Annotated in this window: 52 protein-coding genes (1 of these 52 only partly in view); 34 read left to right on the top strand and 18 right to left on the bottom strand. The window is 67.1% G+C overall.

Annotation, left to right across the window (positions count from 1 at the left end; all coding sequences use genetic code 11):
• Both tilS and L0C60_RS01480 read right to left on the bottom strand, forming a co-directional pair.
• Nucleotides 1-843, bottom strand: partial view of a tRNA lysidine(34) synthetase TilS gene (tilS, locus tag L0C60_RS01485; RefSeq protein WP_234504290.1) — the 5' portion only. The gene continues 693 nt to the left of window position 1, outside the view; only the first 843 of its 1,536 coding nucleotides appear in the window; it begins with the start codon at nt 841-843; the stop codon falls past the left edge of the window.
• Nucleotides 809-1,228, bottom strand: a complete 420-nt coding sequence (locus tag L0C60_RS01480; RefSeq protein ID WP_234504278.1) for a putative iron-sulfur cluster-binding metallochaperone — start codon at nt 1,226-1,228, stop codon at nt 809-811. Before L0C60_RS01480 ends, tilS begins: the two co-directional genes overlap by 35 nt.
• A gap of 29 nt (nt 1,229-1,257) precedes the next feature.
• Here L0C60_RS01480 and L0C60_RS01475 point away from each other — a divergent pair, with 29 nt between their 5' ends.
• Nucleotides 1,258-1,464, top strand: coding sequence for a CDGSH iron-sulfur domain-containing protein (locus tag L0C60_RS01475; RefSeq protein WP_234504276.1), 207 nt, complete (start codon nt 1,258-1,260; stop codon nt 1,462-1,464).
• Here L0C60_RS01475 and L0C60_RS01470 read toward each other — a convergent pair.
• Entirely contained in the window at nt 1,458-2,531 is a 1,074-nt protein-coding gene (locus tag L0C60_RS01470; RefSeq protein ID WP_234504274.1) for a radical SAM protein, read from the bottom strand. The genes L0C60_RS01475 and L0C60_RS01470 overlap by 7 nt on opposite strands.
• An 18-nt stretch (nt 2,532-2,549) precedes the next feature.
• Here L0C60_RS01470 and L0C60_RS01465 point away from each other — a divergent pair, with 18 nt between their 5' ends.
• The 4 genes from L0C60_RS01465 to wecB are packed head-to-tail and all read left to right on the top strand — an operon-like array spanning nt 2,550 to nt 6,223.
• Nucleotides 2,550-3,389, top strand: a complete 840-nt coding sequence (locus tag L0C60_RS01465; protein ID WP_234504272.1) for an aminoglycoside phosphotransferase family protein — start codon at nt 2,550-2,552, stop codon at nt 3,387-3,389.
• Nucleotides 3,390-3,399: 10 nt separating this feature from the next.
• Nucleotides 3,400-4,026 (top strand): uracil phosphoribosyltransferase, encoded by a 627-nt coding sequence (upp, locus tag L0C60_RS01460; RefSeq protein ID WP_234504270.1) that lies wholly within the window; start codon nt 3,400-3,402, stop codon nt 4,024-4,026.
• Nucleotides 4,023-5,108: an MraY family glycosyltransferase gene (locus tag L0C60_RS01455; protein WP_234504266.1), complete on the top strand. Its 1,086-nt coding sequence runs from the start codon at nt 4,023-4,025 to the stop codon at nt 5,106-5,108. The genes upp and L0C60_RS01455 overlap by 4 nt, the downstream gene beginning before the upstream one ends.
• Nucleotides 5,105-6,223: a non-hydrolyzing UDP-N-acetylglucosamine 2-epimerase gene (gene wecB, locus L0C60_RS01450; protein ID WP_234504264.1), complete on the top strand. Its 1,119-nt coding sequence runs from the start codon at nt 5,105-5,107 to the stop codon at nt 6,221-6,223. Before L0C60_RS01455 ends, wecB begins: the two co-directional genes overlap by 4 nt.
• On the opposite strand, the gene L0C60_RS01445 is transcribed toward wecB, so the two are convergent.
• Nucleotides 6,198-7,394: an MFS transporter gene (locus tag L0C60_RS01445; protein WP_234504261.1), complete on the bottom strand. Its 1,197-nt coding sequence runs from the start codon at nt 7,392-7,394 to the stop codon at nt 6,198-6,200. The two genes, wecB and L0C60_RS01445, sit on opposite strands and share 26 nt — an antisense overlap.
• 72 nt (nt 7,395-7,466) lie before the next feature.
• On the opposite strand from L0C60_RS01445, the gene L0C60_RS01440 reads away from it, so the two are divergent.
• The 5 genes from L0C60_RS01440 to L0C60_RS01420 all read left to right on the top strand — a co-directional run bounded on the left by L0C60_RS01440 (nt 7,467) and on the right by L0C60_RS01420 (nt 13,186).
• A complete protein-coding gene (locus L0C60_RS01440) occupies nt 7,467-8,570 on the top strand; it encodes a site-2 protease family protein (RefSeq protein ID WP_234504256.1) in 1,104 nt (367 codons plus the stop codon).
• Between the two features lie 32 nt (nt 8,571-8,602).
• Nucleotides 8,603-9,586, top strand: coding sequence for a TAXI family TRAP transporter solute-binding subunit (locus tag L0C60_RS01435; protein ID WP_234504253.1), 984 nt, complete (start codon nt 8,603-8,605; stop codon nt 9,584-9,586).
• 61 nt (nt 9,587-9,647) lie between these two features.
• Nucleotides 9,648-11,744 (top strand): TRAP transporter permease, encoded by a 2,097-nt coding sequence (locus L0C60_RS01430; protein WP_234504249.1) that lies wholly within the window; start codon nt 9,648-9,650, stop codon nt 11,742-11,744.
• 50 nt (nt 11,745-11,794) lie between these two features.
• Nucleotides 11,795-12,772, top strand: coding sequence for a TAXI family TRAP transporter solute-binding subunit (locus tag L0C60_RS01425; RefSeq protein ID WP_234504246.1), 978 nt, complete (start codon nt 11,795-11,797; stop codon nt 12,770-12,772).
• A gap of 3 nt (nt 12,773-12,775) precedes the next feature.
• Nucleotides 12,776-13,186 carry a hypothetical protein gene (locus L0C60_RS01420; protein WP_234504243.1) on the top strand — a complete coding sequence of 137 codons (411 nt, stop codon included), beginning with the start codon at nt 12,776-12,778 and terminating at the stop codon, nt 13,184-13,186.
• Here the strand turns inward: L0C60_RS01420 and L0C60_RS01415 are convergent.
• On the bottom strand, nt 13,183-14,400 hold the full coding sequence (locus L0C60_RS01415) for a S1C family serine protease (RefSeq protein ID WP_234504240.1): 1,218 nt from the start codon (nt 14,398-14,400) through the stop codon (nt 13,183-13,185). The two genes, L0C60_RS01420 and L0C60_RS01415, sit on opposite strands and share 4 nt — an antisense overlap.
• 46 nt (nt 14,401-14,446) lie before the next feature.
• On the bottom strand, nt 14,447-15,304 hold the full coding sequence (gene purU, locus L0C60_RS01410) for a formyltetrahydrofolate deformylase (protein ID WP_234504237.1): 858 nt from the start codon (nt 15,302-15,304) through the stop codon (nt 14,447-14,449).
• 18 nt (nt 15,305-15,322) lie between these two features.
• Here purU and rraA point away from each other — a divergent pair, with 18 nt between their 5' ends.
• Complete coding sequence (gene rraA / locus L0C60_RS01405; protein WP_243092427.1) at nt 15,323-15,817, top strand: ribonuclease E activity regulator RraA; 495 nt, start codon at nt 15,323-15,325, stop codon at nt 15,815-15,817.
• On the opposite strand, the gene mutL is transcribed toward rraA, so the two are convergent.
• Nucleotides 15,711-17,339, bottom strand: a complete 1,629-nt coding sequence (mutL, locus tag L0C60_RS01400; protein WP_243092426.1) for a DNA mismatch repair endonuclease MutL — start codon at nt 17,337-17,339, stop codon at nt 15,711-15,713. The two genes, rraA and mutL, sit on opposite strands and share 107 nt — an antisense overlap.
• Complete coding sequence (mutS, locus tag L0C60_RS01395) at nt 17,336-19,762, bottom strand: DNA mismatch repair protein MutS (RefSeq protein WP_234504228.1); 2,427 nt, start codon at nt 19,760-19,762, stop codon at nt 17,336-17,338. The genes mutL and mutS overlap by 4 nt, the downstream gene beginning before the upstream one ends.
• 172 nt (nt 19,763-19,934) lie before the next feature.
• On the opposite strand from mutS, the gene L0C60_RS01390 reads away from it, so the two are divergent.
• The 3 genes from L0C60_RS01390 (at nt 19,935) to L0C60_RS01380 (ending at nt 22,370) form a co-directional block, all read left to right on the top strand.
• Nucleotides 19,935-21,155: a sulfite oxidase gene (locus tag L0C60_RS01390; protein WP_234504225.1), complete on the top strand. Its 1,221-nt coding sequence runs from the start codon at nt 19,935-19,937 to the stop codon at nt 21,153-21,155.
• A gap of 82 nt (nt 21,156-21,237) precedes the next feature.
• A complete protein-coding gene (locus tag L0C60_RS01385) occupies nt 21,238-21,930 on the top strand; it encodes a c-type cytochrome (RefSeq protein ID WP_243092425.1) in 693 nt (230 codons plus the stop codon).
• The gene (locus L0C60_RS01380; protein WP_234504223.1) at nt 21,927-22,370 is read left to right on the top strand and encodes an MOSC domain-containing protein; all 444 of its coding nucleotides are present in this window, start codon (nt 21,927-21,929) and stop codon (nt 22,368-22,370) included. The genes L0C60_RS01385 and L0C60_RS01380 overlap by 4 nt, the downstream gene beginning before the upstream one ends.
• Before the next feature lie 25 nt (nt 22,371-22,395).
• Here the strand turns inward: L0C60_RS01380 and L0C60_RS01375 are convergent, their stop codons facing one another.
• Entirely contained in the window at nt 22,396-24,051 is a 1,656-nt protein-coding gene (locus tag L0C60_RS01375) for a bifunctional metallophosphatase/5'-nucleotidase (protein ID WP_234505137.1), read from the bottom strand.
• Nucleotides 24,052-24,241: 190 nt separating this feature from the next.
• Here L0C60_RS01375 and glnA point away from each other — a divergent pair, with 190 nt between their 5' ends.
• From glnA to L0C60_RS01325, 10 genes are all read left to right on the top strand, one after another.
• A complete protein-coding gene (glnA, locus tag L0C60_RS01370; protein WP_234504220.1) occupies nt 24,242-25,582 on the top strand; it encodes a type I glutamate--ammonia ligase in 1,341 nt (446 codons plus the stop codon).
• A gap of 177 nt (nt 25,583-25,759) precedes the next feature.
• Nucleotides 25,760-26,932 (top strand): branched-chain amino acid ABC transporter substrate-binding protein, encoded by a 1,173-nt coding sequence (locus L0C60_RS01365; protein ID WP_234504218.1) that lies wholly within the window; start codon nt 25,760-25,762, stop codon nt 26,930-26,932.
• 66 nt (nt 26,933-26,998) lie between these two features.
• A complete protein-coding gene (locus L0C60_RS01360) occupies nt 26,999-27,967 on the top strand; it encodes a branched-chain amino acid ABC transporter permease (protein ID WP_234504216.1) in 969 nt (322 codons plus the stop codon).
• Nucleotides 27,964-29,292 (top strand): branched-chain amino acid ABC transporter permease, encoded by a 1,329-nt coding sequence (locus L0C60_RS01355; RefSeq protein ID WP_234504214.1) that lies wholly within the window; start codon nt 27,964-27,966, stop codon nt 29,290-29,292. Before L0C60_RS01360 ends, L0C60_RS01355 begins: the two co-directional genes overlap by 4 nt.
• Complete coding sequence (locus tag L0C60_RS01350; protein WP_234504212.1) at nt 29,289-30,068, top strand: ABC transporter ATP-binding protein; 780 nt, start codon at nt 29,289-29,291, stop codon at nt 30,066-30,068. Before L0C60_RS01355 ends, L0C60_RS01350 begins: the two co-directional genes overlap by 4 nt.
• Nucleotides 30,065-30,778 carry an ABC transporter ATP-binding protein gene (locus L0C60_RS01345; protein ID WP_234504211.1) on the top strand — a complete coding sequence of 238 codons (714 nt, stop codon included), beginning with the start codon at nt 30,065-30,067 and terminating at the stop codon, nt 30,776-30,778. Before L0C60_RS01350 ends, L0C60_RS01345 begins: the two co-directional genes overlap by 4 nt.
• A gap of 84 nt (nt 30,779-30,862) precedes the next feature.
• The gene (locus L0C60_RS01340; RefSeq protein ID WP_234504209.1) at nt 30,863-32,365 is read left to right on the top strand and encodes a glutathione ABC transporter substrate-binding protein; all 1,503 of its coding nucleotides are present in this window, start codon (nt 30,863-30,865) and stop codon (nt 32,363-32,365) included.
• A 59-nt stretch (nt 32,366-32,424) separates the two neighbouring features.
• Nucleotides 32,425-33,345: a nickel ABC transporter permease gene (gene nikB, locus L0C60_RS01335; protein ID WP_234504207.1), complete on the top strand. Its 921-nt coding sequence runs from the start codon at nt 32,425-32,427 to the stop codon at nt 33,343-33,345.
• On the top strand, nt 33,338-34,357 hold the full coding sequence (locus L0C60_RS01330; RefSeq protein WP_234504205.1) for an ABC transporter permease: 1,020 nt from the start codon (nt 33,338-33,340) through the stop codon (nt 34,355-34,357). The genes nikB and L0C60_RS01330 overlap by 8 nt, the downstream gene beginning before the upstream one ends.
• 46 nt (nt 34,358-34,403) lie before the next feature.
• Nucleotides 34,404-35,450, top strand: coding sequence for a protease complex subunit PrcB family protein (locus L0C60_RS01325; RefSeq protein ID WP_243092424.1), 1,047 nt, complete (start codon nt 34,404-34,406; stop codon nt 35,448-35,450).
• Here L0C60_RS01325 and L0C60_RS01320 read toward each other — a convergent pair.
• Genes L0C60_RS01320 through L0C60_RS01295 form a run of 6 tightly spaced genes read right to left on the bottom strand, consistent with a single transcriptional unit; the run spans nt 35,440 to nt 42,662 of the window.
• Complete coding sequence (locus L0C60_RS01320) at nt 35,440-36,591, bottom strand: bifunctional folylpolyglutamate synthase/dihydrofolate synthase (RefSeq protein ID WP_234504200.1); 1,152 nt, start codon at nt 36,589-36,591, stop codon at nt 35,440-35,442. The genes L0C60_RS01325 and L0C60_RS01320 overlap by 11 nt on opposite strands.
• On the bottom strand, nt 36,591-38,396 hold the full coding sequence (locus L0C60_RS01315) for an ABC transporter ATP-binding protein (RefSeq protein WP_234504198.1): 1,806 nt from the start codon (nt 38,394-38,396) through the stop codon (nt 36,591-36,593). The genes L0C60_RS01320 and L0C60_RS01315 overlap by 1 nt, the downstream gene beginning before the upstream one ends.
• Nucleotides 38,393-40,135, bottom strand: a complete 1,743-nt coding sequence (locus L0C60_RS01310; RefSeq protein WP_243092423.1) for an ABC transporter ATP-binding protein — start codon at nt 40,133-40,135, stop codon at nt 38,393-38,395. Before L0C60_RS01310 ends, L0C60_RS01315 begins: the two co-directional genes overlap by 4 nt.
• 48 nt (nt 40,136-40,183) lie before the next feature.
• A complete protein-coding gene (locus tag L0C60_RS01305; RefSeq protein WP_243092422.1) occupies nt 40,184-41,017 on the bottom strand; it encodes a hypothetical protein in 834 nt (277 codons plus the stop codon).
• A 5-nt stretch (nt 41,018-41,022) separates the two neighbouring features.
• A complete protein-coding gene (locus tag L0C60_RS01300; RefSeq protein WP_234504190.1) occupies nt 41,023-42,009 on the bottom strand; it encodes a M20/M25/M40 family metallo-hydrolase in 987 nt (328 codons plus the stop codon).
• Nucleotides 42,009-42,662: a response regulator gene (locus tag L0C60_RS01295; protein WP_234504187.1), complete on the bottom strand. Its 654-nt coding sequence runs from the start codon at nt 42,660-42,662 to the stop codon at nt 42,009-42,011. The genes L0C60_RS01300 and L0C60_RS01295 overlap by 1 nt, the downstream gene beginning before the upstream one ends.
• 41 nt (nt 42,663-42,703) lie before the next feature.
• On the opposite strand from L0C60_RS01295, the gene L0C60_RS01290 reads away from it, so the two are divergent.
• Nucleotides 42,704-43,924 (top strand): class I SAM-dependent RNA methyltransferase, encoded by a 1,221-nt coding sequence (locus tag L0C60_RS01290; protein ID WP_234504186.1) that lies wholly within the window; start codon nt 42,704-42,706, stop codon nt 43,922-43,924.
• Here the strand turns inward: L0C60_RS01290 and L0C60_RS01285 are convergent.
• Nucleotides 43,916-44,884 (bottom strand): LysM peptidoglycan-binding domain-containing M23 family metallopeptidase, encoded by a 969-nt coding sequence (locus L0C60_RS01285; protein WP_234504184.1) that lies wholly within the window; start codon nt 44,882-44,884, stop codon nt 43,916-43,918. The two genes, L0C60_RS01290 and L0C60_RS01285, sit on opposite strands and share 9 nt — an antisense overlap.
• Nucleotides 44,885-44,913: 29 nt before the next feature.
• Between L0C60_RS01285 and aroQ the strand changes: the two genes are divergently transcribed.
• Nucleotides 44,914-45,351 (top strand): type II 3-dehydroquinate dehydratase, encoded by a 438-nt coding sequence (gene aroQ, locus L0C60_RS01280; protein WP_234504182.1) that lies wholly within the window; start codon nt 44,914-44,916, stop codon nt 45,349-45,351.
• Here aroQ and crcB read toward each other — a convergent pair.
• Nucleotides 45,348-45,719 carry a fluoride efflux transporter CrcB gene (crcB, locus tag L0C60_RS01275; RefSeq protein ID WP_234504180.1) on the bottom strand — a complete coding sequence of 124 codons (372 nt, stop codon included), beginning with the start codon at nt 45,717-45,719 and terminating at the stop codon, nt 45,348-45,350. The two genes, aroQ and crcB, sit on opposite strands and share 4 nt — an antisense overlap.
• 20 nt (nt 45,720-45,739) lie before the next feature.
• Here crcB and ribH point away from each other — a divergent pair, with 20 nt between their 5' ends.
• A complete protein-coding gene (gene ribH / locus L0C60_RS01270) occupies nt 45,740-46,213 on the top strand; it encodes a 6,7-dimethyl-8-ribityllumazine synthase (RefSeq protein WP_234504178.1) in 474 nt (157 codons plus the stop codon).
• Here the strand turns inward: ribH and L0C60_RS01265 are convergent.
• The gene (locus L0C60_RS01265; RefSeq protein WP_234504176.1) at nt 46,200-46,604 is read right to left on the bottom strand and encodes a DUF4395 domain-containing protein; all 405 of its coding nucleotides are present in this window, start codon (nt 46,602-46,604) and stop codon (nt 46,200-46,202) included. The two genes, ribH and L0C60_RS01265, sit on opposite strands and share 14 nt — an antisense overlap.
• Before the next feature lie 71 nt (nt 46,605-46,675).
• Here L0C60_RS01265 and pgeF point away from each other — a divergent pair, with 71 nt between their 5' ends.
• Genes pgeF through L0C60_RS01230 form a run of 7 tightly spaced genes read left to right on the top strand, consistent with a single transcriptional unit; the run spans nt 46,676 to nt 54,742 of the window.
• Entirely contained in the window at nt 46,676-47,401 is a 726-nt protein-coding gene (gene pgeF / locus L0C60_RS01260; RefSeq protein WP_234504175.1) for a peptidoglycan editing factor PgeF, read from the top strand.
• Between the two features lie 35 nt (nt 47,402-47,436).
• The gene (locus L0C60_RS01255; protein WP_234504173.1) at nt 47,437-47,919 is read left to right on the top strand and encodes a YqeG family HAD IIIA-type phosphatase; all 483 of its coding nucleotides are present in this window, start codon (nt 47,437-47,439) and stop codon (nt 47,917-47,919) included.
• Nucleotides 47,916-50,585 (top strand): type IV pilus assembly ATPase PilB, encoded by a 2,670-nt coding sequence (gene pilB, locus L0C60_RS01250; RefSeq protein WP_234504171.1) that lies wholly within the window; start codon nt 47,916-47,918, stop codon nt 50,583-50,585. Before L0C60_RS01255 ends, pilB begins: the two co-directional genes overlap by 4 nt.
• Before the next feature lie 11 nt (nt 50,586-50,596).
• Nucleotides 50,597-51,682 (top strand): type IV pilus twitching motility protein PilT, encoded by a 1,086-nt coding sequence (locus tag L0C60_RS01245; protein ID WP_243092421.1) that lies wholly within the window; start codon nt 50,597-50,599, stop codon nt 51,680-51,682.
• Between the two features lie 17 nt (nt 51,683-51,699).
• Nucleotides 51,700-53,109 (top strand): Asp-tRNA(Asn)/Glu-tRNA(Gln) amidotransferase subunit GatB, encoded by a 1,410-nt coding sequence (gatB, locus tag L0C60_RS01240; RefSeq protein ID WP_243092420.1) that lies wholly within the window; start codon nt 51,700-51,702, stop codon nt 53,107-53,109.
• Nucleotides 53,110-53,114: 5 nt separating this feature from the next.
• Nucleotides 53,115-54,116: a phosphoribosylformylglycinamidine cyclo-ligase gene (gene purM / locus L0C60_RS01235; protein ID WP_243092419.1), complete on the top strand. Its 1,002-nt coding sequence runs from the start codon at nt 53,115-53,117 to the stop codon at nt 54,114-54,116.
• Nucleotides 54,113-54,742, top strand: a complete 630-nt coding sequence (locus tag L0C60_RS01230) for a histidine phosphatase family protein (protein ID WP_234504159.1) — start codon at nt 54,113-54,115, stop codon at nt 54,740-54,742. Before purM ends, L0C60_RS01230 begins: the two co-directional genes overlap by 4 nt.
• The last annotated feature ends 80 nt before the right edge of the window (nt 54,743-54,822 follow it).

Here is a 54,822-nt window from a genome sequence, read left to right as displayed (position 1 = left end):
CAGGAGGGCGATGAGCCGGGCTTCCGGGCGGAGGGAAAGCCCCTCCAACACCTGGCGGAGCGCCCGGCGGCGGAGGGCGGGGGGGGCGTGGAGGAGGGGGGCCGCCCGGTAGGCGGGGACGAAGAAGCGGGGATCAGGAAGGAGGCGCGCCCTGGCCTCCCTCTCCAGGTGGGCGTCCTCCGCCTCCTGGGCCCGGGCAAAGCGGTCCAGGGCCTCCCGGGCCCGGGGAAAGCGCTCCAAAAGCAGGGGAAAGACGGCCAGGCGCAGGTAGTTCCGGTCCCAGGTGGGGTCTTGGTTGGTGGGGTCTTCCCGCCAGGCCTCCCCCAAGGACCCCAGGTAGTCCCGGAGGGCCTCCCGGGGGAAGGGAAGGAGGGGCCGCACCACCAGGCCCTCCTTCTCCCGGATGCCAAGCCCCCGGGCCGTGCCCTGGAGGAGCTTGAGGAGAACGGTTTCCGCCTGGTCGTCCAGGGTATGGGCGGTGAGGATGGCCTTGGCCCCCACCGCCTTGGCCACCCGGTGGAGGAAGGCGTAGCGCACCTCCCGGGCCAAGGCCTCCAGGTTCTCGCCCCTTTCCCTGGCGATCCGCCCCACCTCCACCCGCTCGGCGAAGAAGGGAAAGCCAAGCCTCCCGGCTAGGGCGCGCACGAAGGCCAGGTCCTCGGCGCTTTCGGGCCTCAGGCCGTGGTCCAGGTGGGCCACCACCCCCCTTCGCCCCAGGCGGTGGACCAGGTGGGCGAGGGCCACGGAGTCCCCGCCCCCAGAGACCGCCAGGACCAAGGGGTCCTCCGGGGCCAGGGCCTTTAGGCGCTCAAGAACGGCGGCCTCGAGGGGAAGAAGCCCCAAGCCTCGCCACCTCCGCCCTCAGGAGGGACAGGCAGCACCTGCCCCGGGGGTTGCGCAGGTCGCAGGCGCACCGCTTGGCCCGCACCCCCGCCTCCACCTCCGCCACCGGGTCCCGCTCGGATGAAAGGGCCTCCTCGAGGGCCTCCCGGGTCCAGTCAAAGCAGTAGCACACCAGGGAAGCCCCCTTATCGTACACGGGGAAGCGCACCTCCTCCAGGGTGTACACCCCTTCCGCCCCGAAGTAGACCACGGGGCAGGCCGGGTCCTGGCAGAGGTAGTGCGCCGCACCCGGGTCCAGGCGGGCCAGGGCCTTTCCCGTGAGGAAGTTCTTCACCGTCTTTAGGGGTACGGGAAGCCCCTCTTGAGCGTTTTGCGGGCAGCGCATACCCCCACTATACGGGGTATCCTAGGGCCATGCGCCTCCGCTTCCGGGAAAACGGGCCTTACGTCCTGGACCTGCCCGAGGGAACCTCCTTCCGCCTCAATGGCGAAGAAAGAAAGCTAGAAAGGGCCAAGCTCGCCCTCTGCCGCTGCGGCCACTCCGGGAGCAAGCCCTTCTGCGACGGCACCCACAAGGCGGTGGGCTTCCAAGCAGAACCCGGGGAGATAGAGGTTCAGTAGAGGAACTCCCGGATATCGTACCGGCTCGCCCTGAGGCCCAGGCGCCGGACGGCCTCCGCCCAGGCCTTAAGCTCCCCTTCCACGTCCGGGAGGGGCTCTAAACCCAAGGCGGCGTAGGGGGTCTTTGGGGTTTCCTGGAAAGGGGATAGGTAGACGATATCCTCCCGGTCCAAGGGGAGCTCGGCGAGGAGGGCGAGGCTCTCCCGGAAGTGGGCCTCGGCGAAGGGCCTCCCCCCGGCCCCCACCATGAGGATCACCCCCACGCCAAGCCCCGCCCCCTTCAAGGCCCGCACCAGGGGCAAGGCCTCCCGGGGGTGGCCGGGCTTGCGGAGGAGGGCGAGGAGGGGGGCGTGGCCCGTTTCCAGGCCCAGGTAGACCCGCCTCAGGCCCAGGGCCCGAAGCCTTTCCCACCAGGAGGCCTCCTTCTTAATCCCCGTGAAGAGGTCCAGAAAGCCGAGGATGGGCTCCCCCGGAAACGCCCGCCCCGCCGCCTCCAAAAGGGGAAGGAGGGGGTCCTTTAGGGCCAAGGCGTTCCCGTCCGCCAGGAAAACCCCCCTCCTCAGGCGAAGCCCCTCCCCCAAGAGGGCCTTTACCCGGGCGATGTGGTCCTGGAAGGCCTTTGGCTCCCGCACCTGGAAGGGGCGGTCCTGGTAAAAGCTACAGAAGGCGCAGCGGTTCCAGGTGCAGCCCGTGGTGGCCTGGAGGACCACAGCGAGGTAGGCGTCGGGGGGCAGGATGCTGACGGGCCAGGCGTAGGCCTCCCGGTACGGCCTAGGGTCCAGGAGGCCCTCCGGGGTCCAGCGGAGGACCTCCTGGCGCCTTTTAGGGTCTTGGAGGTGGGCCTCCGCCAAGGCCAGGGCTTCCCCGTAGACCCTGAGGGCCTCCTCCGGGGGAAGCGTCTGCCTCCGCCTCTCTCCTTCCCGGTAGCGCAGGTGGAGGCTTCCGTCCAGGGCCCGCTTGTAGGTCACCCCCTGGCGGAAGTAGTGGTAAAGCCGCCCCTCCCGGTCAAAGGAGAGGACCCTATCCCCCAAGGAGAGGACCGTGGCCTCGGGCCTAAGGAGCTCCACGGCCTTAGAATAAGCCCCGTGGCGCTTTCCGCCCTGAAGGGCTTCCTCTCCCCCGAAACCCTCCCCCACCTCACCCCCTTAGGGGGGTTTGAGGCCCGGGTGTACGGGGACGGGGCAAGGGTCTACAAGGTCTACCGCCCCGAAGAGGCGCACCTCGCCGCCCTCGAGGCCCGCCGCATGGCCCGGGCGGGCCTGGGAAGCTTCGTCCTGGGGGTGGCGGAGGTGGAGGGCCACGGGGTCCTCATCACCCGCCGCTTTCCCGGCAGGCCCTTCTCCCCCGAGGCCTTCACCCCCAAGACCCTGGCCGCCCTCGCCCACCTCTTCCTCTCCCTCCACCGCCTCCCCGAGCCCGGGTACGTGGAGGAGGCGGAGCTTTTAGCAAGGCTAGAGCGCTTTGCGGAAAGCCTCCACGGTATTCCCGAGGCCCTGGACCTCATCCAGCGCCTCAAGCGGGAGGTGGGCCTGGCGGCAGGGGTGGAAAGGCGCTTCTGCCACCGGGACGCCTGGGCGGGGAACCTCCTGGTGAAGGCCCCTCAGGAAGAGGGCCCCGAGGTCCTCCTGGTGGACTGGGTGCGCTCCGGGGGCGACGACCCCGCCCGCGACCTGGCCCTCCTCAAGACGGGAAGCCTGGACCTCCTGGGGGAAGAGGCCGCCCGGGAGGCCCTCCTTCGCATCGCCCGCTTTTACCCCGCCGAGGTGCGGGAAAGGCTCGCCTTCTACGTTCCCCTCACCTACCTCCACGACCTCCACTGGTTTAGGACCAAGTACCCCGAAGGCTTCCTCGAGGCCCTACGGGAGAAACTCCCCAAGGCCCTAAGCTTCTTCCGGGACTTTTTCAACCGGGGAAAGGCGTGTTAGGCTTTTCCGGATGAAGGTCACCCTAGTGGACCATCCCCTGGTCCAGCACAAGCTGGCCCACCTTAGGGACAAGCGCACGGGCCCCAAGGACTTCCGGGAACTCGCCGAGGAGCTTTCCCTCCTCATGGCCTACGAGGCCATGCGGGACCTGGAGCTTACGGAAACCACCGTGGAAACCCCCGTGGCCACGGCCCGGGTCAAGGTGCTCTCCGGCAAAAAGCTCGCCCTGGTGGCCATCCTCCGGGCGGGGCTTGTCATGGTGGAGGGCATCCTAAAGCTCGTCCCCCACGCCCGGGTGGGGCACATCGGGCTCTACCGCGACCCCGAGTCCCTAAAGCCCGTGCAGTACTACGCCAAGCTTCCCCCGGACATCGCCGAGCGCCGGGTCTTCCTCTTAGACCCCATGCTGGCCACCGGGGGTAGCGCCAGCCACGCCCTCACCCTCCTCAAGGAGAAGGGGGCCAAGGGCATCAAGCTCATGTGCCTCATCGCCGCCCCCGAGGGGCTTGAGCGCATCGCCCAGGACCACCCCGACACCGAGGTGGTGGTGGCGGCCATTGACGAAAGGCTCAACGAGCACGGCTACATCGTCCCTGGCCTAGGGGACGCCGGGGACCGCATCTACGGGACCAAATGACCGAGCTCCTGAAGCGCATCGGCGTGGCCGACCCCGGGGGCACGGGGTGGCTTTCCGTGGCCTTCGCCTTCCTCCTCGCCCTCTTCTTCACCTGGCGCTTCCTGCCCCACGTGCGCCGCTTCGCCCTCAAGGTGGGCTGGGCGGACCAGCCCAACGAGCGGCGCCTCAACCGGGAGCCTTTGCCCAACGCCGGGGGGCTTGCCGTCTACGCCGGGGTGGTGCTGGCCCTGGTGGCGGCGGCCTTCCTCCGGCCCATCCTGGTGGAAAGCGTCCTGATCCAGGTCCTCGCCATCCTCCTGGGCGGGGCCTGGCTTGTCCTGGTGGGCTTCATTGACGACCAGTTCGGCCTCCCTCCCCTCTTCCGCCTCTTCGTGCAAACCCTGGCCGCCCTCCTCCTCATGGCCGTGGGCGTGCGCTTTGAGGCCGCCTTCGGCACCCCCCTGGACCCGGCCTTGGGGGTTTTCCTCACCTGGCTTTGGGTGGTGGGCATCACCAACGCCCTAAACCTCATGGACGGTCTGGACGGCCTCGCCGGGGGCATCGCCTACATCAGCGCCGTTAGCCTCCTCTTCGTCTCCGCCCAGTATCCCTTCTGGGCCGCGGGCACCCTGGTCCTCGCCGCCCTGGCCGGGGCCGCTTTAGGCTTCCTGCGGCACAACCTCCACCCAAGCCGCATCATCCTGGGGGACGCCGGGGCCTACTTCCTGGGCTACACCCTGGCGGCCACCGCCCTCCTGGGCAACCTGAAGCTCACCACCTTCCTGGGCCTCCTTCCCCCTGCGCTTTTCCTCCTCCTCCCCATCCTGGACACCACCCAGGTGGTGGTGCGAAGGCTCCTGAGGGGGCAGAACCCCCTCTCCACCCCGGGCAAGGACCACCTCCACCACCACCTCCTCGCCCGCGGGCTTTCCCAAAGGCGGGTGGCCTTCGCCCTCTGGGGGGTGGCCCTCCTTTTCAACCTGGCGGCCATGCGCTACCTCAACATGCCCTGGGAAGCCATCGGGGCGAGCCTCCTCGCCACCCTCCTCGGCCTTGCCTGGGTCACCTACCGCCGGCTTCGGGCGCTATGGAGGGAACAATGAAGCGGGTGGTCCTCGCCTTCGGTACCCGGCCCGAGGCCACCAAGATGGCCCCCGTGTACCTGGCCCTCAAGGCCCTCCCCCACCTCACTCCCCTCGTCCTCCTCACGGGCCAGCACCGGGAGCAACTGCGGCAAGCCCTAAGCCTCTTCGGCATCCAAGAGGACCGGAACCTGGACGTGATGCAGGAGCGCCAGGCCCTCCCCGACCTGGCGGCTCGGATCCTCCCCCAGGCGGCCAGGGCCCTAAAGGAAATGCGGGCGGACTACGTCTTGGTGCACGGGGATACCCTCACCACCTTCGCCGTGGCCTGGGCCGCCTTTCTGGAAGGCATCCCCGTGGGCCACGTGGAGGCAGGGCTAAGGAGCGGCAACCTCAAAGAGCCCTTCCCCGAGGAGGCGAACCGCCGCCTCACGGACGTCCTCACCGACCTGGACTTCGCCCCCACGCCCCTGGCCAAGGCCAACCTCCTGAGGGAGGGGAAGCGGGAGGAAGGCATTCTGGTCACGGGCCAAACCGGGGTGGACGCCGTCCTCTTGGCGGCCCGGCTAGGGAGGCTTCCCCAAGGGCTTCCCCCGGGGCCCTACGTCACCGTGACCATGCACCGCCGGGAGAACTGGCCCATCCTTTCCGAGCTGGCCCGGGCCCTGAGGCGGGTGGCGGAGGCCTTCCCCCACCTCACCTTCGTCTACCCCGTGCACCTGAACCCCGTGGTGCGGGAGGCGGTCTTCCCCGTACTCAAGGGCGTGAAGAACTTCGTCCTCCTGGACCCCCTGGAGTATGGGCCCATGGCGGCTTTGATGAAGGAAAGCCTCCTCTTGGTCACGGACTCAGGGGGCCTGCAGGAGGAGGGGGCGGCTTTAGGGGTGCCGGTGGTGGTCTTGAGGAACGTCACGGAAAGGCCTGAAGGCCTCGAGGCGGGCATCCTCAAACTGGCCGGCACGGACCCCGAAAGGGTTTACCGCGCGGTGGCAGGGCTTCTGGAAGACCCCGAGGCCCTTGCAGAGATGCGAAAGGCCAAAAACCCCTACGGGGATGGCCGGGCGGGGGAAAGGGTGGCCCAGGGCGTGGCCTGGCGGCTCGGCCTCGGCCCTAGGCCGGAGGACTGGACCCCGTAGGCCAAGCCCGAAGCTGGTAGAGGCCCACCAGGAGCACGGCGCTTCCCAAAAGAAGGGCCGCCGCCCGCCCCCCCAGAAGCTCAAAGAGGAGGCCCGTGAGGTAGGCCCCCAAGGGCCCCGTGCCCAGCATCACCAGGCTGTACACCGCCATGACCCGGCCCCTTAGGCGGTCGGGCACGGAAAGCTGCACCAGGGTGTTGGCGTTGATGAGGACGGAGATCATGCCAAACCCTCCCAGGGCGAGGAATAGGGGGACCCAGGTGGGGTGGGGAAGGAAAAGCCCCAGGTGGGCCAAGGCCAGGGCGAAGACCCCAAGGAGGAGGCGCATGGGCCTCGGCCGCCCCGTGAAGGCCATGACCAAGGCCGCCCCCAAGGCCCCAAACCCCACGGCGGAGAGGAGAAAGCCATAGCCGGTGGCGGAAAGCCCCAGGACGAGCCGGGCGTAGGCGGGGACCAGGGTCTGGAAGTTCATGCCGAGAAGGCTGGCGAAGAGGACAAGCCCCACCACCCGCCGCACCAGGGGATGCTCCAAGACAAAGCGGATGCCCTCGAGGGCCTCCCTCAAGAACCGCCCATCCCCCTCCTCCCCCCTGGGCCCCGGGGGCACCCGCAGGAGGACGAGGAGGAGGGGCAGGAAGGAGAGGGCGTTGGCCAGGTAGGCCACCCCCACCCCATAGAGGGCGATGAGCACGCCGGATAGCGCAGGCCCCAGGAGGCGGCTTGTGTTGAAGCCGAAGGAGTTTAGGGCGATGGCCCCCGGGTACCGCTCCCGCCCCGCCAGCTCCACGGTGAAGCTCTGGCGCACGGGCAGGTCCATGGCGTTCAAGGCCCCATAGAGGAAGGCGAAGAGGAGCACGTGCCCATAGCGCACCGCCCCCGTGAGGATGAGGAGGGCCATGAGGAGGGCCAAAAGCATCATCCCCCCCTGGGTTAGGAGGAGGAGGTTCCGCTTGGGGTAGCGGTCGGCCAAGACCCCGGCGGGCAGGGAAAAGAGGAGGGAGGGCAAGAACTGCAGGGCCACCACGAGCCCAAGCCGCTCGGCGCTCCCCGTGAGGAGGAGCACAAGCCACCCCTGGGCGGCGGACTGCATCCAGGTGCCCATCTGGGAGGTGAAGAGGGCGAGCCAGTAGGCGCGGTAACGGGGGTCTTGCAGGAGGGCCAGGGCCAGCACCCTTCCATCCTACCCAATCCTGACTGACCGGTCATTGCCAAGGGGGAAAAGGACGCCGGCCTATACTGAGGCATGGCCGGGCGCGGGCTTTTCCTCTTCCGCCTCTTCGGCATCCCCGTTCACCTGGACCTTTCCTTTCTCCTCGTCCTCCCCCTCTTGGCCTTCCTCATCGGGAGCAACCTCCCCCTCTACCTGGAGCTCTTCGGCCTACCCCAGGACCCAAGCCTCCTCGAGGGCCTTTGGCCTTTCCTCCTTGGGCTTTCCGCCGCCCTGGGGCTTTTCCTCTCGGTCCTCCTGCACGAGCTCGGCCACGCCCTCACCGCCCGGCGCTTCGGGGTGGAAACCCGGCGCATCACCCTTTGGCTCTTGGGCGGGGTGGCCCAGATGGAAAGGATCCCGAAAGAGCCCGGCAAGGAGCTCGCCATCGCCCTGGCAGGGCCTGCGGTGAGCCTCGCCCTAGCGCTTTTCTTCCACCTCGTCAAAGCCCCCACGGGCCCTTGGGGCTTTCTCACCCACTACCTGGCCCTGGTGAACCTGATGCTCGCCCTCTTCAACCTCCTCCCCGCCCTTCCCCTGGACGGGGGGCGGGTCTACCGCGCCCTCCTCGCCCTAAGGAAGCCCTACGCCAAGGCCACCCGGCAGGCGGCGGCCCTAAGCCAGGCGGTGGCCTTGGCCCTGGGGCTTTTCGGCCTTCTGGCCTTCAACCCCTTTCTCATCCTCATCGCCTTCTTCGTCTACATGGCCTCCCGGGCCGAGGCCGAGGCCACCCTCCTGGCCCAGGCCCTGGAGGGGCTTAGGGTGAGGGACCTCATGACCCCGGACCCCATCGCCCTCTCCCCCGATACCCCCGTGGCCGAGGCCCTCCGCCTAGCCCTCCACCACAAGGTTTCGGGCTTTCCCGTGGTGGAGGGGGAAAGGGTGCTTGGGGTGGTGGGCCTGGAAGGGCTAGAAGGCGCAGACCCCCTGGCCCCCGTGGCCCGCTACCTGCACCCGCCCCTCCTCCTCTCCCCGGAAGAGGAGGCCCTTGCCGCCCTGGAGCGCATGGCGGAGAGGGGGTATGTGCGGGCCCTCGTGGTGGAAAGGGAAAGACTTGTAGGGGTCTTGAGCAAAACCGACCTCCTAAGGGCCTTCCAGGTGCGGCTTCTCGGGCTTGACAGGCCTAGGGGGGTGGGGTAGGTTATGGGCGCAAAAGTATGCGGGAGGTGCCCATGAAGCGAGCGATGGTCCTTATCGGTTTGTTGGTCCTGGGTTTGGGCCTTGCCCAGAAGCCCCGCGTGGCCATCGGCACGGGAAGCACGGGCGGGGTCTTCTTCTACTACGGCACCGCCTTGGCCGACATCCTGAACAAGGCCGGGGTGGTGGAGGCCCAGCCGGTACAGACGGGAGGCTCTTACGATAACCTGCAGCTCCTCCGCGACCGCACGGGCGGGGGCACCTATTACTGCGCCCTCACCACCACGGACTCCGCCTACGTGGCCTACACCGGCGAGGAGCCCCGCTTCAAGGACCGCCCAGCCAAGAGCCAACGGGTCCTCTTCTACATGTACCCCTCCTTCATCCACCTGGTGACCAGCGAGAAGACCGGCATCAAGGTGGTGCAGGACCTGAAGGGCAAGCGCGTTTCCACAGGCCAGCCCGGCTCCAGCACGGAGAACCTGGCCCTCCTGGTCCTCCAGGGAGCAGGGGTGAAGCCGGAAACCTTCGCCAAGCGGGAGCGCCTCCCCGTGGCCGAGGGGGCCAAGGCCCTGGCGGAGGGCACCCTGGACGCCTTCTTCTGGGTAGGGGGCGTGCCCACGAGCTCCATCGTGGAGCTTTCCCAGACCCTGGCCCGCAAGGGGGACCGCGTCTACCTGGTGCCCATTGACCCCAAGAGCACCACGGCCCAGGTGGTCATGAAGCGCTTCCCGGGCCTGGTGGACCCCTACCGGGTGCCCAAGAGCGTCTACAACACCCGCACGGACGTGCCGGGCCTGGCCACGGGCAACATCGTGGTCTGCCCGGATAGCCTCCCCGCCGAGGCGGCCTACGGCATCATGAAGGCGGTGTTTGAGAACCTGGACACCCTGCGCACCGCCGTGGCCGCCGCCAAGGACACGAGCCTCGAGGCCACCGCCAAGCTCTACGGCAAGCTCCCCATCCCCTTCCACCCTGGGGCCGAGCGGTACCTGAAAGAAAAGGGCCTCGTCAAGTAACCCTTCTTGCGCCCGGGTGTCCTGGGACTTCCCAGGCCCCGGGCCTTTTGGAGGCTAAGCCATGGAGCTAGAACATCCCAAAACCCCTCAAACCCCCTTAGCCCGCCTCACGAACTGGATCCTGGTCCTGGGGGCCCTCTATAGCCTCTACCTCGTCCTCCACCCCTTTACCCCCTTGGCCAGAGCGGAAATCCCCATCCTGGACATCGTCCAGCTCCAAAGGAGCACCCACGTCCTCTTCCTCCTCGTAGGCGGCTACCTCGTTTCCTTCTATCTTCCCCGGAAGCGCACCCTGGGCGCCTGGGTCTACTTCCTCTTCACCCTCATCCCCCTCTACCACTTCCTCTTCCCGGGCATCCCAGGCGTGGACCTTCCCCGGGAGGCCAAGGCGGTGGGCGTCCTCTACTGGGCGGTAGCCGCCCTTCCCGCCCTCCTCCCTTCCCTCAAGCGCCCCGCCGACCTCCTCGCCGTCCTCCTCGCCCTCTTCCCCACCCTCTACCAACTGCGCTACTTTGAAGAGCTCGTCTACCGGGCCGTCCTCCCCGCCCCCTGGGACATGGCCATGTCCTTCGGCCTCATCATGCTGGTCCTGGGCCTGGTCTACCGCCTCCTGGGCCCGGTGATGCCGGTTCTCGTCCTCTTCTTCTTCAGCTACAACCTCCACGCCGACCTCTTCCCGGGAGCTTTTAAAGGCACCAAGCAGGGGATTGACCTCCTCCTGGGCAAAACCTTCAACGAGACGGAGGCGGGCATCTACGGCCTCATCACCGGGGTATCCGCCAAGTACCTGGTCTACTTCACCCTGCTTTCCGGCATGATCGGCGCCTTGGGCCTGGGGAGGGTGGTGGCCAACCTGGCCCTGGCCCTGGTGGGCAAGCACCCCGCCACCCCGGGGCGGGTCACGGGGCTGGCCAGCGTCTTCATGGGGATGTTCTCCGGCTCAGGGGCCGCGGACACCCAGTTCGTAGCCGCCCTCACCAAGCCTCTCTACGAGAAGGCGGGGTACCACACCCTCACCGCCGCCGGCCTCGTGGCCACCGCCGGCACCATCGCCCTCATCACCCCCCCGGTCATGGGCTCCATCGCCTTCATCATGGTGGAGATCCTAGAGATCCCCTACATCAAGGTCATCGTCATGGCCCTGGGGCCTGCCCTCCTCTACCTCACCGCCGTTTTGGCCTTCAACGAGTTCTACTCCCGCAGGGCAGGGCTATCCCCGGTGGGGGCCGAGCTCGGCATGGGCCGCCGGGCCTACGCCCTGCGCTACGCCACCCTCTTCCTCCCCATCCTCCTCATCGTCGCCATGCTCTACCTGGGCTACGAGGTGCGCACCGCCGCCAGCCTGGCCCTGGTCCTCTTCGTCCTCATCGCCTACCTGGACCCCACCCTGAGGCCCAAAGGCATCGCCCCCATCTTCCAGGGCCTCGCCGAGGGCTTCCGCACCCTCCTCCCCATCGGCACCGCCGTGACCGCCGCCAACCTCATCTTCGCCATGATGGTGATCTCCGGCCTGCCCTCCAAGTTCAGCCAGCTCCTGCAACAGGTCTCCGGGGAAAGCCTCCTCCTCGCCACCCTCATCACCGCCCTCTTTAGCCTGGTCCTGGGCATGGGGGTGCCCCCCACCGCCACCTACGTCCTCACCTCCGCCCTCACCGCCCCCGCCATCATCGCCCTGGCCAAGGAGAACGGCATCCCCGACTCCGCCGCCCTCCTCGCCACCCACATGTTCCTCTTCTATTACGCCGTCCTGGCGGACGTGACCCCGCCCGTGGCCCTCTCCGCCTATGCCGCCAGCAGCGTCTTCGGCACCAACCCCCTGCAGACGGGGGTCTACGCCGCCCGGGTGGCCCTTTCCAAGTACCTGGTGGGCTTCTTCTTCCTCCTCTCCTACTCGGGCACCGCCCTCCTCATCGTTCCCGTCCTGGAAAACTCCCCGCCCGGCGAGGCTTGGCCCATGATCCTGGAGCGCTTCCTGGCCGTGGCTGCGGGCATCGTCTACCTCTCCGCCTCCGGGGCCGGCTACACCCGAAGGGTCCTCAAGCGCTGGGAGGCCTGGGCCCTAGGCATCCTGGCCGTCCTCCTCTTCGTGCCCCACACGCTCCTCAACCTCCTCGCCTTCCTTCTGGGCCTCCTCTTCTTCTGGAAGCCCAGGGCTTGACGAAGCCATGGCGAAGGGCGTAGCGTAGCCCTGGAAAAGGAGGTAAAGCCATGAGAAGCGTCCTACTGGTCCTGGTAGCCCTCTTGGGTTGGGCCGCAGCCCAGAAACCCCGCGTGGTCATCGCCACGGGCGGGGTGGGCGGGGTTTACTTCTACTACGGCACCACCCTGGCGGAGATCTGGAACAAGGCGGGCGTGGCCGAGGCCCAGGCCATCCAGACCGCCGCCTCCATAGATAACCTCCTCCTCCTGGAAACCCGCACCGGCGGGGGCACCTACTACTGCGGCACCGTCCTCCCCGACTCCGCCTACCTGGCCTACACCGGCCAGCACGAACGCTTCCGGGAGCGGCCTGCCAAGAGCGCCCGCATCCTCTTCGCCATGTACCCCAACTACCTCCACCTCGTCACCCGGGAAGGGGCCGGGATCCGGGTGGTGCAGGACCTCAAGGGCAAGCGGGTTTCCACGGGGGCCCCGGGCTCGGGCACGGAGGTGGAGGCCCTTTTGGTCCTGCAGGCGGCGGGGCTTAGCCCCAAGGACTTCGCCAAGCAGGAGCGCCTGGGGGCCCAGGAAAGCGCCAACGCCCTGGCGGAGGGCAACATTGACGCCTTCTTCTGGTCGGGGGGCTTGCCCACAGGGGCCATCACCGAGCTAGCGGCCGCCCTCGCCCGCAAGGGGCAAAGGATTTACCTGGTGCCCCTAGACCCCAAGAGCACCGTGGTCCAGACCTTCACCCGCCGCTTCCCCGGCCTGGCTGGCCCCGGGGTCATCCCCAAGAGCGTCTACGGCACCCGCGCCGACACCCCCACCCTCACCTTCTGGAACCTCTTCGTCTGCCCGGAAAGCCTCCCCGCCGAGGCGGCCTACGCCCTCACCAAGGCCACCTTTGAAAACCTTCCCGCCCTGCGGCAGGCGGTGGCCGCCGCCAAGGACACCTCCCCGGAAAACGCCGTGCGCTTCGTGGGGGGCACCATCCCCTACCACGAGGGGGCCTTGCGCTACTTCCGCGAGCTTGGGGTCTTGAAGTAGGGGATGCTGGCAAAAAGGCTTCCGGCCCAGCTCCTTGGGGGCTGGGCCTTTTTTCTCCTCCTCGCCTTGGCCTCCTTGCGGGTGGTGGAGGTGGAAGGCCCCGGAGGCAAAGCCCTTCTCCTCCTAAGCCCCTGGCAGGAGGTGCGGGTGGAGTTCGTGAACTCGGTGACGGGCCGGCCCGTCCTCCTGGAGTTTTACCCCCTCTGGGCTTTTCAAGGCTTCCGGGCCTTCACCGACCCCGAGACGGAGGCCTACTACACGGGGGGCGAGTACCCCTGGAACCAGGCCCTCGCCCGGGAGCGGCAAAAAGAGCTCCGCTACTGCTCGGAGGTGGGCCTCGCCTTGAGGCTTGGGGGTAAGTGGTTCCAGGTGGCGGGGGGGTGCCTGCGGGTCCGGCTCCTATGGCCCCCTTAGCGGAGGACCTGGGGCACCACCCTTAGGGTGAGGGTCCTGCCCTGGCGGAAGACCTCGAGGACCACCGCCTCCCCCGGCTTCTTGCCGTAGAGCACCCGGCGGAGCTGGGCGATGGAGGTGAGGGATACCCCGTCCGCCTTCAGGAGGACATCCCCGTCCACCCCCACCTGCAGGGTTTCCCCGGTGGGAAGCTGGATGTAGGCGAAGCGGCTTGGGGCCCTAAGCCCCGCCCGGGCCGCCGGGCTATTCCGCTCCACCTCCTGCACCATGAGCCCGGTGGCGGGCAGGCCGTACTGCTGCCTGAGCCTTTCCGGGTAAAGGGAAAGGGGGATGAGGGAAACCCCCAGGCGGGGACGGTTCCGGATGATCTCCTCGGCGGTGAGGGTCTTCCCGGAGCGAAGCTCGGGGAGGTACTGCTTCACCAGGTTGATGGGCAGGGCGAACCCCACCCCGGCGAACTGGGCCGCCCCGAACTGGCCCGTGGGGGTGAAGATGGCGGTGTTGATGCCGATGACCTCACCCCGGGAGTTGAGAAGCGGCCCCCCGGAGTTCCCCGGGTTGATGGCGGCGTCCGTCTGGATCACCTGGGGCACCAGGCCCGTGTCGTCCCCAATGGCCCCCGGGTTCTCCCGGATGGCGGAGACGATGCCCTGGGTCACGGTGAACTCTAGGCCAAAGGGGTTGCCCATGGCGATGGCCTTCTGCCCCACGCGGATCTTGTCCGAGTCCCCAAGGACCAGGGGCACGAGCCGCTCCTTGGGGGCCTCCACCTTAAGAAGCGCCACGTCCAAGGGCGGGGCCGCCCCCACGAGCCGCGCCGGGTACTCCTTGGGGTCGTTGTGGAACTTCACCGTGATGCGGCTCGCCCCCTCCACCACGTGGTAGTTGGTGAGGATATACCCCTCCTTGTCTATGACGAAGCCCGAGCCCGTCCCCTCCTGGGGCGGCACCTGGAGAAAGGGGGCGAAGAACTCAAACCCCGGGGGGAGCTGGACGTTTTGCGGCCGGGTCACCACGGCCACGTAAACCACCCCGTCCCCGTACTTTTCCACGATTTCCACGGTGTTCCGCTCGTACTCCAAAAGCCCGCCGTCAGAAAGGGCCTTGGGCGCCTGGGCGCTTGGGGCCTGGCTATTGGAAATCCCCCACCAAAGCACGGCGCCCGCCATGAGGGCTAAGGCCACGAAACCTACGAAGGAACGGCCAAGGTTCATGCCTCACCTCCTCTTCCCACCCTATGCCCCCCCGGTTAGGGGGCGATTAGACGAAGACCACGGTCTTGTTGCCGTGGATCAGGATGCGGTCCTCCAGGTGCCAGCGCACCGCCCGGGCCAAGACCGTGCGCTCCAACTCCTGCCCAAGCCGCCGCATCTCCGCCACCGAGTGGCGGTGGGAGACCCGGACCACGTCCTGCTCAATGATGGGGCCGGCGTCCAGCTCCTCCGTGACGTAGTGGGCCGTGGCCCCGATGAGCTTCACCCCCCGCTCGTAGGCCTGGCGGTAGGGGTTGGCCCCGGCGAAGGCGGGCAGGAAGGAGTGGTGGATGTTGAGGATGCGCATGGGGTAGCGGGCCACGAACCGGGGGGAGAGGATCTGCATGTAGCGGGCGAGGATCACGAGCTCCACCTTTTCCTCCTCCAGAAGGGCGAGGATCCTCTCCTCCGCCTCCTCCTTCCGCCCCGCCTCCACCGGCACGTGGTGGTAGGGGATGCCGAAGCGCTCCACCTCCTCCCGGTGGTCGGGGTGGTTGGAGATCACGAGGCGCAGGTCCATGGGAAGCTCCCCCACCCGGTAGCGCCAAAGGAGTTCCAAAAGGGCGTGGGCGGGTTTGGACACCAAAATGGCCGCCCGCTTCCTCTCCGAGGCGTAGGCCAGGCGCCATGCCATGCCGAAGCGCTCCGCCACCACCTCCTGGAAGGCCCGCTCCAGGGCCGGGCGGGAAAGGTCCAGGTGGGGGGTGGTGAAGGCGAGGCGCATGAAGAAGACGCCCCCTTCCGGGTCCGTGGAGTGCTGCTGCAGGTCCGTGACGTTGGCCCCGTGGGCGTAAAGGAACCCGGAAACGGCCGCCACGATGCCGGGCCGGTCCGGACAGGTGATGAGAAGACGGGCCTCCTCCATGCCCGCTACTATATCCCCATGGAGCTTTCCACCACGGACCTCTCCGACCTCCACCCCGAGGCGGTGGCAATGCCCATGGTCTTCCAGGCCTTTGGGGGGAAAAGGCGCTTTTCCGGCCGGGTGAGGACCTTGAGGGTCCTCGAGGACAACGCCCTCGTCCGCCAGGTACTGGAAGAGGGGGGCGAAGGCCAGGTCCTCTTCGTGGACGGGCAAGGCTCCCTGCGCACCGCCCTCTTAGGAGGCAACCTGGCCCGGCTCGCCTGGGAAAGGGGCTGGCAGGGGGTGGTGGTGCACGGGGCGGTGCGGGACACGGCGGAACTCGCCGCCATCCCCATCGGCGTCCTCGCCCTGGCCGCCACCCCCAAGAAGAGCGCCAAGGAGGGGAAGGGGGAGGTGGACGTGCCCCTTAGCCTTCCTTGGGGAGCGGTGCTTCCGGGAAGCTTTCTTGTGGCCAATGAGGACGGGCTTCTTCTCCTCCCTTCGCCCCCGAACGCCGGCCAAAGCGGCGGATGAGCTCCTCCTCCTTAAGGGCCAAAAGGGTGGGGCGGCCGTGGGGGCAGACCCAGGGGGTCTCGCAGGCGAGGAGGGCGTCCAAAAGGGCCTGCCCCGCCACCTGCCCCAAGGGGTGGCCCGCCTTGATGGCGGGGAGGCAGGCCAGGCGGGCGAGGAGGTTCTTTAGGCTCCTCCCCTCCCCCCTCAAGGCCTCCCGGAAGACCTCGGGGAGGAGAAGGGGGTAGGGGTGGAGAAAGGCGGGCGCCTTTAGGAGGCGCACCCTATGGGGCCCGAAGGGCTCGTAGGCGAAAAGCCTTTCCGTCCCCCCCGGCAAAAGGAGGGCTTCCTCCGGCGTGAGCTCCACCAGGACGGGATAGGGCAGGGGGCTTAGGCCCTCCTCCAGGCGGCGCAGGAAGTCCTCGTAGAGGATGCGCTCGTGGGCGGCGTGCTGGTCCACCACGTAGAGGGTGTCCCCCCCTTCCGCCAAGAGGTAGCTATCCCGGAACTGGCCCAGGTAGCGGAGCCGGGGAAGCCCCGAGGGCGTGGGGGGGGTAAGGGGGGCAAGGGGCTTGGGCTCCGGAAGGAGCCGGACCAGGTTCCGCCCCGCCAAGGCCTCCCGGATACCCTCCTCCACAAAGGCCTCCACCTCCCCGCTTAGGGCCACCTCCTCCTTCCTGGCGTCCAGGCGCAGGCGGTACAACCCTGGGGAAAGGCTCAGGTTCAGGACACCCACGGGGTAGTGCCCCTCGGGGAGGAGGTCCTTGTAGGCCCGGCGCACCGCCTTGAGAAGCCCCGGGGGAAAGGCCACGGGACGGCCGTTCACCGCAAGGAAAAGGGCGTCTTCCCGGGTACGGGAAACCTGGGGCCCAGAAAGGAGCCCGGAAAAGGCCATCCCCTCCCCCCGCCGTTCCACCCGGAAAAGCCGCTCCGCCATCACCCGGCCGAAGGCCAGGCGGGCCGCCTCCTTTAGCCCCGCCCCCGGGAAGAGGAGCCTAGCCTCCCCCTCGGCGAAAAAGGCGAGGACGAGGTGGGGGTGGTGGAGGAGGTAACGCTTGAGAAGCCCCTGGACCTCCCGCACCTCCCGCGCCGGGTCCCGCCCCTCCCCGGCGAAGAGGCCCACCACCTCCACCCGGGTACCGGGGGGTGCGGGGACAGGGCGCACCTCCACCGCATCCCCCCGGGCCACCAGAAGCCCACCCCCGAGCTGCCCCTTAGGCCGGGAGCGCAGGCGCAAGGTGGCGGCCTGCCTCAGGGCGTAAAGGGCCTGGCCCCGGAAGCCCAGGGTTTGGATGGCCTTCGGGTCTTGGAGCTTGCTGGTGGTAAAGGGCTCCACGGCGAGGGAAAGCTCTTCCAAGGGGATGCCTTCCCCGTCATCCTCCACCACGAGCCTTTCCAGGCCCCCGCCAAAAAGCTCCACCCGCACCCGCTTGGCCCCTGCGTCCAGGGCGTTTTCCAAGAGCTCCCGCACCGCATCCCTCACGGAAAGGAGCACCTCGCCCCGGGCGAGGAGGCCCTTAAGTTCGGGCGGCAAGGGGCGGATCACCCCTTCATGCTACCCAAGGGCGCCCCCAGGGCCAAGGCCTTGAGCTCGTGGAGGAGCTTAAGGGCCTCGAGGGGGGTGAGGCGGTCGGGGTCCAGGGAAAGAAGCCGCTCCAAGACCTCCTCCCAAGCCCCTTCCCGCCGGGCCGCCATGGCCTGGAGGAGGGCCTTGGCCCGCTCCACCACCCCCTCAGGAAGGCCCGCCATCCGGGCCACCTCCACCCCATAGCTTTTGGAGGCGGGCCCGGGAAGGACCTGGTGGTAGAAGACGAGCCCGCCTTCCTCCTCCTTGGCCGCCACGTGGAGGTTCTTCAGGCGGGGCAGGGAGAGGGCGGTGAGCTCAAAGTAGTGGGTGGCGAAGAGGGCGTAGCACCGCCTTTCGTGCAGGGCCTCCGCCACGGCGGTGGCGATGGCGAGGCCGTCCAGGCTGCTGGTGCCCCGGCCCACCTCGTCCAGGAGGACGAGGCTTTTCCCCGTGGCTTCCTTGAGGATGAGGGCCACCTCCTCCATCTCCACCATGAAGGTGCTCTTCCCCCCCGCCAGGTCGTCGGAGGCCCCGATGCGGGTGAGGATGCGGTCAAAAAGGGGAAGCTCCGCCGCTTCCGCCGGCACGAAGCTCCCTATTTGGGCGAGCAAGGCGATGAGGGCCGTCTGGCGGAGGAAGGTGCTCTTGCCCGCCATGTTGGGCCCCGTGACCAGGACGAGCTCGTGGGCCATCTCCAGGTCGTTGGGCACGAACTCCGTGCGCCTTTCCACCACGGGGTGGCGCCCCGCCCGGATGGAAAGCCTTTCCCCAAAGCGGGGCCTCGTGTAGCCGTGGCGCACCGCCACCTCGGCCAGGGCGGCGAAGACGTCCAGTTCCGCCAAGACCCGGGCCGCCTCCCTTAGGGCCTCCACGTCCCTTTTCGCCCGCTCCCGCACCGCCAGGAAGACCTCCTCCTCCCGCCTTCGGATCAGGGCCTCGAGGCGGTAGAGCTCCCTTTCCCTTTCCTTCATCTCCGGCAGGGTGTAGCGCTGCCGGTCCTTGAGGGTCTGCACCGCCCGGTACTCCTTGGGCACCCGCTCGTAGTAGGGGCGGGTGACCTCGAGGTAGTAGCCGAAGACGGCGTTGTAGCCCACCTTGAGGGTGGGTATACCCGTGCGCTCCCTTTCCCTTTGCTCCAGCTCCAGGAAGTAGGCCACCCCCTGGGCGTGCTCCCGCCTCAGGGCGTCCAGCTCGGGGTCATACCCCTCGCGGATAAGCCCCCCCTCGGAAAGCTTCAGGGGAGGCTCGTCCACCAGGGCCGCCTCGAGCTCTTCTAGCAAGGCGCCCAGGTCGGGAAGAAGCACCTCCTCCCCTAGAAGGGCCTTGACCTCGGGGAGGATCTCCAGGCTCCGCCTGAGGGCGGCCAGGTCTTTAGGGCCAGCCCGGCCGAGCTCCAGGCGGGTGGCGAGCCGCTCCAGGTCCGCCAGGCGGAAAAGGAGCCGCCGCACCCCCTCCCTCAGGGCCCCATCCCCCACGAAGCGCTCCACCCGGTCCAACCGGGCCTCCAAGGGGCCCCGTTCCAGAAGGGGATGGCGGAGCCAGCTCTGCAAGAGCCGCCTGCCCGGGGCGGTCCTCGTCTCGTCCAGGACGCCAAAGAGGGTGTCCTGGCCCCTCAGGGGCTCAAAGACCTCCAAAGCCCGCAAGGTAGCCTCGGGCAGGCGCATGAAGGCCCCGGGGTCGTAGGCGCGGAAGGGCCGCACGCTCAGGGCCCCGCCCTGGGTGGCGCGGGCGTAGGCGAGAAGCGCCCCCTGGGCCCGCCTGAGGGCCAAGGGGCCTTCCCCTTCGGGCTCAAAAGGGGCCTCAGAAAGCATCACGGGGAAGCGTTTTTGGAACTCGGCCACGAAGGCCTCGTTCTCCCGGAGCTCGGGGCTCAAGAGGACCTCCGCAGGGCGGTGGCGGAAAAGCTCGTCGTAAAGGGCGCTTTTGCTCTTAAGCAAAGTGCCCTTGAACTCCCCCGTGGACACGTCCAAAAAGGCAAGCCCCCACCCGTCCCCCGTGGCGATGGCCGCCAGGTAGTTGGCCTCCCGGGGCAAGAGGGTTTCCTGGACCAGGGTGCCGGGGGTGAGGAGCTGGGTCACCTCCCGCCGCACCAGCCCCTCCGCCTCCTCCGCCGGCTCCACCTGGTCGGCCACCGCCAGGCGGAAGCCCATCTTTAGGAGGCGTTCGGCGTAGGCGTCAAAAGCCCGGATGGGGATGCCCGCCATGGGAGTGGTGAAGTCCTTGCTGGTCTTGTGGGTGAGGACAAGGCCCAGGGCGCGGGCGAGCCTCTCCGCATCCTCGCCGAAGCACTCGTAGAAGTCCCCCACCTGGAAGAGGAGGAGGTAGTCCGGGTAGCGGTCCCGAAGCTCCACGTACTGCTGGAGGAGGGGCGGCAAGGGACCAGGGCCTTCGCCCTTGAGCATGTGCACTATGTTAACCCTGCCGATACCCCCCAGGGAATTGGGAAATGTTTCCTCAGCTTTGGGTCATCTTCCCGGACTCATGCTTACTTGACAGGGGTAGGGTGTGCTCGCTAGAGTGGGGTTATCCGGCACATGGGGGCAAAAGTCCCCCCAGCTTTTGGGAGGCCACCCTATGGAAAAGGTCAACCGCAGGACCACCCTAAAGCTCATGGGCCTGGGGGCCGCCCTGTTGGCGGCGGGGCGGGGTTTTGCCCAGCAAACCCCCACGGCGGACCAACTGGTAAAGGGCAAAGACGCCAGGATCCTCGTGCTCTCCCAAAGGCCCATCGTCCTGGAAACGCCCTTTGCCCTCCTGGCCAGCCAACCCGAGCGCACCCCTAAGGAACTCCTCTACGTCCGCAACAACGTGGACCTGCCGGGCTACAACACCGTGGAGGGGGCGAGCCTCGAGGGCTGGACCCTCGAGGTGGGGGGCCTCGTGGACAAGCCCTTCACCGTGGAGGCCAAGGAGCTCCTTAGCCTCCCCCAGCACGAGGTGACCATGGTCCTCCAGTGCTCGGGCAACGGGCGCTCCCTCTACCAACCCCGCCCCTCGGGCAACCCTTGGGGCCGCGGCGGGGTAGGGAACGTCACCTTCCGGGGGGTAAGGCTTAAGGACCTCCTGGCCGCCAAGGGGGCGAAGCCCACGGAAAAAGCCCTTTTCATCACCGCCCACGCCAGCCGCCAGGGCAACGCCGCCGAGTTCGTGCGGAGCGTCCCCATCCACGCCCTGGAGGAGGCCCTCCTCGCTCTCTCCATGAACGGGGAACCCCTCGCCGCCGTCCACGGGGGCCCGGTGCGCCTGGTCTTCCCCGGCTACTTCGGGGTGAACAACGTGAAGTGGGTCGCCAAGGTGGAGTTCACCGAGGCGGAGAACACCACCGCCGAGCAGATGCCCCGCTACCGGGTGCCCACCATCCCCAACACCCACCTTCCCTTCCTCCCCCAAGAACCCGGAAGCCGCTACCCCTATAGCTTCACCAACTCCCGCCCCAACTGGCTGGTGAACGTGAATAGCTTCATCTTTGCCCCCCTGGAGGGCCAGACGGTGGAAGGGCCCTACGTGCGGGTGGAGGGGGTGGCCTTCAACGACGGCATCGTGCCCATCGTGAGCGTGGAGGTTTCCACCAACGGCGGGCGCACCTGGCACCAGGCCACCCTGGAGCGCACGGGGAGAAGCTACGGCTGGGTGCGCTGGCGGGCCACCCTCTACCTCCGCCCTGGGGAACACGAGGTCATGGCCCGGGCCTGGGACGCCGCCGGGCGCAGCCAGCCCCTGGACGGCAACCTCGCTTGGAACGAGCGGGGCTACGAGTACAACGGGGTGATGCGGGTTAGGTTCACCGTGGCCTAAGGCATTTGCCCCGGGCGCTGCCCGGGGCGTTTTGTGGCCCCGAACCTACCCCACTGGGGTAAGGAGGAGATGCTTGAAGGCGATGCGCACGCTTTGGCTATCCTTTTTAGCCACCGGCCTCGGCCTCCTGGGATACCTGGCCTTGGGCCAACCCACCCTCCCCGAAGGGCCGGGCAAAGACCTGGTCCTCGCCAAGTGCCAGACCTGCCACGACATCGGCCTAGTGGCCCGAGAGCGCCTTTCCCGGGAACGCTGGGACGCTGTCCTGGACGAGATGGCACTCCAGGGCCTAAAGGTTACCCCAGAGGAGCGGGCCGCCATCCTGGACTACCTGGCCACCTACCTGGGCACCACCCCCCCTCCCCCGCCCCCGGCAGCCGCGGCCCCCGCCGCCAAGACGGGCGCCCAGGTCTACGCCAACTGCCAGGGCTGCCACGGGCCGCAAGGGGAGGGCAACCCACCCCTCTTCCCTCCTTTGCGGGGGCACGCGGCCAAGCTCCTGGGGACCGAGGGCGGGCGGAACTACCTCCTCCTAGTGGTGCTCTACGGCCTCCAGGGGGAGATCCAGGTGGAGGGACAGACCTACAACCAGGTGATGCCCGGCTTCGCCTGGCTAACCGACGAGGACCTGGCCCTGGTGCTGAACCACCTCCTCACCTTCGGCGCCCCCCAAGGCTTCCGGCCCTACACCCCCGAAGAGGTGAAGGCGGCGCGGGCCAAGCCCCTAACCCCCGAGGAGGTCCACGCCCTGCGCCAGGGGCTCAGGCTCCCATGACGGGGAAGGTCGTCTCCCTCCACCTCGGGACCACCCCTGGGTTGCCCAAACCCCGGGTAGAAGTCCTAGAGCTCCTCCCAGGCTTTGGGGCCAAGGGGGACCGGCACGCCGGCAAGGACCCTGACCGGGCGGTCCTGGTGGCGGGGCTTGCCGCCTACGAGAAGGCGCAAAGGGCCGGGATAGACCTCCCCTACGGGGCCCTAGGGGAAAACCTCCTCCTGGACCTGGACCCCCACGGCCTCCCCTTGGGGGCCCGGCTATGGGTGGGGGAAGCGCTTTTGGAGTTTTCCCAGGTTTGCACCGTGTGCGCAAGCCTCTCCCAGTTTGACCTGCGCCTGCCCAAGCTCCTTTACGGGGGGCGGGGGCTTTACGCCCGGGTCCTGGAGGGCGGGGTGGTGCGGGTAGGGGACCCCGTGCGGGTCCTCACCCTCACCCGGTGAAGAGCCCCCGGGGGGTTCCCCACGCCTAGACCCCCACCCGTTCCGGCACCTCGTAGGCCCAGTAGGCGGGGCGCTCCCCTTTGGGCTCGTTGAGGACCTCAATCCGGCCCTCGAGGCCCGCCTCCACCACCTTAAGCTCCTTCAGGTAGTCCATGAAGCTCTCGGCGTCGCTGAAGCCCGTGTCCACCCGGTAGCCCTGGGCCTCCTTGAGCACGGTGAAGCCGTCCCCGCCGGCGGCGATGAAGTTGTTGACCACCACCCGGTAGGTGGCCTCGAGGTCCAAGGGCACATAGCCCTTTTCCGTCTTTACCTCCACCCTCACCACCCGGTCCCCCGCGGGCCGGGAGAGGTCAAAGGCGTAGCGCAGGCCCGAAACCTGGAGGAACCGCCCCGCCTGGGCCTCCCACTGGGAAACCCCGTTTTCCAGGGCCGCCTTGATCTCCCTCCCCTTCAGGTCCATCACCACCAGGGTGTTGCCAAAGGGCAGAACCTCGTAGACCTTGCCCACGGTGATGGGGCCCTTGGGGATGGAGGCCCGGATGCCCCCGCCGTTTTGCAGGGCGATCTGCACCCCGGCGTTTTTGGTCTTCCAGACCATGCCGTCGGCGATCAGGTTGCCCAGGTTGCTCTCCCGCCGGCGCACGATGGCCCTCTCCCCCACCAGGTCCACCTTGGCCTCGGCGATGACCTGGCCCATGAGGGCCATGACCGGTTGGGCGTAGGCCAGAAGGGCCTCCTTGGCGAAGAAGTCCTCCGGGGACACCTCGGGGGTCATGAGGAAGGGCTCGCCCTTGTAGGCCACGAGCTCCCCCTTGGCGTCAAAGCTCACCTCCAAAACCCCCACCACTTTCCCCCACTCCCAGGCCTGCACCACCAGGACGTCCTTCCCCTCGGGGTTCTTGACCACCGTGGGGTAGGGCCCGGCGGGGGCAAGCTCCTTGTGGGGGAAGCTTCCCAAAAGGGTGTGGGAGTGGCCGCCCACGATGACCTGCGCCCCCACAAGCCTCCGGGCAAGCTTTAGGTCCTCCCCATAGCCCAGGTGGGAGAGGACAAGGATCTTGTTCACCCCCCGGCTTAGGAGCTCGTAAACCGCCTTCTGGGCGCTCTCATAGGGGTCTAAAAAGGCCACGGTGGGGCCAGGGTTGGCGATCTCCTTGGTGTCCGGGGTGGTGAGGCCCACCACCCCCACCTTCTCCCCACCCACGCTCAGGACAGCGTAGGGAGCCACAAGGCCCTTAAGCCGAGGTTCTTGACTCACGTCCACGTTGGCGGAAACCACCTTGAACCTCGCCCCCTTCAAGAACTCCGCCAAGGGCCCAGGCCCCAGGTCAAACTCGTGGTTCCCCAGGGCCATGACCCGATAGAGCATCCGGTGCATGAAGTAGCGGTCCGCCAAACCCCGGTACTGGTTGAAGTAAAGGGTTCCCTGGAAAACATCCCCCGCGTCCAAAAAGAGAAGGTTCTTGCGGCTCGCCCGCAGGCGGTCAAAGAAGGCCACCCGCTGGGCCACCCCGCCCACGCGCACCCTGTTCCCGGAAAGGGTAAGCTCCATGGGCTCCAGGTGGGCGTGGGTATCGTTGGTGTGGACCAGGGTTAAGGTAAACGCCCCTTGCGCCCGCCCAAGACCCAGGCCCGCAAGCCCCAAAGCCGCGCCCGCCCGCAATACGTCCCGCCGCTTCATCCCCTGCGCCATAGGTACCTCCATCCCCCAGTCTAGCCGAGGACCCTTCAGGGGTTGGTCAACGCGGGCATTCCAAAACGCGCATGACAGGATAAGGGTTGACATTCTGCACATTTATGCCGTACACTTTGCACAATCCGCCGGGATGTATCACCGAAAACCCGGCCTCGGCGGACAAGGAGGAAGGAAAATGGCGTACACCAAGGCGGAAATCCTTAAGACGCTCAAGTCCGAGGGCGTAAAGTTCCTGCGCCTCCAGATCACCGACATCCTGGGCATGGTGAAGAACGTGGAGGTGCCAGAATCCCAGTTTGAGAAGGCCCTGGACGGGGAGATCATGTTTGACGGCTCCTCCATTGAGGGCTTCACCCGCATTGAGGAGTCGGACATGCTCCTGAGGCCCGACTACAACACCTTCGTCATCCTCCCCGACCTGGTGGAAGACCCCGCCCGGGGCAAGGTGGCCCGGCTCATCTGCGACGTGTACTACCCCGATGGCCGCCCCTTTGAAGGGGACCCCCGGTACGTGCTCAAGCGGCAGATTGAAAGGCTAAAGAAGCTGGGGTTTGACAACATGTACGCTGGCCCCGAGCCCGAGTTCTTCCTCTTCCTCCGCACCCCCGAGGGCCTTCCCACCACGGAAACCCACGACAAGGCGGGCTACTTTGACCTCGCCCCCATTGACAAGGGGGAGGAGGCCCGGCGGGACATGGTGAACGCCCTGGTGGCCATGGGCTTTGAGATTGAGGCCTCCCACCACGAGGTGGCCCCTGGCCAGCACGAGATTGACTTCAAGTACGCCGACGCCCTCACCACCGCCGACAACATCGCTACCTTCAAATGGGTGGTGAAGCGGGTGGCCCTCAACCACGGCCTCCACGCCACCTTCCTCCCCAAGCCCATCCGAGGCATCAACGGGAGCGGGATGCACACCCACCTCTCCCTCTTCAAGAACGGGGAGAACGCCTTCTACGACCCCCAGGCGGAGTACCAGCTCTCCAAGACTGCCCTCCACTTCATCGCCGGCCTCCTGGAGCACGCCGAGGGCATGGTGGCCATCACGAACCCCCTGGTGAACTCCTACAAGCGCCTCACCCCTGGGTACGAGGCCCCCACCAACATCGCCTGGTCCGCCTCCAACCGCTCCGCCATGATCCGCATTCCCGCCCGCCGGGGCGTGGGTACCCGGGCGGAGCTTAGGATGCCCGACCCCTCCGCTAACCCCTACCTGGCCCTGGCGGTCATGGCCGCCGCCGCCATGGACGGGATTGAGCGCAAGCTCCTACCGCCCCCGCCCATCCAGCGCAACATCTACCAGATGAGCGTGCGCGAGCGGCGGAAGCACAAGATCCGCGAGCTCCCGGGCACCTTGCGGGAGGCCCTGGAGGCCCTGAAGAAGGACCCCGTCATCCGCGAGGCCCTGGGGGAACACGTGTACACCCACTTCCTCCAGGCCAAGCAGATGGAGTGGGACGACTACCGGGTCACCGTCCACCAGTGGGAGCTGGACCAGTACCTGGCCACCTATTAGGCCAAGGGGCCATCCTAAACCTGGGCTTTACCTTCCCCACCCGGTACCGGGTGGGGGTTCCCTTATACCTGACCCGTTGGTCAGGCATAAACTTTCCCTGGGGGCATTGACAAAGCCCGCTACCCCCCCCGTAGAATAGGGCCGCAACGCGAACGCGTGCCTTTTGAGGAGGTGCATATGAGGAAAATCGGGCTTCTGGTAGCAGGTGTAGCCGCCTTGGGCATGGCCCTGGGCCAGGCCAACGTCATCAAGATCGCCACCCAGTCCCCCCTCTCCGGCCCCCAGGCCGCTTTGGGGGAACAGATCAAGCTGGGGGCGGAGCTTGCCGTGGAGGAAGCCAAGGCCAAGTTCAAGGCCCTGGGCTTTGACCTGGTCCTCGTGCCCTACGATGACCAGGCCAACCCCGACGTGGGCGTGGCCAACGCCAACCGCATCATCAACGACCCCGACATCTTGGGCGTGGTGGGCCACCTGAACTCCGGCGTGGCCATCCCCTCCAGCGAGGTCTACGCCCGGGTGAACCTGGTCATGGTCTCCCCGGCCAACACCAACCCCCGGGTCACGGACCGGCGCCTGCCCAACGTGAACCGCATCTGCGGGCGCGACGACGTGCAAGGGCCGGTGGGGGCGGAGTACGCCTTCAACAACCTCAAGGTGAAGAACGTCTTCATCATCCACGACAAGACCGCCTACGGCCAGGGCCTGGCGGAGGAGTTCAGGAAGCGGCTTGAAGCCCTGGGCGGCAGGACGGTGGCCTTCGTGGGCACCGAGGAGACCTCCAACTTCGTGCCCATCATCAACCAGATCCGCGGCGCCCGTCCGGTGCCCGAACTCATCTACTTCGGCGGCATCTACAGCCAGATCGGTCCTTTCGTGAAGCAGCTCCGGGAACGCGGCCTCAAGACCCGGCTCATGGGCGGTGACGGTCTGGATTCCAGCGAGTTCGTGCGCCTGGCGGGGGCCCAGAACGCCGCCGGCACCTTCTACACCACCGTGGCCGGCCCCGTTTCCGCCTTCCCCAAGGCCAGGGCCGTGGCCCAACGCTTCAAGCAGAAGTACGGCAAGGACATGGAGGGCTTCGGCATCTACGCCTACGACTCCGCCAACGTGATCCTGGCTGCCCTGGAGGCCGCCATCAAGGCCAACGGGGGCAAGAAGCCCACCCGGGAGCAGGTGAGCCAGGAGGTGCGCAAGGTCAAGCTGGAGGGCCTCACCGGCACCATTGAGTTTGACGACAAGGGCGACAACAAGAAGGCCAAGTACTTCGTGATGCAGGTGGCTTCTACGGGCAACTGGGCCGACAACAAGCTGATCCGCGTCATCGAGATGGCGGCCCCGGGCTCCAGGTAAACTAAGGCAACACCCGAAAGGGGGTGGCCTGAGGGCCACCCCCTTGGCCCGGAGAAAGGAGGCGTTTTGCTGGAACAGATCCTGGCCCTACTGCCCCAGGTGATCTTTGACGGCTTGATCCTGGGCTTCGTCTACGCCATGGTGGCCTTGGGCTACACCATGGTATACGGCGTCTTGGAGCTCATCAACTTCGCCCACTCGGAGATCTTCATGATCGGGGCGGTGGTGGGGGTGGAGGTCTTCCGCTACCTCGCTCCCCACGTGGAAAACGGCTTTATTCTCCTCCTCATCGCCCTGATACTAGGGGGCATGGTGGCAGGAGCCACCGCCATCCTGGTGGAGCGCTTCGCCTACCGCCCCTTGCGCAAACGGGGGACCACCAACCGCCTCGTGCCCCTCATCACCGCCATCGGGGTGTCCTTCATCCTCCAGGACCTGGTGCGCCTCATTGAGGGGCTTTGGCACAACGAGTTCTTCCTCAGGATGCGCACGGTAGAGGACCTCGAGGGCAGCGTGGAGCTCTTCGGGGGAGCCATCTTCGCCCAAACCAAGTCCTTCATCCTCATGGGCGTTTCCATCCTGATGCTCCTCGGCCTCACCTACCTGGTGAACCGCACCAAGCTGGGGGTGGCCATCCGCGCCGTGGCCCAGGACCTCTCCACCGCAAGCCTCATGGGGATTGACCCCGACCGCATCATCTCCCGCACCTTCCTCATCGGCGGTTCCTTGGGCGGGGTGGCGGGGGTACTCTTTGCCCTCCAGTACACCACCATCACCCCCTACGTGGGCTTCTTGCCCGGCCTCAAGGCCTTCACCGCCGCCGTCCTCGGCGGTATTGGCAACATTCCCGGGGCCATGCTGGGGGGGCTTGTCTTGGGGCAGCTGGAAAACTTCTTCGGCACCTACCTCCCCATCCTGACCAACGGCAACTTCGGCACGGAGTACAAGGACGTGGTGGCCTTCCTCATCCTCATCCTCATCCTGCTCCTGAGGCCGCAAGGGCTTCTTGGGCAGGTGGTTAAGGAGAAGGTATGAGCGCCGTAGCGCTTCTCCTCACCCTGGCCTTCCTGGGCCTCGCCTACCTCGCCCCTGGGGCCCTCACCAACCTCTTTGGCCTAGTGGCCCTGGGCGCCACCGCTTTTCTCAGGCTTCCCCCCCAAACGCGCACCCTAAACCTGGCCCTCCTCACCCTGGCCTTCACCTTGGGCCTGGTGCGCTCCGGAAACACGCTAGGCCTCATCGGCCTCGTGGGCATTCTGGTGGCCCTCACCACCCTACCCCGGATTCCCACCTGGATCCGAGGGCTTTTGGGCCTGGCCATCCTTCTCCTCTCCGTGCCCATGGCCGGCTTCGCCAACACCTTTATCTTTGAGCTGGGCATCCAGATCGGCATCTACGCCGCCATGGCCCTGGGGCTCAACGTGGTGGTGGGGATGGCGGGGCTTTTGGACCTGGGCTACGCCGCCTTCTTCGCCGTGGGGGCCTACACCTGGGCCATCTTCGGCTCCGAGCAGGCGAAAAACTTCCTGGCGGGGAACTTCCCCTTGCCCGGGGAGTACATGTACCTCTTCATGCTCATCGCCGTGGCCACCACCGCCCTAACGGGGCTCCTCATCGGCCTCCCCGCCCTAAGGCTTCGGGGGGACTACCTGGCCATCGTCACCCTGGGCCTGGGGGAGGTGGTGCGCATCCTGGCCAACAACCTGGACCACCCCATCAACTTCACCAACGGCCCCCAGGGCATCACCCCCATCCAGCGCCCCCCCATTGACTGGTTCCGGCAACTCATGGGCACCTTGGGGGTGAGGCTGGACCAGACCACGGACTACCAGCTCTTCTTTTACCTCCTGGTCCTCCTCATGATCGGGCTCGTGGTCCTGGTCAACCTCAACCTGGCCAACTCCCGCTTCGGCCGGGCCTGGGTGGCCATCCGCGAGGACGAGATCGCCGCCCGTTCCATGGGCATCCCCCTCCTGCCCACCAAGCTCCTCGCCTTCATGACCGGGGCCGCCTTCTCCGGGGTCATGGGGGTCATCTTCGCCGCCCAGCGCACCTTCGTTTCCCCGGAATCCTTTACCCTCCTGGCCTCCATCACCATCCTGGGCATGGTGATCCTGGGGGGCATGGGCTCCATCCCTGGGGCCATCCTGGGGGCAGCGGCCCTCACCATCCTCAACCTGGACATCCTCAAGACCTTCAGCGAGTTCGTGCGCACTAGCCTGCCCCAGATCCCAAGCCAAGTGGACCCCGCCAAGTACGAACGGCTGGTCTTCGGCCTTATCCTGGTCCTGATGATGATCTTCCGCCCCGAGGGTCTCATCCCCGAGAAACGCCACAAGGCGGAGATGGAGGAGGCATGAAGGCGCTAGAGGTGCACCACGCCACCAAGCGCTTTGGCGGCCTGGTGGCGGTGAACGACGTGAGCCTTAGCGTGAACCAAGGGGAGATCTTCTCCGTGATCGGCCCCAACGGGGCGGGAAAGACCACCTTCTTCAACCTCCTCACCGGCATCTACGCCCCCGACGAGGGGAAGATCCTCCTCTTCGGCAAGGACGTGACCGGGCTCTCCCCAGACCGCATCGCCAAGGAGGGTGTGGGGCGCACCTTCCAAAACATCCGCCTCTTCGGGGCCATGACCGTTTTGGAGAACATCCTGGTGGGGATGCACGTGCACATCCACGTCCCCTACTTCCACGCCGTCTTCCGCACCCCCCTGGCCCGGCGGGAGGAGAAGCGGGCGGAGGAGGAGGCCAAGCGGCTTCTAGCGTACGTGGGCCTCCTCCACCGCAAGGACGAGCTGGCCAAAAACCTCCCCTATGGCGAGCAAAGGAAGCTGGAGATCGCCCGGGCCCTGGCCCTGAAGCCCAGGCTCCTCCTCCTGGACGAGCCCGCCGCCGGCATGAACCCCAAGGAAACGGAAGAGCTCCAGGCTTTCATCCAGAAACTGCGGGAGGAACTGGGCATCACCATCGTCCTCATTGAGCACGATATGCGCCTCGTGATGCGCATCTCGGACCGCATCGCCGTCTTGGAGTACGGTTCCAAGATCGCCGAGGGGACGCCGGAGGAGGTGCGGCAGAACCCCCGGGTCATTGAGGCCTACCTGGGCAAGGGGGCGGCGGGAGGTGCGGCATGAGCCTTCTGGAACTTAAGGGGGTCCACACCTACTACGGCCACATCCACGCCCTAAAGGGGGTTTCCCTAAGGGTGGAGGAGGGGGAGATCGTGACCCTCATCGGCTCCAACGGGGCGGGCAAGAGCACCACCCTAAGGACCATCAGCGGCCTCGTGCGGCCCAGGCAAGGGGAGGTCCTCTTTCAGGGAAAGCCCATCCACCGCCTCCCCGCCCACCAGATCGTGGCCCTGGGGATAGGGCACGTACCCGAGGGGCGGAGGATCTTTCCTAGGCTCACCGTGGAGGAGAACCTGGAAATCGGGGCCTTTTTGGAAAAGGACCGCAAGGTGGTCCAGGAGCGCAAGGAGCAGGTCTTCGCCCTTTTCCCTAGGCTTTACGAGCGGAGGCACCAAAAGGGGGGAACGCTCTCAGGGGGCGAGCAGCAGATGCTGGCCATTGGGCGGGCCCTGATGCAAAACCCCCGGATCCTCCTCATGGACGAGCCCTCCATGGGCCTGGCCCCGGTGCTGGTGGACTTCATCTTTGAAACCATCCAGAAGCTGAACCAAGAGGGGAAGACCATCCTCTTGGTGGAGCAAAACGCCCGGCTCGCCCTGCAGATCGCCCACCGGGGCTATGTCCTGGCCACGGGGGAGATAACCCTTTCGGGGCCCGCTAAAGCGCTTGCGGAAAACCCCGAAGTGCAAAAGGCCTACCTGGGTGAGGGCTAGGAGGCCATACCCGGGCTTGCGCCCCCAAAAGGGGGCGCTTATACTTTGCTTGAAGCTTGCGGTTCGCACAGGAAGGGAGGATCTATGAGAAAGGCACTGGTGGTTTTCGGCCTAATCGCCCTCAACGCCTGGGCCCAGCGCCTCATCGTGGCCCAGGGCACCGATCCCATCACCCTAGATGCGCCCTTGGCCCAGGACTCCCCCTCGGCCACGGTGGTGACCCACATCAGCGAAACCCTCTTTGAACTCACCCCAGAGGGGCGGATCGTGCCCCACTTAGCGGAGGGTTACAACTTCGCCGACGGCGGCAAGACCCTCACCATCCGGCTTCGTCGGGGCATCGTCTTCCACGACGGCACCCCCTTCAACGCCGAAGCGGTGAAGTTCAACCTGGAGCGCTTCGTATCCCGAGAGTTGGCGAGCCCCTTTGCCTTCCTCCTTTCCGAGCTGGACCGGGTGGAGGTGGTGGACCCCTACACGGTGCGCCTCCGCCTCAAAAACCCCTTCGCCCCTATTCTCGCCCATCTCACCCATAGCTCCACCGCCATCCAAAGCCCCACGGCCATCCAACGCCTAGGGGCCCAGTACCGGGACAACCCCGTAGGCACCGGCCCCTACCGTTTCCAGGCGTGGCAAAAGGGGCAGTACGTAGACCTGGTGCGCAACGAGAACTACTGGGGGGAGAAACCCCCTATTCCCCAGGTGCGCTTTATACCAGTACCCGAAGGGACGACCCGTGTGGCCCTCGTGGAAACGGGCCAGGCCCACGTGGCGGTGCGGATTCCTCCCCAAGACATCCCGCGGCTCCAAACCAATCCCGCGGTGGAAGTGGTGCGCACGCCTAGCCTCCGCACCATCTACATCTACTTCAACACGCAGCGGGCTCCCTTTAACGATGTGCGCGTGCGCCAGGCCCTGAACCACGCGGTGAACAAGGAGGAGATCCTTCAGTTCGTCCTAGGGGGCATCGGCCGCATCTCCGACGCTCCCATCGCCCCGGGAATCTTTGGCTATGCCCCCGTGGGGCGGTACGAGTACAACCCGCAAAGGGCCCAAGAACTCTTGCGCCAGGCTGGGGTGAGCACACCCCTTAGGATCACCCTCCACTGCCCCACGGGCCGCTACTTCCAGGACATCCAGGTGTGCGAGGCCATCCAGGGCCAGCTCCGCCGGGTAGGTGTGGAGGCCACCATCCAGACCCTGGAGTGGGGTGCCTACCTCCAGGAAACCCAGCGGCCCTTACGGGAAAACCGCATCCAGATGGCCATGCTAGGCTGGGGCACGGTGACGGGGGATGCGGACTACGGCCTCTATCCCCTCTTCCACTCCAGCCAGTGGGCCCCAGGCTTTAACCGCGCCTTCTACAAGAACGCTGAGGTGGACAAGCTCCTGGCCCAGGCCCGGATCTCCACCCTGCCCCAGGGCCGGCAGCAGCTCTACCGCGAGGCCATGAACCGTATCTGGCGGGATGCGCCATGGCTCTTCCTCCACTCGGAGGTTCAGGTTACCGCCATCCGCAAGGAGGTTCAGGGCTTCATCGTCCATCCCACGGAGCGGTACCTGGCCTACAAGGCCCGGTTCCGCTAGTCCGTCTTTAGGCCCATGGCCCCGTGGGACAAGCCCACGGGGCCAATCCTGGAAGAAACATGCTTTCCTACACCCTTCGCCGTCTCCTCGTGGCCATCCCCACCCTCTTTGGCGTGGTCCTCCTGGTCTTCCTCATGGTGCGCCTAGCCCCGGGAGACCCGGCCGTGCTCCTAGCCGGGGAGTTCGCTACGCCCGAGACCCTCGAGGCCATCCGAACCCGGTACGGCCTGGACCGCCCTTTGGTGGAACAGTTCGCCCTCTACCTCGGCGCCCTACTTCGGGGAGACCTTGGTGAATCGGCCCGAAGCCGCCGCCCGGTGCTGGAAGAGCTCAAGACCTACTTTCCCAACACGGTGGAGCTCGCCAGCGCCGCCATCCTGGTGGCCCTCCTCACCGGCATCCCTTTAGGCATCCTCGCCGCCCTACGCCCCGGAAGCGGCCTGGACCTCCTCGTCATGGTTCTCGCCCTCCTGGGCGTCTCCATGCCGGTCTTCTGGTTCGGTCTCCTCGCCATCCTCATCTTCAGCGTGGAGCTGGGTTGGTTCCCCGTGGCGGGGAAGGGCACCCTAGCCCACCTGGTCCTGCCCGCCGTCACCCTAGGAGTAAACGCTACTGCCCTCCTCGCCCGCATGACACGGGGGACCCTCCTCGAGGTCCTCTCCCAGGACTACATCCGCACCGCCCGGGCCAAGGGCCTTGCGGAACGGGTGGTGATCTTCAAGCACGCCCTGAGAAATGCCCTCATCCCCGTGGTCACCGTGGCGGGCCTGGAGTTTGGCTCTCTCCTTGCAGGCGCGGTCATCACCGAAACCATCTTCGCCTGGCCGGGGCTTGGGCAACTCCTCGTGGGCTCCATCCTGGCCCGGGACTACCCTGTGGTCCAGGGGGCCGTGCTCCTAGTGGCGGTAACCTTCATCCTGGTCAACCTCTTGGTGGACCTGGCCTACGCTTGGATTGACCCACGGGTGCGCTATGACTAGGCCTTGGCGCCGCTTCCTGAAAAACCGGCTGGCACAAGCGGGCATGCTCCTGCTCGCCCTCTACCTGTTGGCAGGGCTCTTCGCCCCCTTCCTCGCCCCCTACTCCCCTTACGCCCAGGACCTCCGGAGCACCTACATTCCCCCCCTGGCGGGGCTAAGCCTCCGCGGGCCCCAAGGGGAGTTAGGCCTTTACGTAAGCCCCGTCTTCCGCCATCCCCTGGAGGGGGTGCAGATCAGGTGGGAGGAACGGTACCCCGTTCGCTTCCTGGTCCGGGGCGAAGAATGGCACTGGCTTGGCCTTAAGGGCAACCTCCACCTCTTCGGGGTAGACGGCCCCGCCCGGCTCTACCTCCTGGGCACGGACGAACAGGGACGCGACCTCCTCTCCCGCCTCCTCTACGGCATCCCCATCTCCCTCACCATCGGGCTCGTGGCCGTGGGGATCGGTCTCTTCCTCGGCGCCCCCATAGGGGCGCTTTCCGCCTACTTTGGGGGAAGGCTTGACCTTCTGGTGCAGCGGGGAGTGGACGTGATGCTCGCCTTTCCCGGCATCCTCCTTGCCATCGTCCTGGTGGCCATCCTCGGGCCTGGCCTTACCAACGCCATGATCGCCGTGGGCATCGCCGCTGTCCCTATTTACGCCCGGCTCGTGCGGGGCGTGGTCCTCTCCCTAAAGGCCCTAGACTACGTGGAAGCGGCCCGGGCCCTGGGCGCTTCCCACACCCGCATCCTCCTCAGACATCTCATGCCCAATGCCCTCGGGCCCATCCTGATCCAGAGCAGCCTGCAAATGGCCATCGCCATCCTATTCGCCGCAGGATTGGGCTTTTTGGGCCTCGGAGCCCGTCCTCCCGAGCCCGAGTGGGGGCTCATGCTGGCCAGGGGAAGGGAGTACCTGGCCGTGGCGCCCCACGTGGCCACTTTCCCCGGCCTCGCCATCATGGGACTGGTCCTGGCCTTCAACCTCCTGGGCGATGGCCTAAGGGACGCCCTGGACCCCAGGAGCCGGTAAAGAAAGCCTTAAAGGCGCGGAATTTCCTCCCGGGTATCATGGGGGCATGAGGAAAAGCCTCTTCCTCCTCGTCCTGCCCCTCCTCGCCGCCTGCGAGGTGCTTCAAGGCTCGGGCTACCGGGTGGCCGAGGCCCAGCTCCTTTTCCCCGAAGCCACGGAGCGCTGGACCTACTTCTACGGGGAGCCCCGGGAGGTGCGCCTCTCGGAAAAGACCTTGCGCCTGGAAAAAGCCAGCCGGGAAAGCCTCTGGGCGGTGCCGGGGGCGCTTTGGGTGGACGGCAACCCCCTCCTGCGGGAGGTGGGCCCGGCCCTGAGGCCGCCTGCGGAAGCCGTGCGGGGTATAGAGGGAAGCCTTGTGGAGGTGCGGGCCCAAACCGCCCTCCGGGCCACCTGGCTCTACGACGGGGTGGGCTGGGTACGCCTCACGGGAAGCCTGAAGGAAGGAGAAAGGCGAAGCCTGGTCCAGCCCGCAACCTACCTCACCCCTAACCTGTACGCCTTCACGGGGGCGGAAACCCAGGTCCTCCTACGGGAGGTGCTTGCCCGCAGGGGCGGGCGGCAAGTGGTGCTCTTTGAGCTTCAAGAGCCCGTCCTTAGGCCCCTCAGCCTGGACCCGCCCCCCGACAGCTACCGGGTGGGGGCGCTTTTGGTCCAGTACGGGCTTAGGCTGGAGGCGGTGAGCCCTCCTGCCCCCCTTTACCGCATCCTGAACCGGGGCACCCAGGCCGCCTACCAGGAAACGGAGGCCAAGGCCTTCCTCGCCAACGACCCCGCCCGCTTCGCCGAGGTCTGGAACCTGGTGGTGGCCAACCGCATCCCCCGTCCCCCCGCCCCCAGCGTGGACTTCCGCACCCGGAGCGTGGCCGCCTTCTTCTGGGGCCTGAAGCCCACGGGGGGGTATGGCCTCGAGGTGGCCGGGGTCACCTACGCCGGGGATGCCGCCCGGGTGGTCCTAAACCTCATCGCCCCGAAGCCGGGAACCATCGTCACCCAGGCCCTCACCAGCCCTTACGTCCTCCTAGAGCTCCAGCGGGTGCGCCGGGTGGTCTTTGCCGACCCCTCGGGCTGGGTCTTGGCGGAGGCTAGGGAGTAAGCCGCCGCCTAAGGGCCCCCACCAGGTACAAGGAGCCCGTGCAGAGGAGGGGCAGGCCGTCCCCCTTGGCCGCCTCCACCCCGTGCCAAAGCGCCTCCCAAGGGTCCTCAAAGAAGGGCGCCCCCAGCTCCGGCCCCAAGGCCCCCTCCCCCGCCCGGGCGTAGCGCACGGTGCGCGCCTTGGGGAGGAGGTGGGCCAGCATCCCCCCCACGTCCTTGCGGGGGAAGGCGCCGAAGAGGAGGTGGTAGGCGGAAAACTCCCTGGCCAAGGCCTCCGCCGCTGGGGGGTTGTGGGCCCCGTCCAGGTAGACCTCCACCCCCTCCAGGAGGAACCGCTCTAGCCGCCCCGGGTTCCTGGCCTCCCTTAGCCCCCGGGCGATGGCCTCCTCGGGGAAGCCGAGAAGCCTTAGCGCGGCGGCGGCAAGCCGGGCGTTAGCCTCCTGGAAGGCCCCCCTTAGGGCGGGGGGTGCGGGGAGGGCGAAGAGGGGGTCCTGGGGGTCCAGGGCGTAAAGGGGTGCCCCCTTGGCCCTCGCCACCTCCCGGACCACCGCTAGGCCTACCCCCTGGGCCCCCGTGACCACGGGCACCCCTTCCCGGAAGGCCCCCGCCTTCTCCCGGGCCACCGCCTCGAGGCTCCCCCCCAAAGCCTCCAGGTGGTCCTCCCCCACCTGGGTGAGCACGGTGAGGGCCACCCGGGGGAGGGCGTTGGTGGCGTCCTTCTCCCCCCCTACCCCCGCCTCCACCGCCGCCAGGACCACCCCCCTTTCCCGGAAATGGTGGAAGGCCAGGGCGGTGGCCAGGTCAAAAAAGCCCGGGGGCTCGGGCCAAACCTCCGCCCTGGCCCAGGCCACGAAGCGCACCACCTCCGCCTCGGGGATGAGGCCCAGGTGGGTGCGGATCCTCTCCCGGAAGTCCCACAGGTGGGGGCTGGTGTAGGCCCCAAAGGCCAGGCCCTGGGCGCGGAAGGCGGCCTCGAGGTAGGCCACCACGCTCCCCTTGCCGTTGGTGCCGAGGACGTGCACCGCCTGGAAGGCCCCTTCCGGGTGGCCCAGGCGCTCCAAGAGGACCTTGACCCGCCCCAGGCCCCGCTCCCCTTGCCGCCTTCTCCCGTAAAGCCAGGCCAGGGCTTCCCCGTAGTCCATCACCCTTGAGCGTACTGCAGGCGGTAAAGGGTGGCGTAGTAGCCCCCGCGGGCGAGGAGGTCCTCGTGGGTCCCCTCCTCCACAAGCCGCCCTTTCCGGAAAACGAGGATGCGGTCCACCCGGCGGATGGTGGAGAGCCGGTGGGCGATGATGATGGAGGTCCTCCCCTCCATGGCCTTATAGAGAGCCTCCTGCAGGCGCCTTTCCGTTTCCGAGTCCACGTTGGCCGTGGCCTCGTCCAGGATGAGGAGGATGTCGGGGCTAGCCAAGAGGGCCCGCACCAGGGCCAAAAGCTGCTTCTCCCCCGTGGAAAGCCCCGCCCCCCTTTCCCCCACGTGGGTGTGGTAGCCCTTGGGCAGGCGCAGGATGGCCTCGTGCACCCCCAAGAACTTCGCCACCTCCACCACCTTTTCCTCCGGGACCTCCTCCTGGAAGAGCCTGAGGTTGTCCAAGATGGTGCCGGAGAAGAGAAAAGGGTCTTGGAGGACGATGCCGATGTGGCGCCTTAGCTCCTCCTGGCGGTAATGGCGCACGTCCTCGCCGTCTATGAGGACCTGGCCCCTTTGCGGGTCGTAGAAGCGGGCGATGAGGCTCACCACGCTGGTCTTCCCCGCCCCCGTGGCCCCCACCAAGGCCACCTTCTCCCCGGGGCGGATGTGGAAGGAAACCCCCTTTAGGACCCAGTCCTTCTCCGTGGGCTCCACGCCCTGGGGCGTGTAGGCGAACCAGACATCCCGGAAGGCCACCTCGCCCCGGAAGCGATGGATGAGCCTCGGGTTTTCCGGGTCCTTGAGCTCCTCCTCCGTGTCCAAAACCCCAAAGATGCGCTCGGCGCTGGCCATGGCCCCCTGGAAGAGGTTGAACTTGTCCGAAAGGTCCTGGAGGGGCTGGAAAAGCTGCCGGGTGTAGTCCACGAAGGCCACCAGAAGGCCCAAGGAGGCCACGCCCCGCACCACCTCTCCCCCGCCCACGTAGAGGAGGCTCGCCACCGCCAAATCCCCCAGGAACCCCACCACGGGGAAGAAGAGGGCGAACCAGCGCACGATCTCCACCCAGGCCTGGAGGAGGTGGCGCGCCAAGCGGTCAAACTTCTCCTCCCGCTCCTTCTCCTTCACAAAAAGCTGGATGGTCTCCACCCCCGAGAGGTTCTCCTGCAAGGCAGCGTTTACCCGGGCGAGGCGCAGGCGCATCTCCCGGTAGGCGAGGCGCATGCCGTTCCTCACCCAAACCGTCACCCCAAGGAGGACGGGCACCACTAGGAGGACCACCAGGGTGAGCTTGGGGCTCAAGAAGAGCATGAAGCCGAGAAGGCCCAAGAGGGTGAAGAGGTCGGCGATCACCCCCACGAGCCCCCCGGTGATGAACTGGTTGATGGCGTCCACGTCGGAGGTGATGCGGGTCATGAGCCGCCCCACGGGGTTCTTGTCGTAAAAGCCTGGGTGGAGGCGCATGAGCTTGGCGAAGAGGGCGCTCCTGAGGTCAAAGAGAACCCTCTGCCCCACCCACTGGATGAGGTAGGTCTGCCCGTAGGTGGCGGCGAAGTTCACCCCCCGCACCAGCAAAAAGCCCAGGCTCACCCAAAGGAGGAGGGCGAAGCGCTCGGAAAGGGGCTTGGCCTCCTGGGGAAGGAGGGCGCCATCTATGGCCCACTTGAAGAAGAGGGGGGTGAGGGCGGCGGTGAGGGTGGTGAGGAGGAGAAAGAGGAGGGCCAATGCCACCTGAAGGCGGTAGGGACGGACGTAGGCCAGGATGCGGGCGAAGAGAACCCGGTCAAAGGCCTTGGTGTAGGCGTCCTCCTGGGTCATTCCTCCACCTCCTTCTCCATGTGCTGGATGCGGTCCAGCTCGGCGTAGAGCCCGCCGGCCTCGAGGAGGCTTTCATGGGTCCCCTCCTCCACAATCCTCCCCTCGTCCAGGACAATGATCCAGTCCGCATGGCGCAGGGTGGCGGTGCGGTGGGAGATGAGGAAGGTGGTCTGCCGGCCCAGCACGGATTTCAGGCCCTCCAAGATCCTCGCCTCCGTCTCCGTGTCCACGGCGCTTAAGGCATCGTCCAGGATGAGGATTTTGGGCCTTTTGGCCAGGGCCCGGGCCAGGGCCACCCGCTGCCTTTGCCCCCCGGAAAGCGTCACCCCCCGCTCCCCCAACACGGTCTCGTAGCCTTTGGGGAAGGAAAGGATCTCCTCGTGGATGCCGGCAAGCTTCGCCGCCCACTCCACCCGCTCCCGGTCCGGGTGGTCCAGGCCGAAGGCGATGTTTTCCAGGAGGGTTTCGCTGAAGAGGAAAGGCTCCTGGGGCGCCACCCCCACCGCCCTCCTAAGGGCAGCCAAGGGGATTTGCCGGACCTCGTACCCCCCCACGTACACCTTCCCCTCCGTGGGGTCCAAAAGCCTCGGCACCAAGGCGGCCATGAGGCTCTTCCCCGCCCCCGTGCGGCCGGTGATGCCCAGGGTCATCCCCTCGGGCACGGTGAGGGTGAGGTCCTTTAGGAGCCAGCGCTCCCCAAGCCGCAGGTCCACCCCCACGAAGCGCACCTCCCCCGTGAGGTCCTCCGCCTTCAGGGGCAAGGGGTCTAGGTCCCGGATGGCGGGCTCCTGGTCCAAAAGCTCCAGAAGCCTTTTCAGGCTGGTAAGGCCCCGCTGGTACATGGCGAGGACCCAGCCAAGCCCCAGGATGGGCCAGGTGAGCTGGGCCAGGTAGGCGTTGAACTGAACCAGCTCCCCCACGGAAAGCTCCCCTTGCACCACCATCCGCCCCCCCACCCAGAGCACCACGAGGAAGGCGAAGCCCATGAGGAAGCCCAAAAGGGCCTGCATGGGGCCTTCCACCCGGGCCAGGGCCAGGCTCTTTTGCATGTAGATGCGGTTCAGGTCCTGGAAGCGGGCGAGCATCCGCCCCTCCAGGGCGTAGCCTTTCACCACCCGGATGCCGCTAAAGGCCTCCTGGCTCAGGGTGCTGATGGCGTCAAAAGCCTCCTGGGCCTCGCGGTAGCGGCGGTCCACCAGGCGGAGCAGGTAGAACATGATGAGGGCGATGGCGGGCAGGATCAGGGTGAGGTAGAAGGCGAGGCGCACGTCCACGGCGTACATGGAGGCGAAGGCCAAAAGGACCAAAAAGGAAAGCCGGCTTCCCATCATGATGCCGGGCCCCACCATCTCCCGCACGGCGGAGAGGTCGGTGTTCAAGCGGTTCATGAGGTCCCCTACCCGGGTCTTCTGGTAGAAGGAACGGTCCAGGCGGAGGAGGTGGTGGAAGAGGTCTTTCCTCAGGTCATACTCCACCCGGCGGCTCGCCACCACCGCCAGGCGGCGCATGAAGTAGGAGAGGAGGGCGGTGAAGGCCCCTGAGGCCAAGAGCAGGAGGGCGTAGCGCCCATAGGGACCGCCGTGGCCCAAGGCGTCCACCGCCAGGCGCAAGAAGTAGGGCCCAAGGACGAAGAAGAAGATGGAAAGAAGCCCGGCGAGGACCCCCAGGATATACCGGAACCGGTAGGGGTAAAGGTACGGCCCAAGGCGGTGCAAGGGGGAAACTGACCGACCGGTCATGCCCTTGAGTCTACCGCAAAAGCCCCGCTCCTTTGTGCGGTGGGGCCCCTATAGAGCCGCCATCTCCGCCTTGAGGGCCTTTAGGCTTTCCGTCCAGTCCTCCCCCAGGGTGAGGAGGCGGTGGGGCTTGGCGAGCCTCCGGGCCGCCCGCCTGAGGAGGCCCGGGATGGGGGGACAGGCGTAGGAAACCACCAGGAGAAGGCCCTTCACCCGACCCAGGCGGTGGAGGTAGTGGACCATGCCCAAAAGCTCCTTGTCCGTGGGCAGGTCCATGGGAAGGAGCTTATCGCCCTCTTCCCGAAGCTTTTCCGGGGGCAGGTCGGGGAAGAAGGGAAGGAGGTCCACCTTGCGCAGGGCCGCCTCCACCGTCTCCCGGAAGGCCTCGTCCTCCAGGAGGTAGGGCTGGGCCACCACCCCCACGCTCCCCGGGGGGGACTTGAGGGGAGGAGGAGGCTTGAGGAGGCTTTTGACCCGGTCCAGGGCCCGGCCCACCAGCATGGGGTTTTGCGTGAGGATCTGCCCCACCTCCCCCGCCCGCCCCAAGACCCTTCCCGAAAGCTCCGCCGGCACCTTGAGCACCGGGGGAAGCCCGGGAAAGTAGCGGAGGAGGGTGGCCTCGAGGTCCAGAAGCCAGGGACACTGCCCCCCGCCCTTCTCCGACTCCACCCCACCCTGGAGGTCGGGGAGGAGGAGGTAGTCCACCCCCTGGGCCTTCAGGGCCTCCACCTGGGCGAGAAGCCCCTGGACCGGGAGGCAGTAGGGCTGGCGGAGGTCGGGCGCCACCTCGGCCCGCACCACCTCCACCCCCAGCGCCTCCAAGTACGCCTCCCAGAAGCCCAGGTACCGCCGGGAGAGGAAGCCTTTGAGGACGCCCACGCGCATACGCCCTATCCTACGCCAAGCCGCTCAAGAAAGGCGAGAAGCGCCGTGCGCCCCTCCCAGAGGCTTTGGGGGAGGACCCACTCCTCCTGCGTGTGCGCCCCTCCTCCCCGGTAAACCCCCAGGGCCAGGGCGGGGATACCCCGTTCAATGGCGGCGCTGGCGTCGGTGGAACCGGGCTGGAAAAGGGGCTTTTCCCCAACGGCGGCCAAAGCCGCCTCGGCCGCCCGGAGAAGCCCGGGCGTGGCGGTGGTTCCCGCAGGCCTACGGCCGAGCTCCTCCCAGGAAAGCGCCACCCGGTGGCGCCTGGCCACGTCCGCCACCAGGTCCAAGACCGCCCGCACCCGGTCTTCCAGGAGAAGGGGGTCGGGGGAGCGCACCTCCAAAAGGGCCTCCGCCTCCTCGGGGATGGCGTTCACCGCCTCACCTCCCTTGAGGCCGCTGGCGTTTATGCTGGCCTCGAGGCCCGCCACCAAAGGAGGAAGCCCCGCCAAGGCCTCCGCCAGGGCGAAGACAGGGTTGGGGCTCCCCCGGTCCCCCCAGGCGTGGCCCCCGGGGCCGGAAAACCGGAGCCTTAGGCGCACCGAGCCCAGGGCGCGGTCCACCACCCCGGGCAGGTAGCCGTCCACCGCCACCACCACCTGGGGCTCCAGGGCCGCCACCAGGGCACGGGCCCCCTTGAGGTTCCCAAGCCCTTCCTCCCCCACGGTGAAGCCCCGCACCACCCCGGGCAAGGGGGGTAGGGAGAGGAGGACGGCCACCCCCGCCGAGTTATCCCCCACCCCAGGCCCATAAAGCCGCTCCCCCACCCACCTGGGAGAGGCAGGGGGCAAGACGGTGTCCAGGTGGGCGAGGAGGAGGATCCTCCCCTCCCCCGCCCACACGTTCCCCACCCCGTCCCTTTGCGCCCCGGGGAGGTGGCGGGCCACATAGCCCCCCCGCGCCTCTTCCCCCGCCAAGGGGGCAAGCTCCAGGAGGTGGCGCACCGGGTCCACTACTCTTCCGGCTCGGGTTGGGCAAGCCCCTCGCGGATGGCGTAAAGGGCCGCCTGGGTGCGGTTGTTGAGGTGGAGCTTCTGGAAGATCTCGGAAAGGCGGTTGCGCACCGTCTTCTCGGAAAGGCCGAGCTCGGCGGCGATCTCCAGGTTGGTGTAGCCCTGGGCCACCAACTTGAGGATCTGCACCTCCCGCTCGGAAAGCTCGGCGTGCAAGGGGGCCTGGGCCTCCTTCTTGGCCCGGAAGTCCTGGATGATGCGCCCGGCGAGCTCCGCATCCAAAAGCACCTCGCCGGCGTGCACCCGGCGGATGGCCCCGATGAGCTCCTGCGCATCCGTGTCCTTCAGGAGGTAGCCCCGGGCCCCCGCCTTCACCGCCTCAAACACGTAGGCGTCCTGGCGGTACATGGTGAGCATGATGACCTTGGCCTCGGGCCACTCCTTGAGGATGGCCTGGGTGGCCTGCACCCCGTCCAGGCCCGGCATCTGGATGTCCATGAGGATCACGTCCGGCTTGGCCTCGAGGGCGTGCCGCATGGCCTCCCACCCGTCCTTGGCCTCCCCCACCACCCGGAAATCCCCTTCCGCCTCCAAGAGGCTCTTTAGCCCTTGGCGGAAGAGGGCATGGTCGTCCGCTAGCAGTACCCGGATCACCCCTCCATCTTAGCCCCTGGGCCCTCTGGTATGGTAAGGGGATGCAGGTACGCATAGAAAAGCTCGTTCCGGGAGGCTACGGCCTCGCCCGCACGGAGGAAGGAGCCATCCTGGTCAAGGGGGCCCTGCCGGGGGAGGTGGTGCGGGGGATACCCGTGCGGCGCAAGGGAGCCCTCTTCCTGGAAGAAGTGGAGCTCTTAGAACCCCATCCAGAGCGTTACCCACACCCCCTCCCCCCCTCCGCCGACCTTCCCTTGGCCTACGAGGCCCAACTCCCCCTCAAGGAAGCCCTGGTAGGAGACGCCCTAGCGCGCATCGCCAAACTGGAAGCCCCTCTCCTTCCCATTCGTCCTTCGCCCAGGCCCCTGGGCTACCGCACCGCCGCCCAGTACGCCCGCTACCCCTTGGGGGGCCTCGCCTACCGCCTTCCCGAAAGCCACGCCCTCTACCCCCTGGAGGAGGACCCCCTCTTGGCCGAGCCCCTGGCCTCCGCCTTCGCCCTCTTAAGGACCTGGCCCCTTCCCGTGGAGGAGGTGGCCCTTAGGGGAAGCCTCCTGACAGGAAAGGTCCTCCTCGGCCTCGTCGGGGGGAGCCTCGAGGCCCTAAAGCGCCCCGCCAAGGCCCTGGTGAAGGAGGGCTTCGCCGGGGTGGTCTGGGCGGAGCCCTCCCCCAAGGGGCGCTTCCGCGGCCGGGTAACGCCCCTCTATGGGGAGAGAACCCTCCTAGAGCGCTTTGGCCCCCTCACCGCCACGGTGAGCGTGGAAAGCTTCAGCCAGGTGAACCCCTTGGCGGCCGGGGAGCTCTTCGCCGAGGCAACCGGGCTCGTTTCCGGGGGGGAAAGGGCCTTGGAGCTCTACGCGGGAAGCGGCCTCCTCTCCCTCCTCCTCGCCCCCCGCTACCGGGAGGTGGTGGCGGTGGAGGTGAGCAAGGAGGCGGTGCGCCGGGGCGAGGCGGACCGGAAGCGGCTTGGGGTGGAAAACCTCCGCTTCCACCGGGGGGATGTCCGGGAAGCCCCTCGGTTTGGGCGGTTTGACCTGGTGGCGGTGGACCCGCCCCGGGCCGGGCTCGCCCCCGAGGTGCGGGCCTACCTTCTGGAAAGCCGTCCCGAAGAGGTCCTCTACATCGCCTGCGACCCCGCCACCTGGGCCCGGGACGTGGGGGAGTTGGTGCGGGGAGGCTACCGCTTGAGCTTCGTGCGGCCTTACGATTTCTTCCCCTTCACCCACCACGTGGAGGTCCTCTCCCTTCTCCGGCTAGGGTAGGGGAAGCCCATGGAAAAAGGGGGCGGGGTCCACGGGCACCCCCTGGAGGCGCACCTCCAGGTGCAGGTGGGGCCCCGTGGAAAGCCCCGTGCTCCCCAAAAGCCCCAATACCTCCCCGGCCTTCACCCGCTCTCCCACCCGCACCCGGCGCTCTTTAAGGTGCCAGTACCCGGTGCAAAGCCCCATCCCGTGGGCCAGGACCACCGCCTCGCCCCGCACCTTTAGCCTTTCCGAAAGGACCACCACCCCCTCGGCCACCGCCCGCACCGGCGTACCCAGGGGAGCGGCGAAGTCCAAGCCCTCGTGGTAGGAGGCGAAGAGGTGCCCATACCGCCTGCGGGTGCCGAAAGGGCTTGTGATCCGGCCGCCTTCCAAGGGAGGGCGGAAGGCCTGGGCGAAAGCGAGGGGTCCCTCCTTGGGGCAGGCGGCCACCACCCGCTCCCGTTCCGCCTTCACGCCGGGGTCCTTGAGGAGGGCCTCGAGGCCAGGGGTGAGGGCCAAGGCCTCCTGCCCATAGCCCCCCGGGGCCACCTTGAGGGAAACCTCTTTTTCCTCCCCATCCAGGAAGAGGCGCAAGGGGTACTCCCCCGGCTCCACCAAGGCCCCCACCGCCAGGAGGCCCCAAAGCCCGCCCTTTCCCGGCGCCAAGGGGTAGCGGACCCCAAGGAAAGCCACCTCCCCCGCCCCATACCCCTCCACCCGCAGGCCAAAGGCCCGCCCCTGGACCGGGAAGGAAGCCCAAAGCCGCCCCCGGGGCAAGGGAACCTCCCAAAGCCCCACCCACAGGACCTGGCCAGCCCGGATGCGGTTGGGGTCGGAAAGGCCGTTCCAACGGGCAAGGTCCTCCACCCGCACCCCGTAGCGCCGGGCGATGCCGTAAAGGGTTTCCCCGGGGGCCACGGTGTGCACCTGGGCCATGGCCAGGAGGACGAAAAAGGCCAGGGGAAGAAAGCGGGGCATGCCCTTATGCTAGGGGGAAAGGAGCCCCTATGGTCCTGATCCTAAACGGTCCTAACCTGAACCTGTTGGGAACGCGGGAGCCCGAGGTGTACGGCCGCACCACGTTAGAGGAACTGGAGGCCCTGTGCGAGGCCTGGGGCGCGGAGCTCGGCCTCGGGGTGGCCTTCCGCCAGAGCAACTACGAGGGGCAGCTCATTGAATGGGTGCAGCAGGCCCACCGGGAGGGGTTTTTGGCCATCGTCCTCAACCCCGGGGCCCTCACCCACTACTCCTACGCCCTCCTGGACGCTATCCGGGCCCAGCCCCTCCCCGTGGTGGAGGTCCACCTGACGAACCTCCACGCCCGGGAGCCCTTCCGCCAGCACTCCGTGACCGCCGGGGCCTGCCGGGGAATCATCTCCGGCTTTGGACCCCTTTCCTACAAGCTCGCCCTCACCTACCTGGCCGAGGTCCTGGAGGTGGGCTAGAGAAGCCCCGCTAGGCGGTAGCCCACGTACACCAGCAAAAGCCCCAGGCCCAAGCTTAGGCCCACGTAGGCCAAGGCCTGCCCCACCTCCCCGTCCTGCAACAGGGCCAGGGTCTCGTAGCTAAGGGTGGAGAAGGTGGTGAACCCGCCCAGGACCCCCACCGCCAGGAAAAGCCGCGCCTCGGGGGAAAGGGCCCCTTCCAGGGAAAGCCGCAAGACCGCCCCGATGAGGAAGCTCCCCAGGGCGTTCACGAACAGGGTGCTATAGGGAAAGCCCGGGCCCAAAAGCCCTTGGACGTAGGCCCCAAGCCCGTAGCGCAAGGCCGAGCCCAAGGCCCCGCCCAAAGCCACCAGGAGGTAGCGCTCCATGCGGAAAGTATATTTAGGCCATGAAGCCCAAGACCCTCTCCCCCATCCTCACCGCCAAAGGCGTGCGGCTCGCCATCGCCGTGGGCCGCTTCAACGAGCGGGTGACCAAGCTCCTCTTGGAGGGGGCCCTCGAGGCCTACGCCCGGCTCGGGGGCGACCCGGCGGAGGTCCTGGTGGCCTGGGTGCCCGGCTCCTTTGAGCTTCCCCTGGTGGCCAAACGCCTGGCCCAGCGCCCCGACGTGGACGCCGTGGTGGCCTTAGGGGCCGTGGTGCGGGGGGAAACCCCCCACTTTGAGTACGTGGCCGCCCAGGCGGCAAGCGGCCTCATGCAGGCCATGCTCCAAACGGAAAAGCCCATCGTCTTCGGCGTCCTCACCACCAACACCCCCGAGGAGGCCCAGGAGCGCGCCGGGGGCAAGGCGGGAAACAAGGGCGCCGAGGCGGTTTTCACCGCCATTGAGATGGTGCGCCTCCTGGAGGTTATTTCCCGGTGAAAAGGGCCCGGGCGTAGCGGAGGTGGAGGTAGAGGAAGCAGCCCAGGCAAAAGCCAAAGGCCAGGTTGATGAAGGCCAAGAGGGCCACCAAAAGGGCCAAGGCGTAGCCCACCCCCTTCAGGCCCAGGAGGAGGAAAAGGGAGGCCAGGCCCAGGAAGACCGCTCCCAGGGTGCGGGCGAACCGGTGGGGCCTCGGGTCCTCCTCCACGGGCTGGGGCGGCACCCGAAGGAGCCGCTTGAGGGCCACCATCAGGTCAAACGGGGTGTGCTGGCTCGCCATGAGGAGGAAGAGGGCGTACACCAGCCAGGGGAGGTCCATAAGGGCCGCCAGGGGCAGAAGGAGGACCAAGAGGGCCTGGTTGAAGCGGAGCTGGTTCCGGTCCGTCTTCATGGCCTTCACTATACACCTAAGCCTGTGAGGCTTAGGGGTAAAGGGCACACTCCCCGTGGCAGAATGGTCCCGTGGTCCCCCTCCTCACCACCCCCTTGCCCACACCCCACGGCTTCACCACCCGGCTGGGCGGGGTTTCCCAAGGCCCCTACGCCAGCCTGAACCTCTCCCCCGCCACCGGGGATGACCCCAAAAAGGTGGCGGAGAACCAAGGCCGGGTCCTAACCGCCTTCGGCAACCCCCCGGTGGCGGCCCTCAAGCAGGTGCACGGCACCGAAGTCCACCTCGTGGAGGGCCCCGGGGTCTGGGAAGGGGATGGCCTCCTCACCACCACCCCGGGCCTCCTCCTCCGGGTGGGGGTGGCGGACTGCTACCCCCTCCTCCTCTACCACCCCCAAGGGGCGGTGGCCGCCCTGCACGCCGGCTGGCGGGGCGTGGTGGGAGGGATTTTGCCCAAGGCCCTCGCCCTCCTCGAGGCCCTAGGACTAGACCCCAAGGCAACCCACCTGGCCATAGGCCCCGGCATCGGAGGGTGCTGCTACCAGGTGGGGGAGGAGGTAGTGGAGGCCTTCCAAAAGGCCTGTCTTCCCACCTTCCGCAAGGACGAAGGCGCCCCGGGCAAGTACCTCCTGGACCTGGAGGAGGCAATCCTGCTCCAGGCGAAACGGAGCGGGCTTTCGGAAAAGCGCATCTACCGGATTAGGCTTTGCACCGCCTGTTCCCCGGCCCTCTTCTCCCACCGCCGCGACCGGGGGAAGACGGGGAGGATGTGGGGTCTTGTGATGCTTCCCCGTTAAGGCGGCGTTCACCCGGGGCGTGGCACAATAAGGCCATGCTCTTCCCCCGGGAGGTCCTCCCTTCCCTCCTTAACCTCACCCCTTCCTGGCTTAAAGAGCGGGGGCTTAAGGGGGTTATCCTGGACCTGGACAACACCCTCTTGCCCTATGGGGAAGAGGCCCTTCCCGCCGAGTACGCCGCTTGGCTTTCCGCCCTTAAGGAGGCGGTGCCCATCTACCTCCTTTCCAACGCCCTGCCCGAGCGCTTTGCCCGGGTGCAGAAGCGGCTTGGCCTTCCCGGCCACGCCCCCGCCCTGAAGCCCTGGCTGGGCTTCGCCAAGGCCCTCAAGGCCCTAGGCCTTCCCGCCCGGGAGGTGGCGGTGGTGGGGGACCAGGTCTTCACCGACATCCTGGGGGGGAACCTGGTGGGGGCCTACACCGTCTTGGTGCCCCCCTTGCGGGAAAAGGAATTCTTTTACACGCGTTTCATACGGATGCTGGAAACTCCGTTTAGGAAACCCTGGGGAGGGAGTCCATGAGCGTGCTGACCATCGGCGACAAGCGGCTTGGGGCCATCCTTTTGGATGCGGGGCTCCTCACGGACGAGGAGCTCCAACTCGCCCTGGAGAAGCACCGGGAGGTGGGGGGAAGCCTGGCGGAGGTCATCGTGGACTCGGGCCTCCTCTCGGAAAGGCGCATCGCCCAGGCCATTGAGGACCACTTCGGAATCCCCCTGGTGGAGCTCCACCAGCTGGAAATCCCCCCGAAGGTAAAGGCCCTCTTGCCAGCGGAGAAGGCCAAGGAGCTGGGGGCCATCCCCTTCGCCCTGGACGAGGAGGCGGGGGTGGTGCGGGTGGCCTTCGTGAACCCCTTGGACACCTTGGCCCTCGAGGAGGTGGAGGACCTCACGGGCCTCGTGGTGGAGCCCTACCAGGCCACCAAGAGCGCCTTCCAGTACGCCCTGGCCAAGCACTACCCCGAGCTCGGCCTGCCCCTCCCGCCCCCGCCCACAGGCCCAAGCCAAGGGGAGCTTCGGCTAGGGGAACTCCTCCTAGGGAAGGGCCTCATTGACCGGGAAACCCTGGAGGAGGCCTTGGTGGAGCAGGAGAGGACGGGGGACCTTTTGGGCCAGATCCTGGTGCGCAAGGGCCTTTCCGAAGAAGCCCTCTACCGTGCGCTGGCCGAGCAAAAGGGGCTAGAATTTTTGCCCACCACCGAAGGGCTAACTCCTGACCCCGCCGCCACCGCCCTCCTCCTCCGCTCGGACGCCTTGCGCTTTAGCGCCGTCCCCGTGGCCATCCGCGAGGGCAAGGTGGAGGTGGTCCTGGCTGACCCCCGGCACAAGGAGGCGGTGGAGGAGCTTTTGGGCCGCCCCGCTCGCTTCTACCTCACCCTGCCCAAGGCCTGGGAGGCCCTCTTCCACCGGGCCTACCCGGAAAAGGGGCGGTTGGGCGAGGTCTTGGTGCAGGAGGGCCGCCTGAGCCGGGAACACCTGCGGGAGGCCTTGGAGGTGCAAAAGCGCCTCCCCAAGGCGAAGCCTCTGGGGGAGATCCTGGTGGAGCTGGGCCTCGCCCGCCCCGAGGACGTGGAGGAGGCCCTCAAGAAGCAACGCCAAGGGGGAGGCCGCCTGGAGGACACCCTGGTCCAGTCGGGCAAGCTCAAGCCCGAGGCTTTGGCCCAGGCGGTGGCCGCCCAGCTGGGCTACCCCTACATTGACCCCCAGGAAAACCCCCCGGACCCCGGGGCCGCCCTCCTCATCCCCGAGGATCTGGCCCGGCGCTACGGCGTCTTCCCCCACCACCTGGAGGGGAAAACCTTGGTCCTCCTCATGAAAGACCCCCGGAACATCCTGGCCCTGGACGACGTGCGCCTGGCCTTGAAGCGGAAGGGCCTGGGGTACGAGGTGACCCCCGCCGTGGCCACCGAAGCGGCCATCGTCAAGCTCATTGAGCGCTTCTACGGCAAGGAGGAGCTCGGTGAGTTGGCCAAGGAGCTCTCCAAGGGGTACCAGGCGGAGGAGGAAGCCCTCACCACGGAGCTAGACGAAAGCGCCGCCCAGCGCTTCGTCAAGCAGGTGATCCGGGAGGCCTACCTCCAAGACGCTTCCGATATCCACGTGGAGCCCAGGCAGTCGGACGTCCTGGTGCGCCTTAGGATTGACGGCACCTTGCGCCAGTACACCACCTTGCCCAAGGGGGCCTTGGGTCCGGTGATCAGCGTCATCAAGATCATGGGCGGGCTCAACATCGCGGAAAAGCGCCTCCCCCAGGACGGCCGCGTGCGCTACCGGGAAGGGGCCATTGACGTGGACCTGCGGCTTTCCACCCTGCCCACGGTCTACGGGGAAAAGGCGGTGATGCGCCTTTTGAAGAAGGCGGCGGACATCCCCGAGATAGAGCAACTGGGCTTTGCCCCCGGGGTCTTTGAGCGCTTCCAGGAGGTGATCTCCAAACCCTACGGCATCTTCCTTATCACCGGCCCCACGGGAAGCGGCAAGAGCTTCACCACCTTTTCCATCCTGAAGCGCATCGCCACCCCCGATAAGAACACCCAGACCATTGAAGACCCCGTGGAGTACGAGATCCCCGGCATCAACCAGACCCAGGTGAACCCCCAGGCCGGGCTCACCTTCGCCCGGGCCTTGCGCGCCTTCCTGCGCCAGGACCCGGACATCATCATGGTGGGGGAGATCCGCGACTCGGAAACCGCCAAGATCGCCACGGAAGCGGCCCTCACCGGCCACCTGGTCATCGCCACCCTGCACACCAACGACGCCGCCCAGGCCATCACCCGCTTGGACGAGATGGGGGTGGAGCTTTTCAACATCTCCGCTGCCCTTATCGGCGTCCTTTCCCAGCGCCTGGTGCGCAAGATCTGCGACCACTGCAAAGTGGAGGTGAAGCCCGACCCGGAGGTGCTCCGCCGGCTCGGCATCCCCGAGGAGGAGATGCAAGGGGTGAAGCTCTACAAGGGCACGGGATGCGAGCGGTGCGGGGGCACGGGGTACAAGGGCCGCTACGCCATCCACGAGCTTCTGGTGGTGGACGACGAGATCCGCCACGCCATCGTGGCGGGGAAGTCCGCCACGGAAATCAAGGAGATCGCCCGCAAGAAGGGCATGAGGACCTTGCGGGAAGACGGCGTCTACAAGGCCCTCCAGGGGATTACCACCCTCGAGGAGGTCCTGGCGCGTACCATTGAGTGAAGGAGGCAGTCATGCCCAAGACCCCGGATATCGTGGACCTTTTGACCCTGGCCGTGGAGCGGGGAGCCAGCGACCTGGTGATCACCGTGGGCCTCCCCCCCATGATCAAGGTGGACGGGGAGTTCCACCCCACGGAGTACGAGCCCCTAAGCCCCCAGGACACCCGGCGCCTCATGTACGCCCTCATGGACGAGAAGCAGCAGCGGGTCTTTGAGGAGGAGAAGGAGCTGGACTTCTCCTTTAGCCTCCCGGGCAAAGGGCGCTACCGGGTGAACGTCTTCCTCCAGCGGGGAAGCGTGGGGGGGGTCCTCCGGGTGGTGCCGGCGGTCATCAAGAGCTTTGAGGAGCTAGGTCTGCCCAAGAACATTGCCGAGATCGCCATGGCCCCCAGGGGCTTGGTCCTGGTGACGGGCCCCACGGGAAGCGGCAAGAGCACCACCTTGGCCTCCATGATTGACTACATCAACGAGCGCAAGCCGGTGCACATCGTCACCATTGAGGACCCCATAGAGTTTTTCCACCGGCACAAGAAGGCCATCATCAACCAACGGGAGATCGGGGCTGACACCCACAGCTTCCACAAGGCCCTAAGGAGCGTGTTGCGCCAGGCGCCGGACGTGATCCTGGTGGGGGAGATGCGGGACTACGAAACCATCGCCGCCGCCATCACCGCCGCCGAAACCGGCCACCTGGTCATGGGCACCCTGCATACCAACTCCGCCCCGGAAACCATTGACCGCATCATTGACGTCTTCCCGGAAAACCAGCAGGAGCAGGTGCGGGTGCAGCTTTCCAACAACCTGGTGGCCGTGCTCACCCAGCAACTCCTCCCCAAGGCCTTTGGCGGGGGGCGGGTCCTGGCCTACGAGCTCATGATCGCCACCCCAGCGGTGCGGGCCCTCATCCGCGAGGGCAAAAGCCACCAGCTCCGGAGCGTGATCCAAACGGGGGGCCAGTACGGCATGATCACCATGGACGCCTGCCTGGCCGATCTCTACAAGCGCAAGCTCATCACCTACGAGCTAGGCCTCGCCCGGGCCGTGGACCCCAAGGAGTTCATGCGCCTCGCTGGGGTGCAGGAAGGGGCGAAGCGCTAACGGGTAAACTTTAGGGCATGTACGAAGCCGTCATCGGCCTCGAGGTCCACCTCCACCTGAAAACCCGGACCAAGGCCTTTTGCGGCTGCCAAGCCGACTACTTTGGGGCCGAGCCCAACACCCACGTCTGCCCCATCTGCCTAGGCCTTCCCGGGACCCTGCCCGTCCCCAACCGGAAAGCGGTGGAGTTCGGCCTGCGCCTCGCCCTGGCCCTGGGAAGCCGGGTGCCGGAGAAGCTCCTCTTCCACCGCAAGAACTACTTCTACCCCGACCTGCCCAAGAACTACCAGATCAGCCAGTACAACCTGCCCTTGGGGGAAGGGGGGGCCTTGCCTTTGGGAGGGCGAAAGGTGCGCATCAAACGCCTCCACCTGGAGGAGGACGCCGGGAAAAGCCTCCACCTGGAGGGCCGCACCCTCCTGGACCTGAACCGGGCGGGAAGCCCCCTCATTGAGCTCGTCACCGAGCCCGACCTCGCCACCCCCGAGGAGGCCCGGCTCTTCCTCCAGCGCATCCAGGCCCTGGTCCAGACCCTGGGCATCTCCGAGGCGAGCCCCGAGGAGGGAAAGCTACGGGCCGACGTGAACGTCTCCGTGCGCCGGGCAGGGGAGCCCTTGGGCACCAAGGTGGAGATCAAAAACCTGAACTCCTTTAAAAGCGTCCAGCGGGCCCTGGAGTACGAGATCCGCCGGCAAACGGAAATCCTTAGGCGGGGGGAAAAGGTCAAGCAGGCCACCCTGGGCTTTGAGGAGGGTAGCGGCAAGACCTACCCCATGCGCACCAAGGAGGAGGAGGCGGACTACCGCTACTTCCCCGAGCCCGACATCCCTCCCATCCCCATCCCTCGCCCTTGGGTAGAGGAGATCCGGGCCAACCTTCCCGAGCTCCCTTGGGAAAAGGAAGCCCGCTACCGCTCCCTGGGCATCAAGGAAAAGGACGCCGAGGTCCTGGCCTACACCCCCTCCCTCGCCCGCTTCCTGGACCGGGCCCTGGCCCTAGGGGAAGCCTCCCCCCAGGCCCTTGCCAACTGGCTTTTGGCCGACGTGGCGGGCCTCCTCAACGAACAGGGCTTCACCCTGGAGGAAACCCGCCTCACCCCCGAGGGCCTTTCCCGCCTGGTGGCCCTTTTCGAACGGGGAGAGATCACGAGCCGGGTGGCCAAGGCGCTCCTTCCCGAGGTCCTGGAAGGCCAAGACCCCGAGGCCCTGGTGCGGGAACGGGGGCTAAGGGTGGTAGCGGACGAGGCCGCCCTAAAGGGGGTGGTGGCCGAGGTGATCGCCGCCATGCCCGAGGCGGCGGAAAGCGTGCGCCAAGGCAAGCTCAAGGCCTTGGACGCCCTGGTGGGCCAGGTGATGCGGAGGACCAAGGGCCAGGCCCGGCCCGACCTGGTGCGCCGCCTCCTCCAGGAGGCCCTTGGGGTAGGATAGGGCCGATGCGCTACGAGGAGGCCGGGGTCCACATAGAGGCCAAGGCCGAGGCCCTCAGGCGGGCCAAGGCCGCCATCGCCGCCACCTACACGGAGGAAGTCCTTAGAGGCCTAGGGGCCTTTGGCGGGCTCTTTGACGCCAGGGCCCTAAAGGGGATGGAGCACCCCGTCCTGGTGGCCACCACAGACGGGGTGGGCACCAAGACCCTCCTCGCCCTCGAGGCCGGGGACGTTTCGGGGATCGGCTTTGACCTGGTGAACCACTCGGTGAACGACCTCCTCTGCCAAGGGGCTAGGCCCCTCTTTTTCCTGGACTACCTGGCGGCAAGCCGCCTGGAAGAGCCCGTCCTCGCCGCCCTTCTCACCTCCTTGGCCCAGGCCTGCCGGGCCCTCTCCATCCCCCTCTTGGGCGGGGAAACGGCGGAGATGCCCGGGGTCTACCGGGAAGGGGCCTGGGACGTGGCGGGCACCCTGGTGGGGGTGGTGGAGCGCTCCGAGATCCTAGGCCCCGAACGGGTGCGGGAAGGGGACGTCCTCCTCGCCCTCCCCTCCACCGGCCCCCACACCAACGGCTACTCCCTCATCCGCAAGGTAGTGGCTGGGCAGGACCTCTTCGCTCCCGTGCCGGAACTCGGGGAAAGCCTCAAAGAAGCCCTCCTCCGCCCCCACCGGGCCTACCTGGAAGAGTTCTTGCGCCTGAAGGAAGCGGGGGTAGAGCTCCACGCCATCGCCCACATCACGGGCGGCGGGCTTCCCGAGAACCTCCCCCGCGCCCTTCCCGAAGGCCTGGGGGCGGAGGTCCAAAAGGGCACCTGGCCCATCCCCCCCATCTTCCCCTACCTGCAACGCCTGGGGGAGATCCCCGAGGAGGAGATGTACCGGGTCTTCAACATGGGCCTTGGGCTCATCCTCATCCTCCCCGAAAGCGAGGCGGCGAAAGCCCTCGCCCTGGTGGAGGGCTACCGGGTGGGCCGGGTGGTTCGCGGGAGCGGAGTGCGCCTCTTATGAAGGAGCTTTGGCTCATCCGCCACGGCGAAACGGAGTGGAACGTCAAGAAGCGGTTCCAAGGCCACCTGGACGTCCCCCTCTCCCCCGTGGGGATCGGCCAGGCCTTCCGCCTGGCCCAGCGCCTGGCCCGAAGCCGCCTTCCCTTTGACGGGCTATTCTCCTCCGACCTGCGCCGGGCCAGGGAAACCGCCGAGCCCTTGGCGGCGGTCCTGGGCCTCCCCTTAAAGACCACCCCCCTCCTTCGGGAGATTGACGTGGGGGAGCTCGCTGGCCTCGGTCGGGAAGAAGCCGAAGCCCGTTTCCCCGATTTCATGCGAAAAGCACAGGAGGACCCCTGGCACACCCCCCGTCCCGGGGGAGAGAGCATGGCGGACCTCGCCCAGCGCCTCCTCTCCTTTTGGGAAAGCCTCCCTCCCGGCCGCCACCTCCTGGTGACGCACGGGGGCGTGATCCGAGCGGCGCTCAAACTGGCCCTAGACCTGGAGGGCCACGCCTGGCGCCGGGTGCACATCCCCAACACCTCCATCACCCGCATCCAGCTTCCCAACCGGGAGGTGCTCACCGTATCCGACGTGGCCCATCTGGAAACCTGGGCGGACTGGCTTTCCGACGAGAGCGTGCAATAAAAAACCCCGGGCCAAAAGCCCGGGGTTTTGGAGCGGGAGACGGGACTTGAACCCGCGACCCCGACCTTGGCAAGGTCGTG

The sequence above is a fragment of the Thermus hydrothermalis genome (assembly GCF_022760925.1).
In the GTDB taxonomy this organism is placed as follows: Bacteria; Deinococcota; Deinococci; order Deinococcales; family Thermaceae; genus Thermus; species Thermus hydrothermalis.
Note: the sequence above shows the minus strand (reverse complement) of the source record. Positions and strands in the feature narration are given on the sequence as shown.

Excerpts from the sequence above, each read along its gene's own strand:
- L0C60_RS01480 (WP_234504278.1), bottom strand. The coding sequence starts at position 1,228 with ATGCGCTGCCCGCAAAACGCTCAAGAGGGGCTTCCCGTACCCCTAAAG.
- L0C60_RS01475 (WP_234504276.1), top strand. The coding sequence starts at position 1,258 with ATGCGCCTCCGCTTCCGGGAAAACGGGCCTTACGTCCTGGACCTGCCC.
- upp (WP_234504270.1), top strand. The coding sequence starts at position 3,400 with ATGAAGGTCACCCTAGTGGACCATCCCCTGGTCCAGCACAAGCTGGCC.
- L0C60_RS01455 (WP_234504266.1), top strand. The coding sequence starts at position 4,023 with ATGACCGAGCTCCTGAAGCGCATCGGCGTGGCCGACCCCGGGGGCACG.
- wecB (WP_234504264.1), top strand. The coding sequence starts at position 5,105 with ATGAAGCGGGTGGTCCTCGCCTTCGGTACCCGGCCCGAGGCCACCAAG.
- L0C60_RS01440 (WP_234504256.1), top strand. The coding sequence starts at position 7,467 with ATGGCCGGGCGCGGGCTTTTCCTCTTCCGCCTCTTCGGCATCCCCGTT.
- L0C60_RS01435 (WP_234504253.1), top strand. The coding sequence starts at position 8,603 with ATGAAGCGAGCGATGGTCCTTATCGGTTTGTTGGTCCTGGGTTTGGGC.
- L0C60_RS01430 (WP_234504249.1), top strand. The coding sequence starts at position 9,648 with ATGGAGCTAGAACATCCCAAAACCCCTCAAACCCCCTTAGCCCGCCTC.
- L0C60_RS01425 (WP_234504246.1), top strand. The coding sequence starts at position 11,795 with ATGAGAAGCGTCCTACTGGTCCTGGTAGCCCTCTTGGGTTGGGCCGCA.
- L0C60_RS01420 (WP_234504243.1), top strand. The coding sequence starts at position 12,776 with ATGCTGGCAAAAAGGCTTCCGGCCCAGCTCCTTGGGGGCTGGGCCTTT.
- L0C60_RS01415 (WP_234504240.1), bottom strand. The coding sequence starts at position 14,400 with ATGAACCTTGGCCGTTCCTTCGTAGGTTTCGTGGCCTTAGCCCTCATG.
- purU (WP_234504237.1), bottom strand. The coding sequence starts at position 15,304 with ATGGAGGAGGCCCGTCTTCTCATCACCTGTCCGGACCGGCCCGGCATC.
- rraA (WP_243092427.1), top strand. The coding sequence starts at position 15,323 with ATGGAGCTTTCCACCACGGACCTCTCCGACCTCCACCCCGAGGCGGTG.
- mutS (WP_234504228.1), bottom strand. The coding sequence starts at position 19,762 with ATGCTCAAGGGCGAAGGCCCTGGTCCCTTGCCGCCCCTCCTCCAGCAG.
- L0C60_RS01390 (WP_234504225.1), top strand. The coding sequence starts at position 19,935 with ATGGAAAAGGTCAACCGCAGGACCACCCTAAAGCTCATGGGCCTGGGG.
- L0C60_RS01385 (WP_243092425.1), top strand. The coding sequence starts at position 21,238 with ATGCGCACGCTTTGGCTATCCTTTTTAGCCACCGGCCTCGGCCTCCTG.
- L0C60_RS01380 (WP_234504223.1), top strand. The coding sequence starts at position 21,927 with ATGACGGGGAAGGTCGTCTCCCTCCACCTCGGGACCACCCCTGGGTTG.
- L0C60_RS01375 (WP_234505137.1), bottom strand. The coding sequence starts at position 24,051 with ATGAAGCGGCGGGACGTATTGCGGGCGGGCGCGGCTTTGGGGCTTGCG.
- glnA (WP_234504220.1), top strand. The coding sequence starts at position 24,242 with ATGGCGTACACCAAGGCGGAAATCCTTAAGACGCTCAAGTCCGAGGGC.
- L0C60_RS01365 (WP_234504218.1), top strand. The coding sequence starts at position 25,760 with ATGAGGAAAATCGGGCTTCTGGTAGCAGGTGTAGCCGCCTTGGGCATG.
- L0C60_RS01355 (WP_234504214.1), top strand. The coding sequence starts at position 27,964 with ATGAGCGCCGTAGCGCTTCTCCTCACCCTGGCCTTCCTGGGCCTCGCC.
- L0C60_RS01350 (WP_234504212.1), top strand. The coding sequence starts at position 29,289 with ATGAAGGCGCTAGAGGTGCACCACGCCACCAAGCGCTTTGGCGGCCTG.
- L0C60_RS01345 (WP_234504211.1), top strand. The coding sequence starts at position 30,065 with ATGAGCCTTCTGGAACTTAAGGGGGTCCACACCTACTACGGCCACATC.
- L0C60_RS01340 (WP_234504209.1), top strand. The coding sequence starts at position 30,863 with ATGAGAAAGGCACTGGTGGTTTTCGGCCTAATCGCCCTCAACGCCTGG.
- nikB (WP_234504207.1), top strand. The coding sequence starts at position 32,425 with ATGCTTTCCTACACCCTTCGCCGTCTCCTCGTGGCCATCCCCACCCTC.
- L0C60_RS01330 (WP_234504205.1), top strand. The coding sequence starts at position 33,338 with ATGACTAGGCCTTGGCGCCGCTTCCTGAAAAACCGGCTGGCACAAGCG.
- L0C60_RS01325 (WP_243092424.1), top strand. The coding sequence starts at position 34,404 with ATGAGGAAAAGCCTCTTCCTCCTCGTCCTGCCCCTCCTCGCCGCCTGC.
- L0C60_RS01320 (WP_234504200.1), bottom strand. The coding sequence starts at position 36,591 with ATGGACTACGGGGAAGCCCTGGCCTGGCTTTACGGGAGAAGGCGGCAA.
- L0C60_RS01315 (WP_234504198.1), bottom strand. The coding sequence starts at position 38,396 with ATGACCCAGGAGGACGCCTACACCAAGGCCTTTGACCGGGTTCTCTTC.
- L0C60_RS01310 (WP_243092423.1), bottom strand. The coding sequence starts at position 40,135 with ATGACCGGTCGGTCAGTTTCCCCCTTGCACCGCCTTGGGCCGTACCTT.
- L0C60_RS01305 (WP_243092422.1), bottom strand. The coding sequence starts at position 41,017 with ATGCGCGTGGGCGTCCTCAAAGGCTTCCTCTCCCGGCGGTACCTGGGC.
- L0C60_RS01290 (WP_234504186.1), top strand. The coding sequence starts at position 42,704 with ATGCAGGTACGCATAGAAAAGCTCGTTCCGGGAGGCTACGGCCTCGCC.
- L0C60_RS01285 (WP_234504184.1), bottom strand. The coding sequence starts at position 44,884 with ATGCCCCGCTTTCTTCCCCTGGCCTTTTTCGTCCTCCTGGCCATGGCC.
- aroQ (WP_234504182.1), top strand. The coding sequence starts at position 44,914 with ATGGTCCTGATCCTAAACGGTCCTAACCTGAACCTGTTGGGAACGCGG.
- crcB (WP_234504180.1), bottom strand. The coding sequence starts at position 45,719 with ATGGAGCGCTACCTCCTGGTGGCTTTGGGCGGGGCCTTGGGCTCGGCC.
- ribH (WP_234504178.1), top strand. The coding sequence starts at position 45,740 with ATGAAGCCCAAGACCCTCTCCCCCATCCTCACCGCCAAAGGCGTGCGG.
- L0C60_RS01265 (WP_234504176.1), bottom strand. The coding sequence starts at position 46,604 with ATGAAGACGGACCGGAACCAGCTCCGCTTCAACCAGGCCCTCTTGGTC.
- L0C60_RS01255 (WP_234504173.1), top strand. The coding sequence starts at position 47,437 with ATGCTCTTCCCCCGGGAGGTCCTCCCTTCCCTCCTTAACCTCACCCCT.
- pilB (WP_234504171.1), top strand. The coding sequence starts at position 47,916 with ATGAGCGTGCTGACCATCGGCGACAAGCGGCTTGGGGCCATCCTTTTG.
- L0C60_RS01245 (WP_243092421.1), top strand. The coding sequence starts at position 50,597 with ATGCCCAAGACCCCGGATATCGTGGACCTTTTGACCCTGGCCGTGGAG.
- gatB (WP_243092420.1), top strand. The coding sequence starts at position 51,700 with ATGTACGAAGCCGTCATCGGCCTCGAGGTCCACCTCCACCTGAAAACC.
- purM (WP_243092419.1), top strand. The coding sequence starts at position 53,115 with ATGCGCTACGAGGAGGCCGGGGTCCACATAGAGGCCAAGGCCGAGGCC.
- L0C60_RS01230 (WP_234504159.1), top strand. The coding sequence starts at position 54,113 with ATGAAGGAGCTTTGGCTCATCCGCCACGGCGAAACGGAGTGGAACGTC.